Below are 42,566 nucleotides of genomic sequence, written 5' to 3' on the forward strand. Positions count from 1 at the left end.
GGTTTAACATGTTTTCAGTATGAAAATGTTGTTAAATTTCGGTCGTGTCTTGACTTGTACTGTTTTTATTTTCGTCTCACACCACATGGAATGTAGTACAAAGCTAACACCGTGTAGTAAAAAGAATCTTTATATGGGGTGTTAAGATGTTGTCAGTGTGAAAAAGCGGTTCAAGTTAGGTGGTGACTTGGCTTGAACTGTTTTTATTTTTGGCGCAAACCACATGGTATGCAATACAAAGCTACCAACGTATAGTAAACAGAATCTTTATATTGTGTGTGAAGATGTTGTCAGTGTGAAAAAGCGGTTCAAGTTAGGTGGTGACTTGGCTTGAACTGTTTTTATTTTTGGCGCAAACCACATGATATGCAATATAAGTTTAATACTTTTAAAAGCCCCGTAAGTTATAACTTACGGGGCTTTTTTAGTTAATTTTTAATTTGATATTCTTTTTTTAATTTACTTATTTGCACTTTATGTGAAATCAAGAAGGTATTAAATTTCTTGATTATGTCAGGGTAGTCAATCGACGATAATAAAAAGGCTTGTAAATCTGTCGGCAATTCGTTTTGAAAATAAACAGGTCGGGTTAATTTAAAGTATTTTAGGAGGTTATAATTTAATACATCGTTAGAAATGTAAATACACTCCACCCGCTCTTTTAAAAGCAACTCTATTAATTCAATTACGTTAGCTGTTTCTATTAACTCAACGTTTTCATTATTCATTAACGGTTTAAAGCTTTGAGGCGTAAACCCTCTTACCGTTGCAAAACTAATGCATTCATCAATAGTGATATTTTTACTTAAACTCGCAATGCCCGTTTTAGTCACAACGGTTGGCTGCGAATAAATAATTTTATTTACATCAATAAATGAAGCTTTGTAGCTTGGTTTCCAGCTAGGGTTATCTGGATACTTAAAGTCGACATGGCGATGTTCCACAAATTCTTTGTAAAGTCGATTAATAGGTAGTGTGTAAAACTCAAACTTAAAGTCATGCTGCTGGGCAAACAAGGTAAGTAACTTTTGACTGAAACCATAATAGTCGCGGTTATCAGCCCCACTACCATCGTAGTATGGAAGGTATTCTATATTCTCTACGCCTACTACGTAATGAGTCGCTGATTTAGCGTTGTTTATTAAAAACAGTAAAGCGAATGGCAAATATATTAACTGCGTTGCTATTTTTTTTAATTGATTCATTAATAACCTAAGTAATATTATTGACGATTAGCTGCACGCTTAAATTTTAACAAATTTGCAAAGATTATGATAAGCCTATTTTGTTTTATGCAAAAAAAAGCCTGATTAAAATCAGGCTTCGCAAAGAAATGGTTTAGCTTTTATCTCTCGGTACAAAATCAAGAACTGTTGCATTAATACAGTAACGATCGCGACCTCTTGGACCTTCACCTGGAAATAGATGTCCTAAGTGTATGCCTGTACTTTTAGAGCGAAGCTCAATGCGTGTCATCCCCCAGCTGCTATCGTCGTGCTGTGTTACGTTGTTTTTTACAGGATGAGTAAAGGACAACCAACCAGTACCTGAGTTAAACCTATCGCTTGTATCAAATAGTGGCTCGCCACTTAATTTATCAACAAAAGTACCGTCAGGTGTGTTTTTAAACTCTTTGTACTCTTTACAGTAAGGTCTATCTGTTCGTGCATCAAATGCAACTTTATAAGCATCACTGTTACCTAATTTAAAAGCGCCTAATGCTTTATAAAACTCTTCAGGCGTTGCGTAACCTTGACGACCATATACCTCAACGCCATTTTCTAAAAACAAAATGGTTGGTGTTGCCCACGTGGCTGACTTAATAGTTAAATCATCAAGTTGGTCAGCATGGCGAAACGACATTGGTATTGTTCCTTTGTAATCATTTGCGACTGCTTTTTTAAACTTTTCACAATATGGGCAGTATTCACGTGAATCAAGTACCACTATTTGCTTTCCTGCTAGTAAAGCAGTGTTATCTACTTTTTCTACAGGTGTTTTATTAAAAACAACACCGGTAGAATGATCTGGGCAATAGCCATTAGGGTTCTTTTCTAAATAATTTTGATGATACTCTTCTGCCGATACAAAACCTTGAAGCGGTTTAATAACTGTTTCAATTTTGCCATAGCTCGCATCAGTTAAAAGCTGCTGATATTGCGATTTAACTTGCTCAGCTACTTTAGCTTGCGCATCAGTGGTCGTTAATACAATTGAGCGATATTGCGTACCAATGTCGTTACCTTGGCGATTTTTTTGTGTAGGGTCGTGACTTTCAAAATAGTTTTTTAAGAGATCTTCTGCTGAAATTATATTGCTGTTATACATAACTTGTACAACTTCAGCATAATTGTTCTCGTCAAAACGACGAGACTGATCAGTAATATTTCTGTAGGTAGCTTTAAAGCCATTGCCGTCAGCGTACCCCGATTCAGCATCAATAACGCCATTAAGCGCTTCGTAGCGTTTTTCGGCTCCCCAAAAACAACCCGATCCAAGTACAATGGTTTCTACATGCATGGTGGCTTCTACATTACTGTGCTCAACCTTTTCCATAGATAAAGCAAAGCTGCCTGCGCTAAATATAATAGCAGCGCCTGATAAATATAATAAATGCTGGTGTTTCATAAAGTACCTCTTAAACAAGTGCGTGCTAACTAAGACCTCCTTATCCTAATTTTCATTTCAACCTAATTACTTATTTAGTACGAAGCGTATTAAGTTTTGGTCCTCAATAAGTTAAATACGATTAATTGAATATAAAACTACTCTTAAAGTAAGTTGGGCAATAAACATAACCACTTAGTCGCAATGGTGTAAATAAATTAATAAAACTGTGTTACGTTTAAATTATGTTGTACAAATAGGTTTATTTAATGAAGCCAGCTCCTCATATTTATGCATTAACAAACAGTAGTTTACTGTTTGATGCATCGCATTTAGACGCTACAGATATACTCTCTATTCAAAAAAAAATTTGGGCTTTAGCTAGCCACTGTAAAAGCACTGATGAATTTAGCGACTTGGTGCCGGCCATGAACTCGCTCACTCTCTATTTAAAATCAGATAAACACTTAAATAAGTGGTTACAAGTGCTACCTTCGCTGTGGAATGAGATTAAAACGAGTACTTTTAAGGGGCAGCATCACTTAATCAAAACCTCATACAAGGGTGAGGACATTAATTACGTGGCTCGCTATCATAATTTAAGTGCCGATGAAGTTATTAATATTCATAGTAAAACCAAGTACCACGTTTTATTTTTAGGCTTTCAGCCCGGTTTTGCTTACTTACATGGCTTAAATGAGCAATTACATACACCAAGACGTGATGAGCCACGTACTAGGGTTCCTAAAGGCTCTGTTGCGATAGGTGCTGCACAAACCGGCATTTATCCCGCAGATACCCCAGGTGGTTGGCATATAATAGGTCATACAAATACTGCTTTGTTTGATTCGACCTCTGAGCAACCTTGTTTAATTCAACCAGGCGATACGCTTGAATTTGTTCCGCTCGTTAATAAAGGAGTAAATCATGATTAAAGTACTTAAAAGTGGTGTATTACTTACAATTCAAGATTTTGGCCGTGAAGGCTACCGCCATTTAGGTGTAAGCAAAGCGGGCAGCCTAGACCCTATTGCACAAATCATTGCTAATAGATTACTTAACAATAACGACAATGATGCCGTTTTAGAAATAACTGTAGGTTTGTGCGACCTGGAATTTACCTGCGACACAGTAATTGCGCTTCATGGTGCAGATTTGCAAGCAACCCTTGATGGACATGCAATTTATCCTGGTTGGACATACGCAGTAAAAAACAAACACGTCCTAAGTTTTGCTACTGGTAGAGCAGGCTTAAGAGCTTATTTAGCAGTGAAAGGCGGTATACAAAATGCTGAGATTATGGGTTCTAAATCTACAGATTTAAACGCATGTTTTGGTGGTTTTGAAGGTAGATCTCTCACCACTGGTGATGAAATACCTATTACTCCTTATTATGGAGAGTTTATAAAGGTAGGCGCAATTGCTCCCGCCCAGCGCAAACTTATACGCCTGCATCCAAGTCCACATGCCGACTTATTAGGCGAGCCTTTACTTAGCAACTTTGTGTCTACCGCTTTTAAAGTCAGCAATAATAGTAACCGAATGGGCGTAAGGCTTGAGCATAAAAATGATTTGGGGCATTCGCACTCTTTGCCATCACTAGGGGTGAGTCCTGGGAGTATTCAACTTCCACCAAGTGGAGAGCCAATTGTGTTACTAAATGATGGCCAAACCACTGGGGGCTATCCACTTTTAGGCACTGTTATTGAAGCCGACTTACATCAATTTGCACAATTTAGACCTTTAGATACTGTTGAGTTTAAATATGTAACGTTTGAAGAAGCAGCAAAGGCGAAGCAGAAACTTGACGGACACCTACATCAATTGAGCCTTGCACTAAAAAATAACCTATAAAAATATTCTAAAATAAATAGGAAAACTATTGCGCAGGAATGAAAGGTGGTTTGTGCATATTCCTGATTTAACAAGCCAAGCTGTGCACCATAATGGCGCACTAAGTATGTGTCAATAAACTGCTGTTAACGCGCTAAAAGTGATGATTGCACAAGCTTTGAACAATAATAGCGACGTAAAAATAGCAACAGGCATCATGCATTGCCCGCTTTGGTGCAGTTATATATAACTTGGTGCATAAATTATTCTTAATTAATTGTAAAAGCTATGTGACTTGAGTAATTTTTTCTGATAAAACAAGGTTTCGCAGCACAGCAAATTGGCTCTGCTGCACACATAATAGGAATGAGGAGTTACTATGTGTTCAATTTTTGGGGTGTTAGATATTAAATCTGATCCCGCTCAATTGCGTACCCAAGCAATTGAAATGTCAAAGCTGCTTAGACACCGTGGTCCAGATTGGTCTGGTGTATATGCATCTGAAAAAGCTATTTTAGTACATGAGCGTTTAGCTATTGTTGGTGTATCAAGCGGTGCACAGCCTTTATACAATCCTGAAAAAACAAATATTTTAGCGGTTAACGGCGAGATTTATAATCATAAAGAACTTGCAGCAGAGCTAGATGTTGATTTTACTTTTCAAACTCAATCAGACTGTGAAGTTATTTTAGCGCTTTATAAACAAAAAGGGCCTGACTTTTTAGATGATCTAAATGGCATTTTTGCATTTTGTTTATACGACGAAGAAAATGACGCCTACTTAATTGGCCGTGACCATATTGGTATTATCCCGCTTTACACGGGTCACGACGAGCACGGTAACTTTTACGTTGCTTCTGAGCTAAAAGCACTTTCTCCAATTTGTAAGCATATTGAAGAATTTCCACCAGGGCATTACCTGTACAGCAAAGATGGCAAAATGACGCCTTATTACAAGCGTGATTGGGAAACATTTGATGCAGTTAAAGATAACAGCGCACAAGCCCAAGACGTTAAAGATGCATTAGAAGCGGCCGTTAAACGCCAGCTAATGTGTGACGTGCCTTACGGTGTATTACTTTCTGGTGGTTTAGACTCATCAGTTATTTCTGCTATTACTCAGCGTTTTGCTGCAAAGCGTATTGAAGATAACGATGAAAGCGATGCATGGTGGCCTAAGTTGCATTCTTTTTCAGTAGGCCTTGAGGGTTCACCTGATTTAGCCGCGGCCCAAAAAGTAGCTGACATGATTGGTACCATTCACCACCCTATCATTTTTACCATTCAAGAAGGTATTGATGCATTACGTGAAGTGATTTACCACATAGAAACCTACGACGTAACAACAATTCGTGCCTCTACACCTATGTACTTAATGGCTCGCCAAATTAAAGCGATGGGCATTAAAATGGTGTTATCTGGCGAAGGTGCTGATGAGCTATTTGGTGGTTACTTATACTTCCATAAAGCCCCTAACGCACAAGAGTTTCATGAAGAGCTAAACCGTAAAGTATCAAAACTGCATATGTTTGACTGTTTACGTGCTAATAAATCAATGGCAGCATGGGGCGTAGAAGCACGTGTACCGTTCCTTGATAAAGAATTTGTTGATGTTGCTATGCGTATCAACCCTGAAGCTAAAATGTGTAAAGATGGCAAAATTGAAAAACACATTTTACGTGAAGGCTTTGATGGCTACTTGCCTGATGAAGTTTTATGGCGCCAAAAAGAGCAATTTTCAGACGGTGTTGGTTACAGCTGGATTGATACCTTAAAAGAGTTTGTAAACGAGCAAGTAAGCGATCAAGAGCTTGCAAATGCTAAATTTAAATACCCTATTAATACGCCAGATTCAAAAGAAGCTTACTACTACCGTACTATTTTTGAATCGCACTTTCCTGGTGATGCATCAGCTAAATGTGTACCACATGGTAAATCGGTAGCGTGTTCGACTCCTGAAGCACTTGCATGGGACGCATCGTTCCAAAACAATGCAGATCCATCAGGTCGTGCTGCTGGCGTTCATAACGACGCATATGCAAGCAAAGGTTAATACTCTTTGTTTAACGAAGCGTAAGCCCAAATGGCTTACGCTTCGCTTTATAAAACTCACTTCCACCGAATCTGTTTTTTATAGCCCTGCAAATAACTTAAAAGGCTCAAGTGCTTTAATTGTTATTTATAAAATTGGGTTAACATCAAAAACAATGCAATATATTGCATCACAATCAAACCACCCTGCTACCGTATTTTTAAATCAAAATGAGATAACTAAACGCCATTGTAATATTCGTTGGTTTAACCAAACAAGTGAAATTAAACGCTGTGGTCATGGTACTTTAGCGGCCGCTAATTTTTTAATAAAGTATTTTGGTTATTGCCCTGAAGTATTTACATCAATGAGTAATGAGCGCTTTACTATAAGAGTAAAAAAACAACGCGCACAGTTGTTACTAAAAAGTATAGAGTCTAAAAAAAGCGAATTAGCTAAAGGTGAGTTAAAAAGAGTGTTTTCATTAGAAATAAAAGCAGCCTACAGTGCCGGCGAAAATAACGGTTATACGGTTGTGTTATTTAATGAAGAATTTAATAAAGAGTTTAGTAAAGACGTTGAAAAAGACGTTGAAAAAGACGATTTAAAAAGCTTACACGTTGATTTTAAAGCGTTAAATAAACTCCATAAAAATGCTGTTATAGCGCTTAGTATAAAAAATATAGACAAAAAAAATGCTATAGCGCATTTTAGATACTTTGCACCCCAGTTTGGAGTAAATGAGGACAGTGCAACGGGCTCTGCGGTGTCTATTATTGCCCCCCTTCAATTTAGACTGCATGGTTTAAATAAAGCTAAACTTATACAGCAATCAAATAATGGCGCATTGCTAAACTATGAATTTAACAATGCTAAAGTTGTCATTTACTAAACATATTAATTAAACGTTTATAGCGGTCTTAATAAGCACAATGCAAAATAGTTACTATCGTCTTGCCATGTTTGCTCTAACTTTAAATTAGCTTGCGCTGCAAGCTGCTTAAACGATTCGAGCGTGTACTTATGAGAGTTTTCTGTATGGATACTTTCGCCTTCAATAAAGTCTATTTGCTGATCATTTATAACCACGCTTTGATTACAGTTACTTACTAAATGCATTTCAATACGGCTATGTTGCTCATTAAAGCGTGACTCGTGGCTAAAGTTATCTAAATTAAATGTGCCGTTTAGCTCGTTATTAATACGTTGTAGTAAATTTTTATTAAATGCAGCGGTGATTCCCGCTTTATCGTTATATGCATCAAGTAGCACTTGGCGCTCTTTTACTAAATCAACCCCAATTAATACATAACCGTTTACTCCACATAAGCGATGGAAATTATTCATAATTTCTATAGCTTTAACTGGGGCAAAATTACCAAGAGTAGAGCCTGGAAAATACACCAAATTGGTTTGACTATCTAAAGCGGTGTCTTTGGTTAGCTGTTTAACCATTTGGCTATGTGTAAAGTCTCCTAGTAATGGCGAAATTGCCAAATCTGGGAATAACGGTGACAAATGTGCAAGTGAATAACTGAGCATCTCCTCAGAAATTTCAAACGGTACGAAGGTTTTTACGTTTGCCATATGCGCTAATAAATACGCGACCTTTTTACCCGAACCACACCCAGGCTCAATAATAGAGAGGTTTTCAGGTAGTATTTGAGCAATCGACTGCGAGTATTGCTCTAAAATAGACAACTCCGTACGTGTAACATAATACTCTTGTAGGGATGTTATTTGCTCGAATAATGCAGCACCTTTATCATCGTAAAAATACTTACACGGAAGCGTTTTTTGTTGTTGAGTTAATCCGCTTATCACTTCGTTTAAAAATTCAGTGTCGGTTATGTTACTTTGTTTAATCGCTGTTACTTGGCTCATACTATATCCTTAGCTAGTCTTATCCCGCTGCACATCCACGCTTGATGTGGGTAATAAAAATTCCGGTATGTTTGTCGTAAATGGTTTTGAGGGGTAAACACACACCCGCCCCGTAACACCATTTGGTTATTCATAAATTTACCATTGTATTCCCCTGCCACTCCTTCAATAGGCTTAAAACCGGGGTATGGCAAATATGCACTGTTTGTCCATTGCCAACATGAATCCGTTAACTGGTTTATTTCAGTATCATCTTTTGTTTGTTGTGGTGTTAGATAGTTATTATTAGTGTCTGTTGAAGGTGTATTTTTAGCTGCATATTCCCACTCGAACTCTGTAGGCAAGCGAGCCTTTACAAAATTAGCGTAGGCGCTGGCCTCAAAATAACTAACATGGCTGATGGGAGCACTTAAATTTAAAGGCTGCAATCCATAGTGTGTAAACTCAAACCATTCGTTATTTATGTAATGCCAATATAATGGATGCGTTAAACGAGTGTTTTGAATATGCGCCCAACCGTCGCTTAACCAATATTGTGGATTGCTATATCCACCGGCATTTATAAAGTTTAAATATTCACCATTAGTGACCAATCTATTAGCAAAACTGAATGCATGAATTAGTACTTGGTGTTTGGGGCACTCGTTATCATATGCAAATTCATCGTCGGCATTTGTGCCAATATTAATAATGGCTTGTTCAAAATTGATAAAATTAAGGGGTTTAATATCAGCTGATCTTTTTTGGCTATTTAAAAGCGATGTTTTATATTGAGGAAATAATGGATTTACTGAAAAGTTATATTTGATGTCCATAAGCATTAGTTCTTGATGCTGTTGCTCGTGGTGTAACCCAAGTTCAATAATATCTTTAATGTGCGGGTTAACGTCAGTCTTAAGTAATTCAATCACGCGGCTATCTACGTGTTCTCTGTAAGCTAGCACTTCGTCTAAACCTGGCCTAGATAAACTTCCTCTGTTTGCCCGTTTAAATTGCTCTCCAATCCCATTGTAGTAAGAATTAAAAAGCATTTTATAGTGAGGGTTAAACACTGTGTACTGTTTACAATAAACACTAAGTAAAAACGTTTCAAAAAACCACGTGGTATGCGCTAAATGCCATTTAGTGGGACTAGCATCAGCCATAGCTTGTAATTGGCAATCTTCTACAGTGAGTGGTTCAATAATAGCTAGGCTTTCGTCTCTAACGCTGCAAAAGCGTTTAACAAGTTCGTTTTGATTGGTATCGTTTGTAACGCTTTCTCGCATAATAGTATTAATCCTTTGCCTATCTATTTATAAAATATAGCTTAGGGCATGCTGAGCTTTTTGGATTGAAATTTGTTCAATCTAGGGGCGATTAAATCGCGGCACGAGGTTTGTAACCTAGTGGGCTAAGTAAAAACCGAGTAACAAAGAGTTAATCGTCCCTAGAAAGAACCCAAAGAGCAGTGTATGTTTGGTATTTATGCTGCGTTATCGCCTATTTATGGGGAATGACCACACTACATAGCCTCTGCCTTGCCTAAAAACCAAACACACTACTGCAAATTCAATCGCCAAAATTCAACATACCCTAATGTTGTGTTAAATCATATTCATATTACAACTTGATTAAAGATGCTTATCGGCTTATAAATTTATAATAGCCTTGAAGAGAAATTCGCTCTTTGCTAGCCGGCTTTTGATTATTTTTATTTGCATGAAAGCATGAAAAATAACGCATAAGCTGTTACAGAACCGCTAAGCTATAAATCTAGGAGCGATTAAATCGTGACTAGACTTAACAAATTTCAATCCTAAAAGACTTACAAGCCCTAATATTTAAGCATTAATTAAGCTACTTAAAAATGATCTTTTTTTACTTAACCAAGTAAATTAATACTTTTAATAGCAAACTAAATTTTAACGTTCACTGAATTTTTAAATTTAGGGCTTTTAAATGAAAGAATCATGAATTTGGCCATATAAACAGCGTTTTAAATACAAATTCATTTACATTTAATATTTAACTCATACACTACTAGCTGTATGATCACGCTTCAAATTAGTTAGTCTTCAAATAATTACGGTATTACTTTTTACTTAATATTTAAAGACTAATGTAATTCGATATGACGCCGAATTTATTTTGGCTTGTTAGGACAACTAAAGAGGTATTGCATGAAGGAAAATCATGACAAATATAGTATTGACAACACGGATTACACCGTAGGTCAGGACAACGTACAAAAGTGGGGGTTTGATATTCACAACCCTGTTTTTGGAACTAGTGCGGGCCTGATTGTCATCTTTTTAATCGCCATACTTGTTACCGACCCACAAACTGCAAAAACAGCGCTTGATAGTATCAAGACCGATATTATTAATAATTTTGATGCCCTATTTATGTGGGCTGCTAACTTCTTTGTACTCTTTTGTTTAGCACTTATTGTTTCTCCTTACGGTAATATTCGCCTTGGTGGTGATGACGCTAAACCTTCTCACTCTCGCGTTTCATGGCTTGCTATGTTATTTGCTGCGGGTATGGGTATCGGCCTTATGTTTTGGGGCGTTGCTGAACCAGTTGCTTACTTTACTGGTTGGTACGAAACACCGCTTAATGTAGCCGCTAATACACCAGAAGCTGCAAAATTAGCAATGGGCGCAACTATGTTTCATTGGGGTCTTCACCCTTGGGCTATTTACGCTGTTGTTGGTTTATCTCTTGCGTTTTTTACCTATAACAAAGGTTTACCTCTTTCAATTCGTTCTATTTTTTACCCTATATTAGGTGATAGAGCTTGGGGTTGGCCTGGTCATATCATTGATATCTTAGCTGTACTTGCTACGTTATTTGGCCTTGCAACATCTTTAGGTCTAGGTGCGCAGCAAGCTTCTGCAGGGATTAACCATGTATTTGGTACAGAAGGTGGTGTTGGCTCTCAAATATTAGTAATAGTGGGCGTAACACTACTAGCTATAATTTCTGTTGTGCGCGGAATTGATGGCGGCGTAAAACTTTTAAGTAACATTAATATGCTAATTGCTTTTGCTTTATTAGTGTTTGTTTGCTTAGTAGGTTTTGCTGTTGCTATGGGTAATGTTCCTAATACAATTATGGGTTATGTAGAAAATATAATTCCGCTTAGTAATCCTCATGGTCGTGAAGACGAAACATGGATGCATGGTTGGACTGTGTTTTACTGGGCTTGGTGGATTTCCTGGTCGCCGTTTGTAGGTATGTTTATCGCGCGTGTATCACGTGGTCGTACAATTCGTGAATTCTTAATTGCAGTTTTACTTATTCCTACTCTAGTTACCGTTTTATGGATGTCTATTTACGGTGGTATTGCGATTGATCAAGTAGTTAATGGTGTTGGTGCGTTAGGCACTAATGGTTTAACTGATGTACCTTTAGCTATGTTCCAAATGCTTGATGAATTACCTTTATCTAATATTTTATCGTTTATTGCAATTTTATTAGTGTTGGTATTTTTCATTACGTCATCTGACTCTGGTTCATTAGTAATTGATTCAATTACAGCTGGCGGTAAAATTGATGCACCGGTACCACAACGTATATTTTGGGCATCGGTTGAGGGCGCAATTGCAGCTGCTTTACTTTGGATTGGTGGCACACAAGCAATTGAAGCACTACAAGCAGGCGCTGTCTCTACAGGCTTGCCATTTACTATTGTATTATTATTTATGTGTTTAAGTTTAGTTTTAGGTTTACGAACTGAGCCTCGCCCAGTTAAATAATACTTTTAGTAAGTAACACTTTTAATTAGTAACGAAAACGCCGCAATTTTTGCGGCGTTTTTTTGTTTGGTCATTAAAAGCTAGAACCACAGCTCTGAGATTGGAGTATCTACACGATAATGATAACTCAGTTGCGCTTGTAAAAGTTCTGCTGTAGCAAGTGCATCCGTTAACGCATTGTGATTTTGATATGCTGGTAGGGAATAACGCGCACGGCAATCTGTTAGCCTAAGAGAACCTAATTTTGTGTTAAACAATCGCCCTAATAAACCCTGCCTTGCTTTTAGTGCTCTTTTTTCTATTTCCATTGTATCAACAAGTGCAAACTCAATACCTTCTTTAAGCCTTAACAATAACGCATTATTTAAAAAGTGACGTTCTATTGCGGCATAATGCACCACGACAACTTTACCACTGAGCGCTTCAAGTAAAGGCTCTATAATTTGATTAAAGTCGGGGGCGTCGTCCACCTCAGAGTGCGTTATTCCATGTATCAAAATAGACTCTTCATGAAGGTTGCGCCTAGGCTGCACAACCCAATGCCGACTGTGCTTACAATAAATGCGCTCTAAATTGAACGGCACTAAACCAACACTCACTATATCGTCGTTTTGGCTATTTAAGCCTGTTGTTTCAAAATCCATTGCTACAAAAGGTACGTCTTTTATTGCAGCTTTGTCTTGGTTATAAGCACCCGCATAAAAGTGTTTTAAGAGTTTATTTTTGGTGCTATTGGCAAGCTCGTTATACCTAGCTTGCCAATCAATTGCTTTATGATTACGCGGATTCATAGGCTACTTCACACCAGAGTTTGCTGTGTAGCTAAATTTTAAATAGCTTTGTGCTTTTTCTAAAATGGCGAATGCCTCTTTTAAGTTTCGTTGCTCGAACGGAGAAAGTAAATGTGGATCTAAGTCGTTATCGGGCTCTTCGCCCTTCTCTATTTGCCACGCTTGATGGCGAATTCGCATCATGGCAATATACTCAAGTGCATCACGTAAATCTTGCGCTTTACCCTGTGGTAACAGCTTAGCTTCAATAATATCTTCTAGCCGCTCAAACGAATTTTGTTTACGTGAACCAATAGCCAATGCGTGCACGCGAATAACATCAGAAAGAGGTGCAGTCCCTCTTCGCTTTAAGTTCATTGAACGCTTATGTTGGCCATTATGCTCCATAACAAAGCCTTTAAAGAAACCTAGTGGAGGTGTTCTATTTCTAGCATTTGCTGCCATATTAGCTAAAAATACGCGATTTACTTTACTTTGTTTTGCTATAAATATTTTAAGCTCGTCGGCCCACTTGGTTTTACCCCACACACCGTCTAAGTCAAAAAATATAGAACTATTAAGCAATGCTTGTGGTTTTGGCTGCGCGATCCAATCTGCAAATTGATCGAACCACTGTGAGCGAGTTTTACGCCATTTTTTAAACGACGCCATAATTTCTCCATCACAGTAGGTGTAACCACACTGCGCTAAACCATCACACACAAAATCGGCAATATTTTGAAAATACGCGTTATGTTTTTCGTCGTCATAACTGTCATCTAAAATAAGCGCGTTGTCTTGATCGGTTACAATAAGTTGCTCGTCTCGAGCCATTGAGCCCAGAGCAATAAAACAGTAAGGCACAGGAGGTGCTCCAAACTTTTCTTCTGCTAATACAAGTAGTCTTTGTTTAAATGTACGCCCTATAACAGCCATGGCTGTACCAACCATGTGTGAGTTTGCATCTTCATTCACCATACGAACAAACACATTGGGCAATTGGCGTGCATAATGCGCCAAATCCTCTATTGTTTGTTGAGCCAGTATGCCACGTACAAGTAATAAGCTGCTTTGGGATTCATAACGCAAAATATCAGAGAGGGAGATAACGCCTATTGGGCGTCTTTTTTGTACTACTGGCAAATGATGTAAGTTATCTCTAAGCATGGCCAATACAGCTTCGAAAATATAGTCATTAGCATCTAAAAGCACTAAGTTAGTGGACATAATGTCTTTTGCTTGCGTGTTAAAGGCAAGCCCTTTTGCCACTACTTTAGTGCGTAAATCCCTATCGGTTATTATACCAACTACTTGTCCATCATCTTCTTCTGGGTCATCATTTATGGGTTTATTTACATCGGTTACCAACACTGACGATACCGCCTCTTCGGTCATTAATTTAGCGATATCTTGTATCGTAGAGGTTGCATCTACGGTGACTACATCTCTGTGAATTAATGATTTTACCTTCGCGGTTGTCAGGTCATTGCCATCGGCTTGTTCGACAATAGCTTGATGCAAACGCACGTTACCGTCTGTTTCGAAGTAATCAGCAAACGCATCAAACTCATCACAGTAACGATTAAATAGCTCGACATTTATGCAATATACTAACGTATCTTCAAGAGCAGTTGCAGGAAAACGCACCTTACGGTTCATCAATAAACCCATTTGACCAAATATACCTGCGGTAGCCAAACGATTGTACAGCTCGCCATTTCGGCGATACATTTCTACAGAACCACTTCTAATTACATACAAATCAGAAATGTCTTGTCCAAAACTCAAGATATCTGTTTTTGCTCTAAAATAAGCCACTTCTACTTGTTGAGCTAGCTCATTAAGCGCTTTTTGAGGTAAGTCATCAAAAGGAGGATGTTGTGCTAAAAATTGTGCGATTTCAACTTGTTCGGCTTGCATAAATCCCTTCCTGTATGCGCATTAAAATGACTAAATCTATTTTGCAGATTAACACTATCATCGGGGTGTGAAAACAATTACTGCACAATTTTGGGCACAAAAAAAGAGCCTAAATAGACTCTTTAAATGTAATACTTATTGTAAGAATTTATTTACCGCGCTGAGCGTCTTTTTGGGCTTTTTTAGCTTCTTTACGTTGTTGTAAAACAGCTTGTGCTTCATTACCAATATGGCCTTCACCACGCGCTTGCGCTAATTCTATTTGCTTTTGGCGCTCTGCAAAACGTGCGCGTTGTTCGTCCGTAACTTCTTCAATACAATGATGACAAGAGACGCCTTCCATGTATTCAGGCTTTAACTTTTCGTCTTCTGTAATTGGCATACGACACGCGTGGCATTGATCATAAGAACCTTTTTGTAAGTCGTGATCAACCGCAACGCGATTATCAAATACAAAACACTCGCCTTCCCACATGGTTTCTTCTTTTGGCACTTCTTCTAGGTATTTTAAAATACCGCCTTCAAGGTGATAAACTTCATCAAAACCTTGCTCTTTCATGTAGGCTGTCGATTTTTCGCAGCGGATACCGCCAGTACAAAACATCGCCACTTTTTTGTGTTTTTCAGGGTCTAAGTTTTCTTTTGCCCACTGTGGAAATTCACGGAACGTTTTAGTATTTGGATCGACCGCATTTTGAAATGTACCAATTTCAATTTCGTAATCATTACGTGTATCAATTAAAATTACTTCAGGGTCAGATATAAGTGCGTTCCACTCATTTGGCTTAACATAGCTACCCACAACTTTTAACGGATCTACGCCTTCAACGCCCATCGTTACAATTTCTTTTTTTAGTTTTACTTTAGTTCGGTAAAACGGACATTCATCGTCGTAAGATTCTTTTGTAACGATGTTTTTTAAATTTGGTTGCTCATCTAGCCATGCTAATAAGTTGTCTATCCCTTCACGTTTTGCAGAAACAGTGCCGTTTATACCTTCGGCAGCGAGCAATAAAGTACCGCGTACTTCATTTGCTTCCATCACTTCTAATAATGGCTTACGGATAGCTTCAAATTCAGGTAAACCTACAAACTTATACAGCGCACATACTACAAAGTGATCGCCCGTTACATTATCTTTATGAACAACAGTCATTATATTTCCTATTTTGCCTTGTTAGCCAATATTGGCGTTTACCGAATCGTAAATCCGGCGCATATGGGGCGCGTATTTTACGCTTTTTTAGTTTAATTGCAAAAAATAGCGCTATAGATTGGTTTTTACTGTTAGCGACCTAGCTGTGTAAGCTATAATGCGCTAATAAATTTATAGAGTTAATTTGCTCATTTTGGAGAAACACACATTGCAGTTTACTGATCTTGGGATTGATACACGCCTTGAAACACAATTAGCACATCAAGGGATCACCCAGCCCACCGATATTCAAGCGCATGCAGTGCCTACCGCACTTGCAGGGCATGACATTTTCGCTCAGTCTAAAACTGGGTCGGGCAAAACCTTGGCGTTTTTATTACCTGCTGTACAAAGGGTTATGAAACAAAAAGCACTCAGCAAACGCGATCCTCGTGTACTTATTGTTGCTCCTACGCGTGAGCTTGCTACGCAAGTATTTACTCAGCTGCGTTTATTAATTGCTGGCACAGCTATTAAGGCAGTTAAAATACTTGGCGGCGAAAACTTTAATGACCAAATAAAAGCACTTAGAAACGACCCACAATTCGTAGTTGCTACACCTGGGCGTTTAGCTGATCACATTACAAAACGCTCATTGCAATTGAGTGGACTAGAGCTGCTTATTTTTGATGAAGCCGATCGTATTTTAGATTTAGGCTTTACCGAGCAGTTAAAAATGATTAACGAGCAAGCTAATCACCGTTTACGTCAAACGTTATTGTTTTCTGCAACACTTGACCATGCACAAGTAGATGCACTATCACGTAACCTATTAAAAAAACCAAAGCAAATTACGCTAAGTGCAGCAAATGAGCAACATAGCGATATTAAACAAACGTTATACCTTGCCGATCACCTTGATCATAAAGAAGCGCTATTAGAGCACTTTTTAAACCAAGATGATGTTGGTCAATGTATTATCTTCACAGCAACGCGTGCTGACACGAGCCGTTTGAGTGAAGCGCTTAATGCTAAAGGCTTCAAATCTGTAGCGCTTGCTGGTGATTTAACGCAAAACAAACGTTTAGATATCATGGATTCGTTTAGCCGCGAAAACTTTAAAATATTGATCACCACCGACGTTGCATCTCGTGGTTTAGATTTGTTGAGCGTAACGCACGTTATTAACTTTGATTTACCAAAACACGCTGAAGAATATGTACACCGCATAGGTCGTACAGGACGTGCTGGCTTTAAAGGAAATGCAATTTCATTAGTTGGCCCAAAAGATTGGGCAAGTTATTTAGCTATTAAAGCATTTTTAAATGACGAATTAAAATTTGCGAGCATAGAGAGCTTAAAAGCTAAGTTTAAAGGTTTAAAAGAGAAAAAACCTGAGGCAGCGTGGGACAAATCTAAAGAAAAAGCCGCCGCTGTTAAAAAGCCTGCATTTAAACGCAAAGCTAAACCTAAAAAGCCTACAGCACCAATTAAAGCACCGATGAACATTGATGGCGATACACCAATGCGCCGTAAAAAAAAGCCTGAGCAGGAATAATTATGAGTTACCTAGGAACCACACAAACATTATTTGTAAAAGAAGTGAGTAACGAAGGTGCTTACTTAGACGGCCATGATTTAGGTGAAGTATTTTTACCAAAACAAGAAATAAAACATGAGCTTGAAGCGGGCGATAGTATTAGTGTATTTATCTTTTTAGACAATGCTAATTTAGCCACAGCAACAATAAAGAAACCACATGCTCAAGTTGGCGAGTATGCCCTACTACGCGTTAAAGAAATAAATAGTATTGGGGCATTTTTAGATTGGGGCCTTGAGAAAGATGTGCTTGCACCTTTTAATGAACAAAAACCACGCATGCAAGAAGGCCATTCTTATTTAGTACGCCTGTATCTTGATAATGCAAGCCAACGTATTTGTGCCTCAAACAACTTTAATCGTTTCCTATCAAAAGATGAGCCGCAATATACTCACTTACAAGAAGTGGATTTAATTGTTGCTGGCAAAACAGATATTGGCTACAAAGTATTAATTGAAGAGTCGCACTTCGGTGTTGTTTTTTACAATATGGTATTTAAAAGCTTATTTGTGGGTCAAAAGCTTAAAGGCTATATTCAAAAAGTACGTGACGACGGAAAAATTGATGTTGTACTAGAAAAGCCAGGTATGGGAAAAGTAAGTGACCTTGGTGAAACTATTATGCAAAAGCTTAAAAACGAAGGCGGTGTTATTCCACTTGGTGATAAGTCTGATCCTGAAGCAATAAAAAAGATGTTTTCTACAAGTAAGGCTAATTATAAAAAAGCAATTGGTGGCTTATTTAAACAAGAGTTAATAGATATTGAAGCGAAATCCATTCGCTTAAGATCTTAATTATAATTGGCTGTAATTACTAATAATACCTGTTTGTAATTAACCTAAAATATATTTATAAGGCAATGTACATTGCGTATATTGCCTTGAATAATCAAGTACTTCAACTTCCGACTCAAGATTGAGCGGTGCCAAACGAAAAACCTTTTTTTCACATTCTGTTTTTTTATCATCAAGCTTTGATATACATTCACTAACGCTTACATGCTGAGATATAAGTGTATCTTCATTTTTGTAACACAGATGATGAGCATAATCTTGCATTGTTTTTTTAAAATCAAACATATCGACTGGGTACGTTGGAATTATATCTGTAACGGTTGTTACACCATCGTATGCTTTATTAGAAAAAACGTACTTATTTACTGAAAAACCCGCAATAACAATTATTATAGAACCAAAAAATAACTTCAAAACAAACCCCTACTACATTTTGATTTTATTAATGTAACATAAAACTCACATAAGGTAAGGGGTTTTAGCACTATATGACTGCTTATTGTTAAATTAAGCTATAGAGTTATTAACATCACTAAGCACTTTTACAGGATTATCTGCTTGAGTAATCGGTCTGCCTATAACTAAATAGTCACTTCCTGAATCTATAGCTTGCTTAGGAGTCATTATACGCTTTTGATCACCCGCATCACTCCCTTCAGGGCGTATACCAGGCGTAACAAGCTTAAAGCTATCACCTAACTCTGTTTTTAAAGCTTTTGCTTCTTGTGCAGAACACACAACACCATCAAGCCCAGCTTCCTTTGCAAGCTTAGCTAAATAGATAACTTGCTCTTGAGCTGATTTATCAACACCTAAACGCTTAAGCTCTATTTCATCCATACTTGTTAATACAGTAACAGCGATAAGTAATGGCGCTTTGTCACCAAATTTCTCTAGAGCCGATTTAGCTTTGCTCATCATTTCAAAGCCACCAGAAGCATGAACGTTTACCATCCACACACCCATTTTAGCAGCTGCAGTAACCGCTTTAGCTACTGTATTAGGAATATCATGAAACTTTAAATCTAAGAAAACATCAAAACCTAAATCAATTAACTCTTTAACAAATGCAGGTCCAAAATAGGTAAACATTTCTTTGCCGACCTTGAGACGGCAAGTATCAGGAGAAAGTTGTTTAACAAAGTTTAAAGCAACTTCTTGATCATCGTAATCTAATGCAATAAGAATTTTTTTTGAGTGTTCGAAAGACATAACTATCCTAGTGAATGGCAGTAAAGTTATTAATTATGGGGTTATTAAAATCCGTCTAAGCCTCGACTTGGAACAATGGTTTCCCAATGCTTACAAGAAGGGCAGTTCCAATATATGGTGTAGCTTGTAAAACCACAATGCTGGCATTGAAAATCTGGTTTTGTAGCAATATAAGAGGTTACAAGCTTATCAATTTCGTTAAGTACTTCTTTAGTATTTTTATTTTGGTCACCCATTAATTGCAGTAAAAAACTAAAACCACGAATAGTAGGTTGACGTTTTAAGCTATCAGTTAAAAATTCAAAGGCTTGCTTGGTGTGACCTTGCTCAAGTAATGCTTGGCAATGCTTTATTTTAATTAATACACCGCCCTTCTCTAACAAGTCACTGACTAACTCGTGAAATTGATGCGTCAAATTCAATTGTTTATAACTGTGTGCAAGCTCATCAATAAACAACGGAGCAAACAAGGTAAATTGAGAGACAAGTTCACGCCAGTAATAAATAGCTTTAACGTAATCTTCTTTTGCGTAAGCAACTAACCCTAACTCGTAAAGCGGACGCACGGCTTTATAATTTAAGCTAATCGCTTTTCTCATTAGTTGGGGTGTATTGTCACTTAAAGCTGACTCACAATAAAAATTAGCAATTGCTTTAAATTGCTGTTCTTTTGAAAATAGTTCGCTATGGGCTTCAAACATGTTGATGCCTTTTTCCCATTCACGGGTTTGCGAATATAAAGTGATAATTGGGTCCAGCGCTTCTACATGCCCTGCTTTAACTAACCAAACTAAGTGCTCTTCCGCACTGTCAAGTAGTCCGGCCATGATATAATCTTCGGCTAGTTCTAAACGGCTAGTTGCAGCTTGTTGTTCATTTAAGCTTGGGTGTTTTAACAGAAGTTCATGAATTTTTATTGCGCGGTCTAATTCACCTCTACGGCGAAACATGGTGGCAAGTGTAGAATAGTGTTCAACCGAGTCGGCTGAAACTTCAAGTAAGTTGATTAAATGCTCTAAGCCTTGATCTTCTTCTCTATCGAGTAGAAATTTTAAGCCTTTGCTATATTCAGAAGTGATCTGACGATTAAGTTGATGAGCTTGGTTTTTAGCACTATTTTTACCCATAATCCAACCGTAACCAGCGGCAACAGGTAATAGTAAAAACAAAAGCTCAATCATAGTTAGGTGTCTTTATTCGCGGCAAGCTTTTTTTTATCTTTTTCAGGCGCTAATTGCTTTTTTAAGCGGTAGTTTTGCCATTTTAATTGCGAAAACAATTTAAAGCTAATAAAACAACCAATCAAAACACCTAATAAAAAGCAGATACTTATTATTACAGCTAAAGGTAGTGTATTACTGGCTATAATGTAATTTACTTGTACTAACTGTGGGTTTTGTGACCCTAATACAAATGCACTGATAAGGCATAGTGCAACCAGAATAATTTTTAATACCTTGAACAAGTAACTACTCCACTAAGTTAACTAGGCAATGCTTTCATTCACGCGGTCGCGCAATTCTTTGCCTGGTTTAAAATGAGGTACATGCTTTCCTTCAAGCTCAACTGTATCGCCAGTCTTAGGATTACGACCTGTGCGAGGAGCGCGGAAATGCAAAGAGAAACTACCAAAACCTCTGATCTCAATACGATCTGAAGTAGATAATGAGCCGGCCATTTGTTCAAGAATTTCTTTTACAGCATTCTCAACATCTTTCACTGGAACGTGTGCGTGTTGTTCCGCAAGTATTTCTATCAATTCTGACTTAGTCATAGCGTTTCCTTAAAAAGAGATATAGGAAGGGCAAAAAATGCCCTTCCAACTAAAAACTAATTATATATTAGTCTTTTTGTGCATTTGCGAAAGCAGCTGCCATTGCGTTTTCAAACACTGGCTCTTCTTTCTTAAGCTTCTCTAGTACTTCTTTCTCTTCTGCTTCGAAAAGAGCTTTTACAGATAAGCTTAAAGTGCGGTTCTTACGATCAACACCAACGTATTTAACTTCAATCTCGTCGCCTACAGAAACAACAGTAGTTGCATCTTCAACGCGCTCTTGAGCGATATCAGCTACACGGATGTAACCTTCAACGCCTTCGATAAGTTCAACAGTTGCGCCTTTCGCATCAACTTCAGTCACTTTACCTTTAACAATAGCACCTTTTTTGTTTGCATCAAGGTAGTTATTGAATGGGTCAGCTTCGATTTGCTTAACACCTAGAGAGATACGTTCACGCTCTGGGTCAACTTGCAATACGATAGCAGTGATTTCGTCGCCTTTCTTGAATTCACGTACAGCTTCTTCGCCAGGTGTATTCCAAGAAATGTCTGAAAGGTGTACAAGACCGTCAATACCACCGTCAAGACCGATAAAGATACCGAAGTCAGTGATTGATTTGATCTTACCAGTAACTTGATCGCCTTTGTTTTGTAGACGAGCAAATTCCTGCCAAGGATTAGCAATACATTGCTTAAGACCAAGAGAAATACGACGACGTTCTTCGTCAATTTCTAAAACCATAACTTCAACAGTGTCGCCAAGGCTTACAACTTTTGAAGGATGGATGTTCTTGTTAGTCCAATCCATTTCAGAAACGTGTACTAAACCTTCAACGCCTTCTTCGATTTCCACGAAACAGCCGTAATCTGTAAGGTTAGTAACACGACCAGAAAGTTTAGAACCTTCTGGGTAACGACCAGCGATAGCTGCCCATGGATCTTCACCAAGCTGTTTAAGGCCTAGAGAAACACGAGTTTTATCTTTGTCGAATTTTAGAACTTTAACTGCGATTTCGTCGCCAACATTAACGATTTCTGAAGGGTGCTTAACACGCTTCCAAGCCATATCAGTAATGTGTAGTAGACCATCAACACCACCAAGGTCAACGAATGCACCGTAGTCAGTAAGGTTCTTAACGATACCTTTAACTTCTTGGCCTTCAACAAGGTTAGCAAGAAGCTCTTCACGTTCTTGTGAGTTTTCAGATTCGATAACTGCACGACGTGAAACAACAACGTTGTTACGTTTTTGGTCAAGCTTGATTACTTTAAATTCAAGCTCTTTGCCTTCAAGGTGAGTTGTGTCACGTACTGGACGAACATCAACAAGTGAACCAGGTAGGAAAGCACGGATTGAATCAACTTCAACTGTGAAACCGCCTTTAACTTTACCGTTGATAACACCAGTAACAGTCTCTTGCTCTTCACATGCTTTCTCAAGACGGATCCATGCTTCGTGACGCTTAGCTTTCTCACGAGAAAGGATAGTTTCACCGAAACCGTCTTCAATTGCATCTAGTGCAACATCTACTTCGTCGCCTACAGCAACTTCTAGTTCACCAGCAGCATTTTTGAACTGCTCTGCAGGGATAGCACTTTCTGATTTAAGACCAGCATCTACAAGTACAATGTTATTCTCGATAGAGATTACTGTACCTTTAACGATAGAGCCTTGCTCTGCTTCAAAACCCTTTAAGCTTTCTTCAAATAACTGCGCAAAATTTTCTGACATACGAATATACGTCTCATATATTAATACCAATAAGCAACCATGCTGCATGGGGTTGTTAAAATAGCACTGGCATCCTGCTGGCGCATAAAATGTGTTTAGCTTCGTTTAGGAAGCTTACCTTCAGAGATAGCAATATCCAATAAAGTTATTACCTTATCAAACACTTGCTGTGCATTAAGATCGCTAGTATCGATCTCAATAGCATCCTCTGCAGGTACAAGCGGAGCAACGGTGCGATTCATATCGCGCTCGTCACGAGCTTGAATGTCCTGTAATAGACCACTTAGTGTAACATCAAGGCCGCGCGTATTCAACTCAACAAAGCGTCTACGAGCACGCTCTTGTGCACTTGCTGTTAAATATATTTTTAACGGCGCATCTTGAAAAACCACAGTGCCCATATCACGGCCGTCGGCAATTAAGCCATTTTCAGTGCGAAATGCACGCTGGCGACGTAATAACGCTTCACGAACGCGAGGTAATGCTGCAACTTTTGATGCCGCAGCGCCTACTTCTTCATTACGAATAGTAGTGGTGACATCTTCGCCTTCTAAAATAACTTTTCCTGCATTAGTTTGGCTATCTACCAAGAACTGCACATCTAAATTTGCAGCAAGCGGGACAAGCCCTTCTTCATTGTCTAATGCAATTTGGTGATGAAGTGCAGCTAAAGATAAAACACGATAAATCGCACCGCTATCTAATACATCCCACCCTAACTTGTCGGCTAACAAGCGACAAACAGTTCCTTTACCTGAACCACTTGGGCCATCAACGGTGATCACGGGCATTAATAACGCCTGCATTTAAAACCTCCTGCAATGCACACCTAAATAAACCGCGACATTATACGTCAGTTATTAAAATATATCTGCTATTAGTGTGTAACTTTTGTAATTACTTCTAATTAGCTTATTCACTGACTGACGCTAAAACATTGAAAAATGTAGGAAATGTTTTATAGGTACACTTTGGATCATTAATTGTTATTGGCTTTCCACCAACAGCAACCATTGCAAAACACATGGCTATACGGTGATCGTCGTAAGTATCAACAGCAACATCATTAAATGTTTCAGGTGGGGTGATCTCTATAAAATCTTCACCTTCTACAACCTGTGCGCCTACTTTACGAAGCTCAGTTGCCATTGCATATAAACGGTCTGTCTCTTTTACTCGCCAGTTATAAATGTTACGAATGGCTGTTGGGCCTTTGGCAAAAAGAGCAACAGTTGCAAGAGTCATGGCTGCATCAGGAATTGCATTGGCGTCAATATCCACGCCTTTTAATTCGCCTTTGCGAACAACTAAACGTTCATCATACCAATCAATTTTTGCGCCTACTTGCTCCATTACTTTGGCAAAGCCTATATCACCTTGAACCGATTTAGCGCCAACGCCCTTAATTTCAATCTCACCGCCTGCAATTGCAGCCGCAGCAACAAAGTAAGAAGCAGAAGATGCATCGCCTTCAACCATTATGCGATCTAATGATTGATATTGTTGACCACCTTTAACTTTAAAAGTTGCATAATCACTGTGCTCAACATTAACCCCAAAACGTGCCATTACATCAAGTGTAATATCAATATAAGGTTTAGAGACTAAAGTACCTTTAATAGTTATTGTTGTATCACCGTTAAATAATGGCGCTGCCATTAATAGAGCGGTTAAAAATTGACTTGAAATACTGCCGTCAATTTCAACTTCACCGCCTTTTATTTGGCCACCCACAATTTTAAGTGGTGGGTAGTCTTTGTGCTTTGTATAAGTAACATCACCACCCAATGCTTGCAGCGCGTCAACCAAGTGCCCTATTGGGCGCTCTTCCATACGTGGCTCGCCTATTAGCTCGTACTCACCAGCAACGGCAGCAAGTACTGCCGTTAAAGGTCTATAAGCAGTACCCGCATTACCTAAAAACAATGGCTCAGTCGGTGTATTAAACACACCACTAACACCCTCCACGGTGGCTACAGTGCGTTCATCATTTAAAGTTACATTTACACCTAATAACTTTAAGGCGCCCAGCATATGGCGTATATCGTCACTATCAAGTAAGTTTTCTACAACGGTAGTACCGCTTGCAAGTGCAGCTAATAATAAAATTCTGTTCGATAGACTCTTTGAACCTGGTAGGGTTACTGTGCCATTTACTCTAGAAATAGGTTCTAAACGAAGCTGCTCCATTAGCTGTGCTCCTTTGCAAAAGCAGCCATAAAGTCTACAAGTGCTTGAACACCTTCAATAGGCATTGCGTTATAAATACTTGCGCGCATACCGCCCACAATTCTGTGGCCTTCAAGAGCAAGTAACCCTGCATCTTTAGACTGAGCAACAAACTTATCATTTAAGCTTTCATCATTAAGCCAAAACGGAACATTCATACGTGAACGGCAATGTTTAGCTACTTTATTGGTATAAAAGCTCGATTCATCAATAAAGTCATAAAGTAGCTGCGCTTTAGCAATATTTTGAACTTCCATCGCTTTTACGCCACCATTACTTTCAAGCCATTGAAATACTTCAGCAGCTAAATACCAAGCAAATGTAGGAGGCGTGTTAAACATGCTGCCTTGTTTTGCTTCTAATGCGTAATCTAAAATGCCTGGCTTAGGTAAGCCTTCACGCTCAAGTAATGTTTTACGAACAATAACGATTGATATGCCCGACGGGCCGATATTTTTTTGCGCACCAGCGTAAATTAAATCAAATTTATTAACGTCTATTTCGCGTGATAAAATAGTTGACGACATATCAGCAACGATCGGTGCAGTTGGGTGGCTTGGTACATCAAAAATTTCTAAGCCGTCAACCGTTTCGTTAGGGCAATAGTGAATGTAAGATGCATCTTCTGGTAACACCCAATCAGCAACCTGTTTAATAGAAAACTCGCCATTGTCATCATTACGCACATCAATAGAGGTTGCTTGAGTAAACTTGTTGGCCTCGTCTGTTGCACTTTTTGACCACACGCCGTTTTCGCAATAAACCGCAACTTTGCCTTCTTGGTGTAAATTTAATGGCACAGCACTAAACTGACCACGACCACCGCCATGCATAAACAGCACTTCAAATTCATCACTGATATTCATTAGACGACGAAGGCTGACTTCACATTTAGCTGTAAGGGCTAAAAACTCTTTGCTACGATGGCTTATTTCCATCACAGACACACCTAAATCTTGCCAATCTAGAAACTCTTTTTGTGCTTTTTTCATAACCGCTTGCGGAAGCATAGCTGGCCCCGCACAAAAATTATATTTACTCATTACCTTTGCCTCATTCCAGTAATTTAACTACTAAGCATGAACGCTCAATACCCACCCACTAAACCTTTGAGTTTTAGTGAGTGAATATAACTTCACACCCTATTAATTTTTTTCAACAACATTAAAAAAAGCGGCCAAGGCCGCTTTTTCAATATCAATTATTCTGAAGGAGGATTATCATCCGCTACTTCATCAATAACCGTATCTACAGTTTCAACGTCTTCAATATCAATCAAGTCACTTTCTGTAACTTCAATCTCTTCTATACGTTGTAAACCAACTACTTGCTCTTCGTCAATAGTTCTGATCAAAATAACACCTTGGGTGTTACGTCCAACCGTAGAAACTTCATTAACGCGAGTACGTACTAAGGTACCACGATTTGAAATAATCATGATTTCGTCGTTATCATCAACTTGTACAGCACCAACAACAGCACCGTTACGCTCACTCACCTTGATAGATACAACACCCTGTGTTGCACGGCTCTTAGATGGGTAATCTTCTAGTTGTGTACGCTTACCGTAACCATTTTCAGTTACCGTTAAAATAGCACCGTCAGTTTTTGGTACAATTAACGATACTACGCGTTGATCATCGGCCATTTTAATACCACGAACACCTGTAGCAGTACGACCCATTGGGCGAACACCTTTGAAACGAATCTCAGGGTTACCTTCTTCGTCTAATACTGGGTTACCGTTTTCATCAACAACTGTTGTTTCTTCAGCTTCTTTAAAGCGTACAACTTTACCTGCATCAGTGAACAACATAATTTCGTTGCTACCATCGGTAATATCCACCCCAATCAAGCTATCGCCATCATTTAAGTTAACAGCAATAATACCGCTTGCACGTTGACGGCTGTAAGCCGTTAATGGTGTTTTCTTAACTGTACCAAATGCTGTTGCCATAAAGATGTATTTATCTTCTGCATACTCGCGTACTGGCAATATAGCAGTAATACGTTCATCAGCTTCAAGTGGTAACAAGTTAACAATTGGCTTACCGCGCGCTGCACGACTCGCTAGTGGTAACTGATATACTTTAAGCCAATATAAACGACCGGCCGTAGAGAAACACAATATAGTATCGTGTGTATTTGCAACTAATAGACGCTCGATGAAATCTTCATCTTTCATCTTCGTTGCTGACTTACCCTTACCACCACGACGCTGTGCTTCGTAATCAGACAAGGCCTGATACTTCACATAACCTTCGTGAGAAAGCGTTACGACTACGTTTTCTTCAGTAATTAAGTCTTCAAGGCTGATATCGTGAGCAGCTGCATTAATTTCAGTGCGACGCTCATCACCATATTGCTCTTTAATTTCAACTAGCTCGTCACGAATAACTTCCATTAAACGCTCAGGAGTTGCCAAAATATAAAGTAGTTCAGCAATTAGTTCTAATAACGCTTGGTATTCGGTCAAGATTTTTTCGTGTTCAAGACCTGTTAGCTTATGTAAACGCAAATCAAGAATTGCTTGAGCTTGTTGCTCAGAGATATAATATTGGCCATCGCGAATACCAAGTTCGCTTGCTAACCAATCTGGACGAGCAACATTGTCCTCACCTGCTTTTTCAAGCATACCTTGTACATTACCTAATTCCCACGGACGCGCTGTTAAAGCAATTTTAGCTTCAGCAGGTGTAGGGGATTTACGAATAAGTTCGATAATTGGGTCAATGTTTGCAAGCGCAATCGCTAAGCCTTCAAGCGTGTGTGCACGGTCACGGGCTTTACGTAAATCAAATACTGTACGACGAGTTACTACTTCACGACGGTGAATAATAAACTCTTCTAACATTTCTTTTAAATTGAAACATTTAGGTTGGTTATTAATTAGCGCAACCATATTCATACCAAACACAGTTTGTAACTGAGTTTGTGAATACAAGTTGTTTAAAATAACTTCGCCTACGTCACCACGTTTAATTTCAATAACGATACGCATACCGTCTTTATCTGATTCATCACGTAGCGCACTAATACCTTCAATTTTCTTATCTTTAACCAGCTCAGCAATTTTTTCAATTAAACGAGCTTTATTAACTTGATAAGGAATTTCGTGAACGATGATTGTTTCACGGCCTGTTTTTTCATCGGTTTCGATGTCGGCGCGTGCACGCATGTACACTTTACCACGGCCAGTTAAGTAGGCTTGTTCAATACCCTTCTTACCGTTGATAATTGCAGCCGTTGGGAAATCAGGACCAGGAATATAATCCATTAACTCTAAAATAGTTAAATCTGGATTTTGAATAAGTGCCAAACAACCATTTACAACTTCAGTTAAGTTATGTGGTGGTATATTTGTAGCCATACCTACTGCAATACCTGACGAACCATTCACTAATAAATTAGGAACTTTCGTTGGTAAAACATCAGGGATGAACTCAGTGCCATCGTAGTTAGGAACGAAATCAACCGTTTCTTTTTCAAGATCGGCTAATAACTCATGCGACATTTTAGCCATACGTACTTCTGTATAACGCATTGCCGCTGCTGAATCACCATCAACCGAACCGAAGTTACCTTGGCCATCTACTAGCATATAACGCAGTGAGAATGGCTGAGCCATACGAACTATCGTGTCATAAACTGCACTGTCGCCGTGTGGGTGGTATTTACCGATTACGTCACCGACCACACGGGCCGATTTTTTGTAAGGCTTGTTCCAGTCATTACTAAGCTCGTTCATTGCAAACAAAACGCGGCGATGAACAGGTTTTAAGCCGTCACGTACGTCTGGTAATGCACGTCCTACTATTACGCTCATTGCGTAATCTAAGTAGGAGTTTTTTAACTCGTCTTCAATATTGACTGGCAGAATTTCATTGGCGAGATCAGTCATTTGATATCACATTCCTTCAGTATCAGCTCTCAACAACCCGGTATTGGGTATTAAGAGTATTGTTATTATTTCTAACAGCCATGCTATCACAATTAATTTTAATTTACAGGCGCAAAACTTTGCGATTTATCAATTTAGCCCTATATAATGGCCTCAGATTGACGAGGAAGTATTTTATGACCGAACATCAAAATGTAGATCACGCAGAAATAGCAAAATTTGAAGCCATCGCCGAGCGTTGGTGGGACCTAGACGGAGAATTCAAACCTCTTCACGAAATTAACCCATTACGTTTAGACTTTATAGCAAACAAAACGCAAGGCTTATTCGATAAAGAAACACTCGATGTTGGCTGTGGTGGCGGTATTTTAAGCCAAAGCATGGCGCGCATGGGCGCAAAAGTAACTGGCATCGACATGGGGCAAGAGCCTTTAACTGTTGCTAAGTTACACAGTTTAGAAACTGGCGTAAATGTAGATTACATAAAAGTGCCTGCAGAAGAGTTTGCATCACAACACCCAGAGCGCTTTGATGTAATAACCTGTATGGAAATGCTTGAGCACGTTCCCGACCCAGCATCTATCATTCATGCCGTAGCTGCACTTGCCAAACCAGGCGCAGACGTGTTTTTTTCAACCCTGAACAAAACACCTAAAGCATATTTATACGCTATTGTTGGTGCTGAAAAGCTTTTAAAAATGGTGCCTGAAGGTACACACGACCATAAAAAGTTTATAAAACCTGCGCAGCTCATTGCATGGGCAGAGCAAGCGGGTTTAAAAGTTCGTGCAAGTACAGGCCTTTCTTATAATCCACTATCAAAGCAATATACGCTCAATAGTGACGTTAGCGTAAATTACATACTGTACTTTGAGAAGTTAGCTTAATGGCTAACTCTCAAGCCCCCCTCCCCCTTATTGAGTACGATGCATTTTTATTTGATTTAGACGGCACTCTACTCGACACCGCTGATGATTTAGGTACGGCTTTAAATGCAGTTCTCATTAATAATAAAATAGAGCCAGTTAGTAGTGATGTATACCGCCCTGCGGCATCTAACGGCGCAGGCGCATTATTAGAGGCTGGTTTTAAAGAGTTATGGGACACACAACCTCAAAGCGAACTTATTAAGCAATTAGTTGACGAATACGCTGCAAACATAGCAAATCACACGCATTGCTTCAGCGGTGTTGAATCGTTGCTTATTGCCCTTGATCAGAAAAAGATCAAATGGGGGATCATGACTAACAAACCAGGGTTTTTAACTGATCCTTTAGTGGCAGCAATTCCCGCATTGAAAAATGCTAGTGTAGTAATAAGTGGCGACACCTTAGCTGAAGCTAAGCCATCCCCTTTACCGCTGCTACATTGTGCAAAGCTTATGGGAGTGCAACCAAAACGCTGTTTGTACATTGGTGATGCACAGCGAGACATACAAGCAGGCAAAGCCGCAGGTATGCGCACAGCAACGGCACTTTGGGGCTACATACCAAGTATTGATGAAGCCAACAGCTGGAATGCTGATTTTAACTGGCAAAGCCCAATTGATGGTTTTAACCATATATAGTGCCATGTTAATTAATAAACACTATATATTGTGATTGTGTTAGTTTTTACGCAAAGCTTGCTGATAAAAAAAGCAGTCAAAATTTATTTTTAAAATGCGTAAATTTAGCAGATCATTAGTTGATTTTTGCATATTTCAACTTAAATGATTGTTCGAAGGTGAGTGTCTACTAACACAAATACGTTATCCCGAAGTTATCCACAAATAGGGGCAATTATGTCCCTTGCAAAACAACTCAGACCACACTATCTTGTGATCTCTAAATTGAACAACACCAGATATTGTGGCCAAATGTTATTCAATTAAATTCGCAAATATGGCGAAACTTATAATAAATGAGTATATACCTTGCCTCGGCGAGGTATAAAGCATTGGTCAAAATACATAATTCCCAAGGAATACAGGCAAATGAACCAACAGTTATCTGTAAGCAAACGTGACGGGCGTAAAGAGCCTCTTGATCTGGATAAGATCCATCGCGTTATTGAGTGGGCCGCCGAAGGTTTAAACAATGTTTCGGTTTCGCAAGTTGAATTAAAGTCGCACATTCAGTTTTACGACGGTATTCGTACTAAAGACATTCACGAAACCATCATTAAAGCAGCAGCGGATCAGATTTCAAAAGAATCGCCTGATTACCAATACTTAGCTGCACGTTTAGCTGTATTCCATTTACGTAAAAAAGCGTACGGTCAATTTGAGCCACCACGTTTATTTGACCACGTAACAAAAATGGTTGGCGATAAACGCTATGATGCTCATTTACTAGTAGATTACACAGAGCAAGAGTTAGATGAGCTTGATGCATACCTTGATCATTCTCGCGATCTTAACTTTAGCTACGCTGCTGTAAAGCAACTTGAAGGTAAGTACCTCGTTCAAAACCGTGTATCGGGTGAAATATACGAAAGTGCACAGTTTTTATATATTTTAGTTGCGGCAAGCTTATTTTCAGATTACCCACGTGAAACACGTACTGATTACATTAAACGTTTTTACGATGCAGTATCTTTATTTAAAATATCTCTACCAACGCCAATTATGTCGGGTGTACGTACGCCTACTCGCCAGTTTAGCTCGTGTGTATTAATTGAATGTGGCGACAGCCTTGATTCAATCAATGCAACGTCGTCAGCTATTGTTAAATACGTTTCACAACGTGCGGGAATTGGTATCAATGCAGGTAGAATACGTGCGCTAGGTAGCCACATTCGTAACGGCGAAGCGTATCACACAGGTTGTATCCCTTTTTATAAGCACTTTCAAACAGCGGTTAAAAGTTGTTCACAAGGTGGTGTACGTGGCGGCGCAGCAACATTATTCTACCCGCTTTGGCATTTAGAAGTAGAGAACCTACTTGTACTTAAAAATAACCGTGGTGTAGATGACAACCGCGTTCGTCACCTAGATTACGGCGTACAGTTTAATAAACTAATGTACTCTCGTTTAATTAAAGACGACTACATTACGTTATTTAGCCCATCAGATGTGCCTGGCCTTTATGATGCATTTTTTGAAGACCAAGCTGAGTTTGACGCACTTTACGTTAAATACGAACAAGACGAGTCTATTCGTAAAAAACGCATTAAAGCCATTGAGCTTTTCTCTATGTTTGCGCAAGAGCGTGCAAGTACTGGTCGTATTTATTTACAAAATGTGGATCACTGTAATACGCACAGCCCATTTATTTCTAAAGTTGCCCCAATTCGCCAATCTAACTTATGTTTAGAAATTGCATTGCCAACTAAGCCACTTAATAACGTGAATGACGAAGAAGGCGAAATTGCCCTTTGTACACTTTCTGCGTTTAACTTAGGTGCAATAGAGTCACTTGATGAGCTTGAAGAGCTAGCTGAACTTGCAGTACGCGCACTTGATAACTTACTTGATTTTCAAGACTACCCTGTACCGGCTGCTAAAAATGCAACTATGGGTCGTCGTACACTAGGAATAGGCGTAATTAACTACGCATACTACCTAGCTAAAAACGGTAAACGTTATTCTGATGGCAGCGCTAATGCATTAACACATAAAACCTTTGAAGCTATTCAATATTACTTAATGAAAGCATCGAACGAGCTTGCTAAAGAGCGTGGCGCATGTCCTAAGTTTAACGAAACAACGTATTCACAAGGTATTATGCCAACAGATACGTACAAACGTGATTTAGATAAAATTTGTGATGAGCCACTTCATCTTGATTGGGATACACTACGTGCAAGTATTAAAGAGCACGGTATGCGTAACTCAACACTAAGTGCGTTAATGCCATCAGAAACATCGTCGCAAATCTCTAACGCAACTAACGGTATTGAGCCACCACGTGGACATATTAGCGTTAAAGCAAGTAAAGACGGTATTTTAAAACAAGTTGTTCCTGAGTATGAGCGTTTAAAAGATCAGTACGAGCTACTATGGGACATTCCATCAAACGATGGTTATTTACAGCTTGTTGGCATAATGCAAAAATTTGTTGACCAAACAATTTCTGCAAATACAAATTATGATCCAAACAAGTTCGAAGGCGGTAAAGTACCTATGCAAGTCTTATTAAAAGACTTACTAAGCGCGTACAAACTAGGTGTTAAAACCTTGTATTACCACAATACTCGCGATGGCGCCTCAGATTCACAAGAAGATGCTCCAGAAGTGGAAGATGACGATTGTGAAGGCGGCGCGTGTAAAATATAACTGCTGATTTTTATTTTAAGCGGGCATTTAGCCCGCTTTTTCTGATAGTTTTTTGAGTGATAAACATGTCTTATACTACTTTTAGCCGAAACCATAATAACCAAATGCAAGAGCCAATGTTTTTTGGCCAAACTGTAAACGTATCTCGTTACGACCAACAAAAATACCCAATTTTTGAAAAGTTAATTGAAAAGCAACTGTCTTTCTTTTGGCGTCCTGAGGAAGTAGATGTAAGTAAAGACCGTTTAGACTTTCAAGCATTACCAGATCACGAAAAGCATATATTTTTAAGCAACTTAAAATACCAAACACTGCTTGATAGTGTACAAGGTCGTTCGCCAAACGTGGCTCTACTTCCAATTGTATCGCTACCAGAGCTTGAAACATGGATAGAAACGTGGGCGTTCAGTGAAACAATTCACAGCCGTTCATACACGCATATTATCCGTAACGTAACACAAGCACCTGAGCTTATTTTTGATGACATTGTTAGCAACGATAAAATTAGCGAACGTGCTGATGCCGTAACTAAATACTACGATGACTTAATTAACTCTGTATCGCTTTACAACTTATACGGTGAAGGCAAACACGAGATTAACGGTAAAACAGTTATCATTAATTTATTTGAGCTTAAAAAGAAACTTTACCTGGCTATGATGTCGGTAAATATTCTTGAAGCGATTCGCTTTTACGTAAGCTTTGCATGTTCGTTTGCATTTGCTGAGCGCGAGCTAATGGAAGGTAACGCTAAAATCATCAAGCTAATTGCACGCGATGAAGCACTTCACCTTTCTGGTACTCAGCATATTTTAAACATTATGCAAGACGGTAAGGACGATCCAGAAATGGCGATTGTTGCTGCCCAGTGCCGCGACGAAGCAATTAAAATGTTTGTTGATGCTGCAGAGCAAGAAAAAGAGTGGGCCGAATACTTATTTAAAGATGGTTCGATGATTGGCTTAAATAAACATATTTTATGTCAGTACGTTGAATACATTACCAATGCACGTATGACTGCAATTGGTTTGCCAGCACAGTTTGAAAATAACAGTAACCCTATCCCGTGGATAAACTCCTGGTTAGTGTCTGATAACGTGCAAGTAGCACCACAAGAAGCAGAAATAAGCTCATACCTTGTTGGTCAAATTGACTCTCAAGTTGATGCATCAGAATTTGGTGATTTTGATTTATAATGAGTAGCAAGTCTACTGCAAGCATAACGCTTGCAGAAAACAGCCAGTGTATAGAATTTACCGCTGGCTGCCCTTCCCTTTTACACTGCTTAGAATCCATGAAAATAGACGTCGCATTCCAATGCCGTGAAGGCTATTGCGGCGCTTGTAGAGCAACTTTAGTGTCAGGCAGTGTTGAGTATAACGAAGAGCCACTTGCGTTTGTACGCGAAGGCGAAATACTGTTGTGCTGCTGTAAACCCAATGGCAATGTAAGTATTGATCTGAAATAGAAATCAATACTTACATCCATCGTTTATTAAACTTATCAATAGTGTGGAACGAACCGGTAATGTCCGGTAATTTTATAATCAAAAAGCATATCGCTTTTTTGCGGACCACGCCCTATATTATGCACAATAAGTGGGTTACCCGTATCTTGAGATAACTCATTAATCACCATACCTATATGAGGTAAATTACCTGGTAACATCCACGTTACTATATCGCCGGTTTTATAATCACTCACTTTGTTGGATATACTCAATACGTTTGCATGGCGCTCAAAGTAAGCTTGTAAATTTGGAACACGTCGGTGATCTATATTTTTATCAGGCTTAGTTAAGCCCCAAATACGTTTAGATGGATACAGCGCAAAGTTTTTTTGCATGTCTTCATGCACGAGTTTCTGTAAATCAACACCTAACTTTCTGTAACTTCTAATTATTACATCGGTGCACACACCTATATTTTTAGGTACATCCCCACCAGGGTAGCCAATAGAGCGATAAGCGCCGTCGTAAGTCACATCATGAGTTGTACGCTCAAGCAAAGCTGAAACAATATCTTCTTCAAACGATGCTGCATTACTATTAATACACGCTAAAGTAAGTAAACACCCAATAATTCTGTACATATAAACTCCTTTCAACCTAAAATTGAGTTACAGCGTTTGAGCTACGTGCCTAAGCACGTCTATTTTATTGCCTCTACTTGCAAATTGCGTATCCAGCGCATATGCCATTTTTTCAAGCGGAGCGTCATTGTATCCTACATGTTGGATTTCGCTAATGTAACGCATCATAAACGCGTCTGGACCAAGTTTAAGCCACTGCGCTACATGCACAAGCTCATGAAAATGAACCCTCAAATCTTTTGCAACCTCAGGAAGTAGGTAATAGGTATTTTTATACGTTATACCCGCCGCGTCCATATCGACAAAATCACCTAGGCCCATTTCTCGCAGACCCGCAAAGTTTGGCTTTGGTATTTGATCTACAACAACGTAATATGCGTTTTTTAAAAACTCGGTAGGATAAAACCCATCAAATTCATTACTGAATTTATCACAACTCACTTTTTGACTACTGTATTTTAAATTTGTAGCGTCAATCCAATTTTCTATCTGTTTTAGCACAGCTAATCTCCTAAAGTACAAATGCAACACACCATGTGTAAACAGTAACCTAATATTGCAGTAAATCTTTTAACTAGCACTTTTACTATTAACACCTCGCAACTAGCTAAGAAAATAGAACGCATAGAATATCTAAACAAAAAGCGCTTAATCAAAATTATCATATAGGCATCAGCGGTCTATAAACAGTAAAAACCTTTTATATACTTTTTAAAGTGTTATTATTTGTAACTAAAATAGTAACACTTAAAATCATGTATAATTTTATTAATACACTCTTTCACATGAAAGTAATACGTTTCAGTCTTATTGTCTTACTGGTCATATTAAGTAATACAGTAAATGCTGAAAATATAAAACCGTTCACATCAGATGGCTGTAGTGCTTTTCCGGATGGCACCACAAAAGATAAAAAGTTGTGGCTTGCATGTTGCAAAGCGCACGACTACGCCTACTGGCAAGGTGGCACTTATTGGCAACGTTTAGAAGCAGATAAAGCCTTGCAACAGTGTGTTATTGAAGCCGGCGAAACGAGTATAGCAAACCTTATGCTTGTTGGAGTTCGATTTGGTGGCAGTCCTTATATACCATCGACTTTCAGATGGGGCTATGGTTGGCCCTATCCTAGGTTATATCAAGCATTAACAGCTGATGAAATTAAGCAAATTGCTGCTTTAAAAACGGTATCAACTCAAACCAATTAACACATTGTGAAAAACTGGGTTATGCAAATAATATCAAAAGGAATTGAATCACTATGCTAATACTGCTAAGTATCATTTTAACTTTGTTTCCAACAGTAATATCTTATTTTGTTTCACGTAATTACGCTAAAAAGGCTAAAGCTACTAATAAAGGTGCTTACATCAGAGCAGTGCTTTGGCCTAGTGTTTTCTCGTGGACACTATTTGCTGCTGTTGGGCACGGTGCAATAATCTTCCCCTTACCTTCAACGTTTGCGCTCGTGTTATATATGTTTCTATATGACGAACGTGGTATCTATTTCCATCCTCACATATTTTTAAGCCCAACGATTCCAATAGCCGTTTATTTAATAAGCTATTTCAAATACAAAAAAGCGGCCAATAAAGAGCTAACGCCCTAGCCCACTGTTGGCTCATCAGTATCTTGTAAGGTCCAAAGCTTCACTTACTCCTGCTGTACACTTCTTTGCTGTGAAACTACAACGTTATTATCTGAATATAAATGTGTAAATAATAGGTCTAGTAAATTAATAAAGCGTCATTACCAAAAATAACGAGTTTACTAATGCACCTAGATATACAAAAAAGCCTTAAAGTAAAACCTGCTCACATCGTCTCATTTATTGTGTTTTTATTAATTTCAATATCTACGTTTACCGCTCAAGTATATGCAGCTGATGCTGTATGGCCTTCAAAAACCACTTACAAATATGTAAATGTAAACGGTAAAAAGATATTTTACCGAGAAGCTGGCGCGCAGCATAAGCAAACCATTGTACTTTTACATGGTTATCCGTCGTCTTCCACAGCTACCGAGAATTGATCCCACTCTTATCAGGTCGTTATCATGTGATTGCACCTGATTATTTAGGCTCTGGTTATAGCGCACGCCCAAACCCAAAAACTCAAAAATATACTTTTGAATTACTAGCTCAATACGTTGAAGGATTACTAACAACACTTAAAGTAAAGCGCTACAGCCTTTATATACAAGACTTTGGAGCTCCTGTAGGCTTTAGAATGTTGTTAAATAACCCAAATAAACTTGATGCTCTTATTGTACAAAATGGTAATGCATATTTAAAAGATGTACCGAACGCTGAAATACATTTACTCGATTCAGGACACTTTAGTGTTGAAGAAAAACCAGTTGAGATTGCAAAGTACATTGTGAACTTTATGGATAAGCTATAAATAGCGGAAATAAAAAAACGCTGAGGGTATAAACCATCAGCGTTTCATTAAATTGTATTAACTTAAGCTAAATCCAAAGAAATAGTATTTAATATGGATAGCTGTCTGAGCTAGTAAATTTTAAGTATTTAACCTTCTTCTTCAATAAGTGACTCTAGTAGATCGTGTATTTCAGCTTTAAGCTCTTTGTCTTCAATTTTATTAGCACTAACCTTAGCATTTTGAAGATTTTTAATAGCCTCGTCTTTTTGACCAAGTTCTAGCTGCAGTGTAGCCATTGAAAAAGAAACTGATGACATGTGATCTTTGTTATTAATCGCAACAGACTTTTCTAATGCTTTTTCATAAGTCGTGATTGCCTCTTCTAGCTCTTCGGTAAAATCAGCCAAAGTTTCCCATTGTACTGGGTGATCTTTTGAGGTATTTTCGTTTTCAATACAAATCGCTTTTAATTGAGCAAATAAAGATTCAAATTTTTCTCGGTTATTTTTGTTAGCCGCCGCCATTAAATCTTCTGCTAGGTCATGTACCGCTTTATATATTTTTGTATTCATCATCACTGGTTATCCTTTAGTGCAACTAAACTAATTTACTGACTCAATTTAGCTAAAATGTATTTAAACAACTGATTTATTTAATTTGGTGTATAGCGTAATAATACATTAATAATCAACATCGCGTAGGCGTTAAACACACTGTAATTAAACTTTATCGCAATTACTCTTAGTAACCTCATACACCGAATAAACTTGAAACCCAATCCAACGTAAAGATGGTCGTAAACACTTTAAGTGCAATGACAACTATAAATAATAAGATGATTGCCGCTTTGGCTTTGCTACTTTTGAGGTTGTTCCAATATAATAACTTTGCATTAAATTCCGTTTTTAACTTAGTAACAGCTTCTTTCATAATTACATCCTACTTAGGGATCCCGCTCAGCAACATTTAATAACTACATAGCTGCCAATCAGGTTTCATAATATTTTTCGCCACCTTAGAGTAAAGCATTAAATAAAGCCTGTACTATATAAAATGTAACAAAGAGTTTTAACTTAAGTTATTGTATCTAACTTTTTTACACACCCAAAAGCAAACAATGGGGCAATTCAGTAGAGCGTTAATAATAAATTTGGTGCTACACTAATACCTAACTTAAATGTGTTAACAGCCAACTAAATTAGCAAATTATGAAAGAGTGCAACCAGTGTGGTAAATGCTGTATTAAATATGGTGGCGGCGACTTAAGCGCAACGGAAGAAGAAATAGGTTTATGGGAGCTCTTTAACCCCGAAATTTATGAGTACGTTAAAAACAACGAAATTTGGTTTGACCCAAAAACAGGCTTAAGACTTCAAGTGTGCCCATTTTTAGAAATTACGCCTAAAAAGGAGCCTCTCGCTAAAAATATGTATACCTGCAGTATTTACCTTGACCGTCCAGAAGACTGCCGTCACTACCCTAGCCTTATTTCAGAGATGATCCGCGACGAATGCGAAATGATTGAATCTATAGATATAACAAACCAGACAAAAGCGCAGCATAAACTAGATTTGATAATGATAGATAGCCGCTCTTAAATACCCAGATAAACCTGCAGCACTATGAGTCTCGCACTTAAATAAATAGGTATTTCTATTAACATACCTATTATTATAATTTTTATAAAATTGGTTTAATCGTCATTTTTAGATCATTCATCGCAAAACACAAAGTTATACTATAACATTGTTGATTCACTGATTTTGCGGTGTTATATTATATCACAACATAATAACCGCGAACCAATATATCCATGACAAAGTTAACATTAATCTCCTCTGCTATTTTTTCTGTTTTATGTTCTCAATCAGCTTTGGCTGCCACTGTTACTGGTAAAGTAATGGATGATAAAAATCAACCAATCAAAAATGCCTCAATTCATGTGCATGGCAAAAACCAAAGCGTTAAAAGTAACGATTTAGGCGAATTTGCTATAGAAATCGATGCAAATAGCCAATTACATATTAGTAAAGACAACTACGTAGACTCTCGTATTGCTGTAAGCGAATCTTCAAATAATCTGTCTGTGTCACTTAAACCAACATCAGTTGAGACAGTGGTTGTTTATGCCTCTGCACTTCATAAAAATAGCCTCGAGATGATATCGCCAGTAAGCGTGCTCTCAGGTGATGAATTAAGAAATAAATCAAAACCAACTCTTGGTGAAACTCTAAAAGGTTTACCAGGCGTAAATGCAAGTTACTTTGGCCCTGTATCATCAAGCCCAATTATTCGTGGTTTAGATGGCCCTCGCGTTAAAATCACACAAAATGGATTAGATGCCAGCGATGCATCACGCATTGGCCCAGACCACGCAACATCAAGCGACAGCCTAGCAGCAGAACAAATTGAAGTATTACGTGGCCCAAGTACCCTACTTTATGGCTCTGGTGCAATTGGCGGTGTTGTAAACGTGGTTGATAACCGCATCCCTACAGACAATATCGACGAGCTTACGGGTGCTGCTGAATACAGCCACGATACAGTGTCAAACTCAAACACAGTAGCTGCAAAACTTGAAACAGGTAATGAAGGCTTTAACTTTCATTTTGATGGCACTAAGCGCAGTGGCGATGATTACCAAACACCTACCTTTACTATTGCCGACGATGATGGCGATGTAGAAACAGAGAATTCTGTAGAAAACACATTTATTGATAGCGAAACACTTAACTTTGGTACCAGCTATGTTGGCGATCATTTAACGATTGGTTTTTCATACGGTAGCATTGATACTGATTACGGTATTCCTGGGCATGAGCATCATCACGATCACGAAGGTGAAACTGAAGAAGAGCATGCAGAACATGAAGATGAAGCAGCTGAAGAGCCAGTTTATGCACATTTAGAGCAAGATCGCTGGCAAGGGCTTGTAAGTTACGCCCTTCATAATAACTGGATTGAAACCATCAACCTACGTGTTGGCTATACAGATTACTCGCACAGCGAAATTGAAGATGGCGAAATTGGTACTACTTTTAAAAATAAAACGACTGAAGCACGTTTAAATGTAGAGCATAAGTTTGCTGATTGGCACGGAATGATGGGCTATCACTACAGCGATTCTGACTACGATGCAATTGGTGAAGAAGCATTTACACCTGCAAGTGTAACTACAACTAACGCATTATATTTACTAGAAGAGCGTGAATTTGGCGACGTTACAATTGAACTTGGCGCACGTGTTGAAGATTACAAAATTGAAAGCCAAATCACGGCACACGAGCATAGCCACGATGAAGTAGAAATAGATCACAGCGACGAAGAAACCATTGGGTATAATGAAAGTTTTACCAATTTAAGTGCCTCTGCTGGTGCCATTTGGCAATACAAGCCGGGTCATAGTATCGCTACGAGTATTTCTCATTCAGAACGAGCACCGCTTTCGGCAGAACTTTTATCTAACGGTTTACACATCGCAACTGGCACGTACGAGCTAGGCCTTGGTTACAATATTGAAGATAATGAAGCGCATTTTGAGCCAGAAAATATCAAGCAAGAAACTTCAACAAACTTAGATTTAAGCTTTAGACGCTTTAGCGGTGATTTTGGTTACACCGTTAACTTTTTCTATAACGATATCAAAAACTTTTATTTTCAAGAAAATACGGGTTTAGTTTACGATGAAGAAGATGGTTTAGAATCAGCTATTGGTGCACATGACGATGCTGTTGCGGTTTATCAGTTTACAAGTAAAGACGCAGAGCTTTATGGAATTGAGTTTGACGCGCATTACCAAGTAACACCAAGCGCTATGGTTAAAGTATTTGGTGACTCAACTCGTGCAAAACTAAAACACGACGAAGGTAATTTACCACGTATCCCTGCCAATAAATTAGGCTCTGAGTTACAGTACGATTTAGGTGACTTACAACTAACATTAACGGGTACTCATTACTTTGATCAAAACGATGTAACTGCCTTTGAAACTCAAACTGATGGCTATACGTTATTTGATGCACAAGCTAATTACCAATTAGGTTTAGGCAGTGTCGATGCACAGCTGTATATAAACGTTGATAACATTACTGATGAGTTAGGTTTTGTACATAGCTCATTTATTAAAGATAAAGCACCACTACCAGGCAGAAACTTCCGCTTTGGTGTTCGTGGCTATTTTTAATAATTAAAAGTAGTTTTAGTTTATAAACCGCATTTTATTAATGCGGTTTTTTTATTTTTAGAATATATAATATCGATCGGCAATAATACTTGATCAATTCAAGGGATTAAACTTTGCACTAACTGCGTAAAAAATTATGAAATACGACTGCATGGATGCAAAAGGTAGAGCAATGCAGGAGCAATTAGTGATAACAATTAGTTAAAAAAGTTTTTGCCTTGTTATCAACCCTATTTTCTTAGCGCAAAATAGATCACTTAATTAGGGCCTGTTGATCTTTGCGGATTAAAATTTGTTCAAACTAGGGGCTATTTAATCGCGGCGCGAGGTTTGTAACCTAGTGGGCTAAGTAAAAACCGAGCAACAAAGAGTAAATAGCCCCTAGAAAGAACCCTTTGGGCAGCGCCTGTTTGGCATTAATGCTACGTTATCGCCCATTTATGGGGAATAACCACACTACATAGGCTCTGCCTTGCCTAAATAC

The 42,566-nt window shown here is 38.5% G+C and carries 38 protein-coding genes; 17 read left to right on the forward strand and 21 right to left on the reverse strand.

Annotated features, from left to right (window positions below; all coding sequences use genetic code 11):
- Positions 1–428: 428 nt before the first annotated feature.
- Both H5115_RS16365 and msrA read right to left on the reverse strand, forming a co-directional pair.
- Positions 429–1,205: an amino acid ABC transporter substrate-binding protein gene (locus H5115_RS16365; protein WP_182756335.1), complete on the reverse strand. Its 777-nt coding sequence runs from the start codon at positions 1,203–1,205 to the stop codon at positions 429–431.
- 133 nt (positions 1,206–1,338) lie between these two features.
- Positions 1,339–2,628, reverse strand: a complete 1,290-nt coding sequence (gene msrA / locus H5115_RS16370; RefSeq protein ID WP_182756337.1) for a peptide-methionine (S)-S-oxide reductase MsrA — start codon at positions 2,626–2,628, stop codon at positions 1,339–1,341.
- 248 nt (positions 2,629–2,876) lie between these two features.
- On the opposite strand from msrA, the gene pxpB reads away from it, so the two are divergent.
- From pxpB to H5115_RS16390, 4 genes are all read left to right on the forward strand, one after another.
- On the forward strand, positions 2,877–3,542 hold the full coding sequence (gene pxpB / locus H5115_RS16375; RefSeq protein WP_182756339.1) for a 5-oxoprolinase subunit PxpB: 666 nt from the start codon (positions 2,877–2,879) through the stop codon (positions 3,540–3,542).
- Entirely contained in the window at positions 3,535–4,461 is a 927-nt protein-coding gene (locus tag H5115_RS16380) for a biotin-dependent carboxyltransferase family protein (RefSeq protein WP_182756341.1), read from the forward strand. Before pxpB ends, H5115_RS16380 begins: the two co-directional genes overlap by 8 nt.
- Positions 4,462–4,819: 358 nt before the next feature.
- Positions 4,820–6,493, forward strand: a complete 1,674-nt coding sequence (gene asnB, locus H5115_RS16385; RefSeq protein WP_138489011.1) for an asparagine synthase B — start codon at positions 4,820–4,822, stop codon at positions 6,491–6,493.
- Positions 6,477–7,364, forward strand: a complete 888-nt coding sequence (locus H5115_RS16390) for a PhzF family phenazine biosynthesis protein (protein ID WP_182756343.1) — start codon at positions 6,477–6,479, stop codon at positions 7,362–7,364. The genes asnB and H5115_RS16390 overlap by 17 nt, the downstream gene beginning before the upstream one ends.
- A 17-nt stretch (positions 7,365–7,381) precedes the next feature.
- Here H5115_RS16390 and egtD read toward each other — a convergent pair whose 3' ends face one another.
- Both egtD and egtB read right to left on the reverse strand, forming a co-directional pair.
- Positions 7,382–8,356: an L-histidine N(alpha)-methyltransferase gene (gene egtD / locus H5115_RS16395; protein WP_182756345.1), complete on the reverse strand. Its 975-nt coding sequence runs from the start codon at positions 8,354–8,356 to the stop codon at positions 7,382–7,384.
- Positions 8,353–9,624 carry an ergothioneine biosynthesis protein EgtB gene (egtB, locus tag H5115_RS16400; RefSeq protein ID WP_182756347.1) on the reverse strand — a complete coding sequence of 424 codons (1,272 nt, stop codon included), beginning with the start codon at positions 9,622–9,624 and terminating at the stop codon, positions 8,353–8,355. The genes egtD and egtB overlap by 4 nt, the downstream gene beginning before the upstream one ends.
- Before the next feature lie 894 nt (positions 9,625–10,518).
- Here egtB and H5115_RS16405 point away from each other — a divergent pair.
- A complete protein-coding gene (locus tag H5115_RS16405) occupies positions 10,519–12,099 on the forward strand; it encodes a BCCT family transporter (RefSeq protein ID WP_182756349.1) in 1,581 nt (526 codons plus the stop codon).
- Between the two features lie 80 nt (positions 12,100–12,179).
- Here H5115_RS16405 and H5115_RS16410 read toward each other — a convergent pair whose 3' ends face one another.
- From H5115_RS16410 to H5115_RS16420, 3 genes are all read right to left on the reverse strand, one after another.
- Positions 12,180–12,890, reverse strand: a complete 711-nt coding sequence (locus H5115_RS16410; protein ID WP_033039579.1) for a 3'-5' exonuclease — start codon at positions 12,888–12,890, stop codon at positions 12,180–12,182.
- A gap of 3 nt (positions 12,891–12,893) precedes the next feature.
- Positions 12,894–14,789, reverse strand: coding sequence for a DUF294 nucleotidyltransferase-like domain-containing protein (locus H5115_RS16415; protein ID WP_182756351.1), 1,896 nt, complete (start codon positions 14,787–14,789; stop codon positions 12,894–12,896).
- 148 nt (positions 14,790–14,937) lie between these two features.
- Positions 14,938–15,945 carry a rhodanese-related sulfurtransferase gene (locus tag H5115_RS16420; RefSeq protein ID WP_002961191.1) on the reverse strand — a complete coding sequence of 336 codons (1,008 nt, stop codon included), beginning with the start codon at positions 15,943–15,945 and terminating at the stop codon, positions 14,938–14,940.
- Between the two features lie 208 nt (positions 15,946–16,153).
- On the opposite strand from H5115_RS16420, the gene H5115_RS16425 reads away from it, so the two are divergent.
- Both H5115_RS16425 and H5115_RS16430 read left to right on the forward strand, forming a co-directional pair.
- A complete protein-coding gene (locus H5115_RS16425) occupies positions 16,154–17,482 on the forward strand; it encodes a DEAD/DEAH box helicase (protein WP_149602754.1) in 1,329 nt (442 codons plus the stop codon).
- Between the two features lie 2 nt (positions 17,483–17,484).
- Positions 17,485–18,318, forward strand: coding sequence for a S1 RNA-binding domain-containing protein (locus H5115_RS16430; protein WP_002961188.1), 834 nt, complete (start codon positions 17,485–17,487; stop codon positions 18,316–18,318).
- 39 nt (positions 18,319–18,357) lie between these two features.
- Here the strand turns inward: H5115_RS16430 and H5115_RS16435 are convergent, their stop codons facing one another.
- The 10 genes from H5115_RS16435 to gyrA form a co-directional block, all read right to left on the reverse strand.
- Entirely contained in the window at positions 18,358–18,732 is a 375-nt protein-coding gene (locus H5115_RS16435) for a hypothetical protein (protein WP_039489775.1), read from the reverse strand.
- Positions 18,733–18,825: 93 nt separating this feature from the next.
- Entirely contained in the window at positions 18,826–19,530 is a 705-nt protein-coding gene (gene pyrF / locus H5115_RS16440; RefSeq protein WP_182756353.1) for an orotidine-5'-phosphate decarboxylase, read from the reverse strand.
- Positions 19,531–19,574: 44 nt separating this feature from the next.
- Positions 19,575–20,711, reverse strand: coding sequence for a lipopolysaccharide assembly protein LapB (gene lapB / locus H5115_RS16445; protein ID WP_002961182.1), 1,137 nt, complete (start codon positions 20,709–20,711; stop codon positions 19,575–19,577).
- Positions 20,712–20,713: 2 nt separating this feature from the next.
- Entirely contained in the window at positions 20,714–20,995 is a 282-nt protein-coding gene (locus H5115_RS16450) for a lipopolysaccharide assembly protein LapA domain-containing protein (RefSeq protein WP_039489780.1), read from the reverse strand.
- 21 nt (positions 20,996–21,016) lie between these two features.
- The gene (gene ihfB, locus H5115_RS16455) at positions 21,017–21,304 is read right to left on the reverse strand and encodes an integration host factor subunit beta (RefSeq protein WP_002961178.1); all 288 of its coding nucleotides are present in this window, start codon (positions 21,302–21,304) and stop codon (positions 21,017–21,019) included.
- Positions 21,305–21,371: 67 nt separating this feature from the next.
- Complete coding sequence (gene rpsA, locus H5115_RS16460; protein ID WP_002961176.1) at positions 21,372–23,039, reverse strand: 30S ribosomal protein S1; 1,668 nt, start codon at positions 23,037–23,039, stop codon at positions 21,372–21,374.
- Between the two features lie 95 nt (positions 23,040–23,134).
- Positions 23,135–23,845, reverse strand: a complete 711-nt coding sequence (gene cmk / locus H5115_RS16465) for a (d)CMP kinase (protein WP_002961166.1) — start codon at positions 23,843–23,845, stop codon at positions 23,135–23,137.
- Between the two features lie 106 nt (positions 23,846–23,951).
- Entirely contained in the window at positions 23,952–25,229 is a 1,278-nt protein-coding gene (gene aroA / locus H5115_RS16470) for a 3-phosphoshikimate 1-carboxyvinyltransferase (protein ID WP_039489784.1), read from the reverse strand.
- Entirely contained in the window at positions 25,229–26,311 is a 1,083-nt protein-coding gene (gene serC / locus H5115_RS16475; RefSeq protein WP_182756355.1) for a 3-phosphoserine/phosphohydroxythreonine transaminase, read from the reverse strand. Before serC ends, aroA begins: the two co-directional genes overlap by 1 nt.
- A 158-nt stretch (positions 26,312–26,469) precedes the next feature.
- Positions 26,470–29,169: a DNA topoisomerase (ATP-hydrolyzing) subunit A gene (gene gyrA, locus H5115_RS16480; RefSeq protein ID WP_002961163.1), complete on the reverse strand. Its 2,700-nt coding sequence runs from the start codon at positions 29,167–29,169 to the stop codon at positions 26,470–26,472.
- A 176-nt stretch (positions 29,170–29,345) separates the two neighbouring features.
- On the opposite strand from gyrA, the gene ubiG reads away from it, so the two are divergent.
- The 5 genes from ubiG (at position 29,346) to yfaE (ending at position 34,895) form a co-directional block, all read left to right on the forward strand.
- Entirely contained in the window at positions 29,346–30,056 is a 711-nt protein-coding gene (gene ubiG / locus H5115_RS16485) for a bifunctional 2-polyprenyl-6-hydroxyphenol methylase/3-demethylubiquinol 3-O-methyltransferase UbiG (RefSeq protein WP_002961162.1), read from the forward strand.
- On the forward strand, positions 30,056–30,736 hold the full coding sequence (locus H5115_RS16490; protein ID WP_182756356.1) for an HAD family hydrolase: 681 nt from the start codon (positions 30,056–30,058) through the stop codon (positions 30,734–30,736). Before ubiG ends, H5115_RS16490 begins: the two co-directional genes overlap by 1 nt.
- A 408-nt stretch (positions 30,737–31,144) precedes the next feature.
- Positions 31,145–33,427 (forward strand): class 1a ribonucleoside-diphosphate reductase subunit alpha, encoded by a 2,283-nt coding sequence (gene nrdA, locus H5115_RS16495; RefSeq protein ID WP_002961160.1) that lies wholly within the window; start codon positions 31,145–31,147, stop codon positions 33,425–33,427.
- 65 nt (positions 33,428–33,492) lie between these two features.
- A complete protein-coding gene (nrdB, locus tag H5115_RS16500) occupies positions 33,493–34,623 on the forward strand; it encodes a class Ia ribonucleoside-diphosphate reductase subunit beta (RefSeq protein WP_002961159.1) in 1,131 nt (376 codons plus the stop codon).
- On the forward strand, positions 34,623–34,895 hold the full coding sequence (gene yfaE, locus H5115_RS16505) for a class I ribonucleotide reductase maintenance protein YfaE (RefSeq protein ID WP_182681337.1): 273 nt from the start codon (positions 34,623–34,625) through the stop codon (positions 34,893–34,895). Before nrdB ends, yfaE begins: the two co-directional genes overlap by 1 nt.
- Before the next feature lie 35 nt (positions 34,896–34,930).
- Here the strand turns inward: yfaE and H5115_RS16510 are convergent, their stop codons facing one another.
- Positions 34,931–35,518, reverse strand: a complete 588-nt coding sequence (locus H5115_RS16510) for a DUF1287 domain-containing protein (RefSeq protein WP_182756358.1) — start codon at positions 35,516–35,518, stop codon at positions 34,931–34,933.
- Positions 35,519–35,545: 27 nt separating this feature from the next.
- Positions 35,546–36,019 (reverse strand): hypothetical protein, encoded by a 474-nt coding sequence (locus tag H5115_RS16515; protein WP_182756360.1) that lies wholly within the window; start codon positions 36,017–36,019, stop codon positions 35,546–35,548.
- A gap of 284 nt (positions 36,020–36,303) precedes the next feature.
- On the opposite strand from H5115_RS16515, the gene H5115_RS16520 reads away from it, so the two are divergent.
- The 3 genes from H5115_RS16520 (at position 36,304) to H5115_RS20280 (ending at position 37,917) form a co-directional block, all read left to right on the forward strand.
- A complete protein-coding gene (locus H5115_RS16520; protein WP_182756362.1) occupies positions 36,304–36,723 on the forward strand; it encodes a hypothetical protein in 420 nt (139 codons plus the stop codon).
- 565 nt (positions 36,724–37,288) lie between these two features.
- On the forward strand, positions 37,289–37,546 hold the full coding sequence (locus H5115_RS20275) for an alpha/beta fold hydrolase (protein WP_259396417.1): 258 nt from the start codon (positions 37,289–37,291) through the stop codon (positions 37,544–37,546).
- A gap of 26 nt (positions 37,547–37,572) precedes the next feature.
- Positions 37,573–37,917 carry an alpha/beta fold hydrolase gene (locus tag H5115_RS20280; RefSeq protein WP_310736291.1) on the forward strand — a complete coding sequence of 115 codons (345 nt, stop codon included), beginning with the start codon at positions 37,573–37,575 and terminating at the stop codon, positions 37,915–37,917.
- 128 nt (positions 37,918–38,045) lie between these two features.
- Here the strand turns inward: H5115_RS20280 and H5115_RS16530 are convergent, their stop codons facing one another.
- Together H5115_RS16530 and H5115_RS16535 are read right to left on the reverse strand one after the other, a co-directional pair.
- Positions 38,046–38,474 (reverse strand): hypothetical protein, encoded by a 429-nt coding sequence (locus H5115_RS16530; RefSeq protein ID WP_002961147.1) that lies wholly within the window; start codon positions 38,472–38,474, stop codon positions 38,046–38,048.
- Between the two features lie 175 nt (positions 38,475–38,649).
- Positions 38,650–38,829: a hypothetical protein gene (locus H5115_RS16535; RefSeq protein ID WP_182675589.1), complete on the reverse strand. Its 180-nt coding sequence runs from the start codon at positions 38,827–38,829 to the stop codon at positions 38,650–38,652.
- 278 nt (positions 38,830–39,107) lie between these two features.
- On the opposite strand from H5115_RS16535, the gene H5115_RS16540 reads away from it, so the two are divergent.
- Positions 39,108–39,497: a YkgJ family cysteine cluster protein gene (locus H5115_RS16540; RefSeq protein WP_182756364.1), complete on the forward strand. Its 390-nt coding sequence runs from the start codon at positions 39,108–39,110 to the stop codon at positions 39,495–39,497.
- 215 nt (positions 39,498–39,712) lie between these two features.
- Positions 39,713–42,082 carry a TonB-dependent receptor gene (locus H5115_RS16545; protein WP_182756365.1) on the forward strand — a complete coding sequence of 790 codons (2,370 nt, stop codon included), beginning with the start codon at positions 39,713–39,715 and terminating at the stop codon, positions 42,080–42,082.
- The last annotated feature ends 484 nt before the right edge of the window (positions 42,083–42,566 follow it).

The sequence above is a fragment of the Pseudoalteromonas sp. SR44-2 genome, assembly GCF_014163745.1.
GTDB lineage: Bacteria > Pseudomonadota > Gammaproteobacteria > Enterobacterales > Alteromonadaceae > Pseudoalteromonas > Pseudoalteromonas distincta.

Bases quoted from the DNA above. Each gene is read 5' to 3' on its own strand.
- H5115_RS20275 (WP_259396417.1), top strand. From the start codon at position 37,289: ATGCACCTAGATATACAAAAAAGCCTTAAAGTAAAACCTGCTCACATC.
- pyrF (WP_182756353.1), bottom strand. From the start codon at position 19,530: ATGTCTTTCGAACACTCAAAAAAAATTCTTATTGCATTAGATTACGAT.
- H5115_RS16365 (WP_182756335.1), bottom strand. From the start codon at position 1,205: ATGAATCAATTAAAAAAAATAGCAACGCAGTTAATATATTTGCCATTC.
- msrA (WP_182756337.1), bottom strand. From the start codon at position 2,628: ATGAAACACCAGCATTTATTATATTTATCAGGCGCTGCTATTATATTT.
- egtD (WP_182756345.1), bottom strand. From the start codon at position 8,356: ATGAGCCAAGTAACAGCGATTAAACAAAGTAACATAACCGACACTGAA.
- H5115_RS16540 (WP_182756364.1), top strand. From the start codon at position 39,108: ATGAAAGAGTGCAACCAGTGTGGTAAATGCTGTATTAAATATGGTGGC.
- ihfB (WP_002961178.1), bottom strand. From the start codon at position 21,304: ATGACTAAGTCAGAATTGATAGAAATACTTGCGGAACAACACGCACAC.
- H5115_RS16535 (WP_182675589.1), bottom strand. From the start codon at position 38,829: ATGAAAGAAGCTGTTACTAAGTTAAAAACGGAATTTAATGCAAAGTTA.
- H5115_RS16430 (WP_002961188.1), top strand. From the start codon at position 17,485: ATGAGTTACCTAGGAACCACACAAACATTATTTGTAAAAGAAGTGAGT.
- H5115_RS16410 (WP_033039579.1), bottom strand. From the start codon at position 12,890: ATGAATCCGCGTAATCATAAAGCAATTGATTGGCAAGCTAGGTATAAC.
- nrdB (WP_002961159.1), top strand. From the start codon at position 33,493: ATGTCTTATACTACTTTTAGCCGAAACCATAATAACCAAATGCAAGAG.
- yfaE (WP_182681337.1), top strand. From the start codon at position 34,623: ATGAGTAGCAAGTCTACTGCAAGCATAACGCTTGCAGAAAACAGCCAG.
- egtB (WP_182756347.1), bottom strand. From the start codon at position 9,624: ATGCGAGAAAGCGTTACAAACGATACCAATCAAAACGAACTTGTTAAA.
- H5115_RS16545 (WP_182756365.1), top strand. From the start codon at position 39,713: ATGACAAAGTTAACATTAATCTCCTCTGCTATTTTTTCTGTTTTATGT.
- H5115_RS16405 (WP_182756349.1), top strand. From the start codon at position 10,519: ATGAAGGAAAATCATGACAAATATAGTATTGACAACACGGATTACACC.
- aroA (WP_039489784.1), bottom strand. From the start codon at position 25,229: ATGGAGCAGCTTCGTTTAGAACCTATTTCTAGAGTAAATGGCACAGTA.
- asnB (WP_138489011.1), top strand. From the start codon at position 4,820: ATGTGTTCAATTTTTGGGGTGTTAGATATTAAATCTGATCCCGCTCAA.
- serC (WP_182756355.1), bottom strand. From the start codon at position 26,311: ATGAGTAAATATAATTTTTGTGCGGGGCCAGCTATGCTTCCGCAAGCG.
- H5115_RS16415 (WP_182756351.1), bottom strand. From the start codon at position 14,789: ATGCAAGCCGAACAAGTTGAAATCGCACAATTTTTAGCACAACATCCT.
- cmk (WP_002961166.1), bottom strand. From the start codon at position 23,845: ATGCAGGCGTTATTAATGCCCGTGATCACCGTTGATGGCCCAAGTGGT.
- H5115_RS16530 (WP_002961147.1), bottom strand. From the start codon at position 38,474: ATGATGAATACAAAAATATATAAAGCGGTACATGACCTAGCAGAAGAT.
- gyrA (WP_002961163.1), bottom strand. From the start codon at position 29,169: ATGACTGATCTCGCCAATGAAATTCTGCCAGTCAATATTGAAGACGAG.
- lapB (WP_002961182.1), bottom strand. From the start codon at position 20,711: ATGATTGAGCTTTTGTTTTTACTATTACCTGTTGCCGCTGGTTACGGT.
- H5115_RS16490 (WP_182756356.1), top strand. From the start codon at position 30,056: ATGGCTAACTCTCAAGCCCCCCTCCCCCTTATTGAGTACGATGCATTT.
- pxpB (WP_182756339.1), top strand. From the start codon at position 2,877: ATGAAGCCAGCTCCTCATATTTATGCATTAACAAACAGTAGTTTACTG.
- H5115_RS16380 (WP_182756341.1), top strand. From the start codon at position 3,535: ATGATTAAAGTACTTAAAAGTGGTGTATTACTTACAATTCAAGATTTT.
- nrdA (WP_002961160.1), top strand. From the start codon at position 31,145: ATGAACCAACAGTTATCTGTAAGCAAACGTGACGGGCGTAAAGAGCCT.
- H5115_RS16510 (WP_182756358.1), bottom strand. From the start codon at position 35,518: ATGTACAGAATTATTGGGTGTTTACTTACTTTAGCGTGTATTAATAGT.
- ubiG (WP_002961162.1), top strand. From the start codon at position 29,346: ATGACCGAACATCAAAATGTAGATCACGCAGAAATAGCAAAATTTGAA.
- H5115_RS16390 (WP_182756343.1), top strand. From the start codon at position 6,477: ATGCAAGCAAAGGTTAATACTCTTTGTTTAACGAAGCGTAAGCCCAAA.
- H5115_RS16420 (WP_002961191.1), bottom strand. From the start codon at position 15,945: ATGACTGTTGTTCATAAAGATAATGTAACGGGCGATCACTTTGTAGTA.
- H5115_RS16520 (WP_182756362.1), top strand. From the start codon at position 36,304: ATGAAAGTAATACGTTTCAGTCTTATTGTCTTACTGGTCATATTAAGT.
- rpsA (WP_002961176.1), bottom strand. From the start codon at position 23,039: ATGTCAGAAAATTTTGCGCAGTTATTTGAAGAAAGCTTAAAGGGTTTT.